This window comes from Larsenimonas suaedae, from assembly GCF_023712105.1.
Classification (GTDB): Bacteria; Pseudomonadota; Gammaproteobacteria; order Pseudomonadales; family Halomonadaceae; genus Larsenimonas; species Larsenimonas suaedae.
Window position 1 is genome coordinate 1 of sequence record NZ_JAMLJI010000003.1, and the last position, 57,671, is coordinate 57,671.

Below are 57,671 nucleotides of genomic sequence, written 5' to 3' on the forward strand. Positions count from 1 at the left end.
TCTGGCTCGAGTTACAAACTTCTCTGACGAGTCGCTTGTCTCGATATTTGGTGATGCGATCATCACCCCGAGCCAAGCGCCCACACAAATTACCTGATCGACTTGTTAAAGAGCGTCTCGCTGCGGGCTGTGCCCTGTAGCGAGTGGATGAGCATTCTACTCATCCGAGCCGGACTGTCAAGCTTCAATTTTGAGCGACCGATCAGAAAACCAAATTCCGACCTGAAGAGCAAGAAAACCGCTCTTCAATCACTCGAAGCTGCGTCCGATGAAGTGCGGCGCATTCTACCGAACCGGGCTGAAATGTCAACGTCCGATTTTTTAAAAAAGCCTAGAAAAACCAAACCAAATCAGCGCCTTGCGCACTTCATACTGCCTGGCCGTTTGCGACGTCCCCGACAGCGGATGCGTACTTTACCCACGCACTGACCCGAGCGCAACCCCTTTGTCGAAAAAAGATGACATCCGGATGACACCAATACAGAAGCGCCCCGCTGGCCGGGGCCTGCAGGGCGCTCATAATGCGGCTTATGGGTTGATACGCCGTCTCGAGATCGGCTCTTCCTTTTGATCAGAATGCTCGAGCGTCATGGCATAGCGTTCGGTCACCAGCTGCCGTGACGCCGTAATGTGGCGTCGCATCAGCGTTTCGGCGAGCTCCTCATCACCAGAGGCAATGGCGTCGACGATTCTGTGATGTTCGACAAATGCACGCTGGGGCCGCGTTCCGGTAGCACTGTACTGCGTTCGATAGAGCCGAACCAGATAGTAGAGGTCATCACAGAGCGTGGTCATCAACATGCGGTTGTGACTGCCTCTAACAATATGGAAGTGAAAGTCCAGATCCCCCTCTCGACGGTGATACGCCTCGCCGGGCGGCAGATCGTGCTGCTCTTCATGCGCATCAAGCACGCCTCGAAGTGCCGCGAGCTCGTCCTGGGTCATATGCCGTGCGGCCAGACGCGCGGCCATGCTCTCCAGGGCCTCACGCATATCAAACAGCTCCAGCAGTTCTCGCATGGATAGCTTTACTACCCTGGCGCCCACGTGCGGTACGCGCTCGATCAAACGGTGCGTTTCAAGTCGACGCATGGCCTCACGCAGTGGCCCACGCGACACCCCATAACTTTTCGCAAGCCCTGGCTCGGTAATCTTGCTTCCCGCAGGAAGGTGGCCACGCACGATGTCGTCCTGGAGCTTGTGAAAGACACGCTCGGCGATCGTCCGGACTTCGGTTGACTCACTCGTCATGGAGAGACCTGAATGTACGTTAATAAAACAAAAGACTCAGGGAAGCTGCCATGCCTTCCCGCGCATAACAAGCCCGACTCACATTATCGGCGCTCGATCAGTTCCACCAGCTGCCTTGGCTTTTGAAATGGCAAGGAGTGATCGGTCTCACTCAACTCAACGTAGCGCCACGCTGGATAGGCTTCCCCGAGATAGTGATGATACTCCCGCATCGCATGCGGGCTTCGCCCACCCACGACGCTCAAGACACGGCCCTGCCTGGCAAGCAGCGCCTCGCGATCGGTGTGCTTGATCGCCTGTGTCACGCAATCAAGTGCGTGAGCAAAGCCTTCATGGCGTCGACCGAGGCGCTTGATGGCCACCGACTCGACGCGCGGGTCACGGGAGCGCTTCGGCGCGATCAGGTCCAGAAACTGCGTGATGCCCTCTTCAGCGGTTCTTCCTTCTCTAATGGCGCTGGCCGCACACGTATAATGCTCGCGGATACGAACGGATGCTTCGCGGTCCATCCGTTCCAGTAACGCAGGCTCCAACAAGGTCAGGCGGTTGATGCGATCGCCCAGTCGCGCCTTTAAGAGCATTGCGGCCAGGCCTCCGAAGGAATACCCCGCCACATCGAACCGCTCGATGCCCTGCTCGCGCATCAGCGCCTCAAGATCATCGAGCACCTCGTCCATGGTGAACGCCCGCTCATCCCCGCTGGGGAAATGGGTCTTACCTGCCCCTCGAAGATCCGGAATCACGATATCCGTATAGTGCGTAAAATGCGGTAAAAACCCACCCCAGGTCACAGCACCCGACACGCCCGCCCCATGGAGCAATATCAGTGGCAATGGCGCGCCTTCGGAACCTAACTGTTCAACGTCGGCCGTTTTCTTCAATCGCGCCCAGTGGACCGACTGATCCCTCAACTGCAATGTGCCATGTTGTTGCTGCCAGCCAGCCGCCATACGCCTACCCTATTCATCCCGATCAAAAGCCTGACATGATAGCATTCCCCTATTCCATCGGGCTTGCCCGTTCACTTGTCTCGCACTCGGTCGCCTTTCATGACGCACCTGACCTTGACGTCGCTTCCCTATGAGCCGTCGCCACTTGGCTATTTTTCAAAACTCAAAGACGAACCCGGTGCGGTCTTGCTCGATTCCGGCAAGCCGCATTCCGCTACGGGGCGCTTCGACATTCTTTCGAGCCAACCGTTGTGCACGCTTAAGGTTCAACCGAACGGGCTTGAGTGGAGCGCGGATGCCCCAGCGCATCTGACTCATGTTCAGGACATCCATACCGCTCAGAAGGCCCTTTTGGCACTGGTCGAACACAGCGTGCCCGACGATATGGAGGACCTGCCCTTTTCCGGTGGAATTATCGGTTACTGGAGCTATGAGTTCGCTCGGACGCTTCAAGCCTTGCCTTTAAAAGAGGACCCTTCGGTGACCTGGCCCTGGGCCATGCTGGGTGCCTACGATTGGGCCCTGGTGCTCGATCATCATGAAAAGTGCGCAACGCTCATCGCGCCCGAGACCAAACGCCATGAGCGTCATCAGATGCTTTCGCGTCCAGCGCACACACGACAACGTCCTTCGTTTCACTGCACGACCCCGTTTGCACCGGAATGGACACGCGCTGATTACGGTGTGGCGTTTCAGCAGGTACAGGCGTACTTGAGTGCCGGTGACTGCTATCAGATCAATCTGACTCAACGGTTCAGCGCACATACCGAAGGTGATGGCTTCGAGGCCTATCAACGCCTGAGAGCGGCAACGCCAACGCCGTTTTCCGGTTATCTGGACTGGGGCGACGGCGCGCTAATGTCACTGTCGCCAGAGCGTTTTATCCGCTGCAGCGAACGCACACTGATGGCGCAGCCGATAAAGGGCACACGCCCCCGGGGCGCAACGCCTGAAGAGGACCGGCAGCTGGCGCTGGAGCTTGAAGCAAGTCTCAAGGACAAGGCCGAAAACGTGATGATCGTGGATCTTCTTCGAAACGATTTAGGCCGGGTGAGTGCGCCAGGCACCGTCACCGTTCCCAAACTGATGGCGCTTGAGTCCTATGCCAATGTGCATCATCTGGTCAGCACCATCACAGGCCAGCTCGACTCAAGCAAGGACGCGCTCGATGCATTGATGGCGGCCTTTCCAGGCGGGTCAATCACGGGCGCTCCAAAGCATCGCGCCATAGAGATCATTGATGAACTGGAGCCTGTCTTTCGAGCGCCCTACTGCGGCTCGCTTGGCTACATCGACACGCGCGGCAACATGGATACGTCCATCATGATTCGCACCGCACTGATGCAGAAGGGCCGTGTCCACCTCTGGGGCGGCGGCGGCATCGTGGCCGACTCGGTCGAAGAAGAAGAATACGCCGAATCGATCGCCAAGATTCGCCATTTGATGAACGCGCTGGAGTCCGAGACATGAACGCCTGGCGCTCTAAGCTTCTAAGCGAACGATATTAGCCGGCCTCAACGCGGCTCTGGTAGGCTTGACCGCATTACTCATCACGTACGTACGGAGAGAACACGCATGACTATTGATGACGTCAATCAGCAGTTCGGCAACGATGCAGAAAAACTGGTCGAATGGGCGCTGGAACAAGGGGGTCTTCCGATCGTGACCACCAACTTCCGCCCGTTCGAGGCGGTCATTCTCCACATGGTAGCAACACTCAAGCCTGACGTTCCGGTTGTCTGGATGGATTCCGGCTACAACACGCCCGCCACCTATCAGTTTGCTGATGAAGTGACCCAGAAGCTTGGCCTTAATCGCTTCATCTTTGTGCCCAAGCGTACTCGTGCGCATCGCGAAGCGGTCGAAGGCGACGTACCTGGCCTTGATGACCCGCGTCATGACGCGTTCACCGCCGAGGTCAAGCTCGAGCCGTTCGAGCGCGCCATTCGCGAAATGGCACCGACCGTCTGGTTTACAGCGCTCCGCGCCTCCGATACGCAGCATCGCGCCCAGATGCAGCCTGTAAGCGTCAATAGCGACGGTTTGATCAAGGTCGCGCCGCTTCTGCACTGGAGCTCCAAGGATCTGTACGAGTATCTGGTCAAGCATGACCTGCCGAACAACTTCGACTACTTCGACCCAACCAAGGGTGAAGAGACGCGCGAATGCGGCCTGCACCTGGCGCACTGACAAAATGTTCTGACGTACCAAGTGCTTTCTTCCATAAAAAAAGCGCAGCCTCGGGGCTGCGCTTTTTCGTTTAAGTGCTCTAGCGTGTCGACCCTCTAGCGGACCGGCAAGACCACATCCTCGAATAGGCTCGCTTCGTTTCGTGGTCCGGCTTCCAGTGCCGCATCCACCCGGTCGCGGTCAAGGTGGCCTGCAAAGCGGTGCAGAAAGTCATACATATACCCGCGCATGAACGTTCCACGCCGAATGCCAATCCGAGTGATCGAGCTTTCGAACAGATGGCTTGCATCGATTGCCACCAGGTCATGATCAGCGACAGGATCGACTGCCATGTGCGCGACAATGCCAACCCCCATACCAAGACGCACATAGGTCTTGATGACATCGGCATCGGCAGCGGTCAACACCACATTGGGGGCAAGGCCGTTGCGTCGGAAGGCGTCATCAAGCTGAGAGCGGCCCGTGAATCCGAAGGTGTATGTGACCACCGGGTGAGCAGCAAGCGCTTCAAGAGTCAGCGGCGATTGCGCCAGTGGATGCCCCTTGGGCACCAGCACGCAGCGGTTCCAGCGATAGCACGGCAACAGGATCAAATCCGTGAAGTGTTCAAGCGCCTCGGTGCAGATGGCGAAGTCCGCCTGGCCTTCAGAGACCATCTGCGCGATTTGCTTGGGCGTACCCTGCTGCATGTGCAGGGCTACATCCGGGAACTTCGCCCGAAATTCCTGAATGATCGGAGGCAGTGCGTAGCGCGCCTGGGTGTGGGTGGTGCCGAGCGACAGGCTGCCACGCTGCTCATCGCTGTGCTCCTGAGCCACCTGCTTGATGTTTCCGACCGTACACAGCACCTGGCCGGCCAGATCGATGATCGCGCGCCCAGCCGGGGTGACCCGGGTCAAATGTTTGCCGCTTCGCGCAAAAATCTCGACGCCAAGCTCATCCTCGAGCAATCGAATCTGCTTCGAGATGCCCGGCTGCGACGTATATAAGCTTTGCGCCGTGGCCGATACGTTCAAGTTGTGACGGGAAACTTCCCAGATATAGCGCAATTGTTGAAGCTTCACGGCAACCCCCACCCAGCAATAATGATCTTTTTAATGCTATCAAGGCATAAAATAATGAACAATCATTCCTTTCGGGCATAAAGAGGACACCTTAAGATACCCGCCGTTATTATCACTCTTTCGCGATGGGCCGCTGACCATGGAATTGACCGACCTCCTTTTATACATTCTTGCTGGCGCAGGCGTCGGATTTGCCGTCGGCCTCTCCGGTATCGGCGGCGGCTCGCTGATGACTCCGCTGCTGCTGCTGTTCGGCTTTCCGCCAAGCGTGGCCGTTGGTACCGACCTGCTTTACGCCGCCTTGACCAAATTCAGCGGCGCCTTCAGCCACCACAAGCAGCAGCACATCGATTGGCGTGTCGTCAAACTCCTTGCCGCCACCAGTATCCCGGCCGCGCTCGTGACGGTGTGGGTGCTTGATCAATTCTTTGATGGCAGCCACGCCTACGGTGACCTGATCACGGGCATGCTCGGTGTCATGCTGATCATGACCGCCGTCATTCTGATTTTCAAAGGCCCCCTACAGCGGTTCGCAGCCAAGAAAGATGGCTGGATTCAACGCTACACTCCTCAGCTTACGCTGTTCTCGGGCTTGGTTCTCGGAGTGTGTGTCACACTCTCCTCCGTGGGCGCTGGCGTTTTCGGAACCGCCATCCTGATGGTGCTCTACCCAAGCTTCCGTGCTGGCAAGATCGTCGGGACCGACATTGCCCACGCCGTCCCTTTGACGCTGGTTGCAGGTACCGGGCACTTGTTCCTGGGTAACGTGGACTTCATGCTGCTCGGGGCGCTGCTGATCGGCTCACTGCCGGCCATTCATCTGGGTGCCCGCATGACGCGTTACCTGCCGGATGCGCTGCTGCGCACACTCTTGACCGGATTATTGTTGGTACTCGGTGTTCGCTACGCCTTTTTTTAACCCATGGGTGTCCCCATATAACGTGGCACGCCACACGCAATCGCCCCGTTTAAAGGATGTTATTTGCCTCTGTATCAGGCAACCGCTACCATCCTTGCCATGAACTTGCGACGCAGTTGAGAGAACTGGAGAACCTTATGAGTAACAACATTGATGTCACCGCAGCCAACTTCGAACAAGAAGTGCTGAAATCCGATAAGCCCGTGATGCTGAAATTCTGGGCACCGTGGTGCGGCCCCTGCAAGATGATGGCGCCGGTCGTCGACGAAGTGGCTGAAGAAAAGGCCGACACACTGAAAGTGGTCAGCATCAATGTCGATGACGCCGCCGACATCGCCGCAGAACAGGGCGTACGTGGCGTGCCCACGGTCGTGATGTTCAAGGAAGGCAACAAGGTTGCGTCACTGGTCGGCGCGCAGTCCAAGCCGCAGCTTGTGCAGTTTATCGAGCAGAACGCGTAAGCGGACTGACTCGACCAGAAAAAACCCACCTCTCGAGGTGGGTTTTTTTATGCATCAGGATCCGCTGCGACTTTTCTTCTCTCGCAATTTCTCCCGCCGACGCTGCGTCGGCCCCAGCATGATCGACAGCCACCGCGTATCCGGGTGACTATCGAGCGCGATCTTGAGCGACATGGTCAACGGCACCGAGAGAAACATTCCCACCGGCCCAAGAATCCATCCCCAGACGACCAGCGACAAGAACGCCACCAGCGTCGACATGCCAAGGGTTTGACCCATGATGCGCGGCTCAACGAAGTTGCCAAGAATGAAGTTGATGCCGGTATAACAGCCGCCCAACATCGCTGCCTTGATGAAGCCGCCTTCAGGCATGACCAGCGTCAACAGTACCGCCGGTACGGCCGCGATGATCGAGCCAAGATTGGGAATATAGTTCAAAAGAAATGCCAGAACGCCCCACAGCAGCGCGAACTGAACGTTCAGCAGAACGCACGACAGTGACACAAGGCCACCCGTGATCACACTGATTCCGGTCTTGACCACCAGATAGCGCTGAAGCGTCAGTGAAAACTGGGTGAAGCGGCGCATGCTCGCTTCCGGCTGCTCCAGCGCCAGCTTGATTTTTTTCGGGAAATCGAGCGTTTCGTACAGCACAAAAATCATCAACAGGAAAATGATCAGAATCTGTGACAGCGCACTGCCGATCCCTCCGAGCAGCATCGGCATCAGCCGCGTGGCCTTGTCCGGATCGAAGAATCGCTCGGCCGAGGAAAGCTCCGCCGGCACACCGTTCGCGTTCATCCAGTCAATGATGACCTTGTAGTATTCCTGCAGCTTGGCTTCCATATCCGGCAGCTGCTCCACGAACGCATTCAAATGCGCCGCAATCAACGTGCCGAACGCCCCCAACAAAAGCGCAAGCCCTGCAAGCACCAAACAGATCGAAGGCGTAATGCCAAAACCTTTCTGATGCAACCAGCTGACCGGACGCGCGCACAATACGGCCACGAAAGTCGCCAGTAGAATCGGAATGATGATGTCGGCCCCAAGCTTCAGGCCGGTCACAATGATGACCAGCGCCGCCAGCGTCACGACAAGATGATAGGGGTAATGGCGCTCTGAATTTTCTCTGTCTTCCATGACATACCTCGCGCATGAATCTCCTGTCTCCATGTGTCCTACAGGAGCCGGAACAGCTCATGCCATGAGCGTGAAAGGGCCTGAATCAAACGTGGGGCTAATACCCGGATCAGGATGGTGGGTCGGCGTCGAAACGCTGAAGTTCCAGAAGATCGACCAGCGGCTGAAATTCACTCTTGTTACGCTCATTGAGTGTCATCAACGTTCGATGGGCATCGAGAATGCGCTCGCGAAGGCCTGCCTCATCAGTATCCACGACCGGCAGGTCATGAAACTCCTGCTGCTCGGGCGGCACCTCGCTCAACGACACATAATGACGGAACCCCATGACATCGAACATCCGTAATACATCAGGATGGCTTGCGATCACGACGGGTTGGCGGTCGATGCGCGCCTTGACCGCCAGGGCGATCTTGGCCAGAAAGCCAAGCGAGGTGGAGTCCAGATTCACCACCTCGCGAAGGTCAATGATCACATCCTTGAGATCGCGCAGTTCGGAAAGCGCCCGAGCCTGCTGATCGAGCGTGGCACACAGGGTCAGTCGTACATCGCCTGTGAGCTTTAAAATGAATACATGATCCACATACGCCGCTTGAATGCGTGCCTCAGTCATCGTGAAACCCACTCAGCATCATGATGGTAAGATCATCGGGAAGCGCATCACCCAGGGTCAACGACCCTTTCAGATCCGCAATGGATGCAGACTCTGCCACTCTCAAACGCAGCATTTCAATTTTCTCATCCAATGTATCGGCCTGAAGGCAATCAAATACACCATCGGAACATAACCACAGAGAAAATCCGGCATCGAGCACCCGCTCGAACACCGGAAAACGAACGCCCGGAAAAAGCCCGATCGGCGGGCCGTCTCCGCTGAGCACATCAACGTCATTGCCCTCCTTGATGAATGGCATCGGCATTTGAGCGCCCAGTGAGTAAAAAAGCGTTTGGCTGCGCCGGTCGATCATGCCCAGAAACAAAGCGGCGTGTTTGCCCACGCCGGTTTCCATCAGGTTTTCATTGAGACTGGTCAGCATCGCCGGCAGGAGCTCTTCCGGGTGCTGGCCGTCCCACTGCGCTAGGACACGCTGAATCAGCGACTTGATCAACACCGTCACGAACGCCGACGACGCGCCATGGCCTGAGACATCGATGAAGGTAAAGAGGCTGTAATGCGCCCCGAGCGCCCGATAGTCCAGAAAGTCACCGGACAGGTACAGAGAAGGGGCAAGCCAAAACGACGCTTCGAGCCCATTGAGACGCTGGGGTGAGACCGGCAGCAGCTTGCGCTGAATCTGTCCACCTGCATACAGATCTTCACGCAAGAGCGTCAGGTGTGTCTGCAGCTGCTCGTTGAGTGCCTCGAGCCGGTCCCGGTCGCGAACGGCGGCCTGGCGACGTTCACTGTCTTCCAGCGCGCGTTCGATCAGCCGCTTGAACAGCGACGTGTTAATCACCGGGTCGATGAGGTAATCCTCAACGCCTGCATCGATGGCCGAGATGATGTCCACGTGATCGTACGTGCGGTCGCTGACGGCAAGCGTCGGATAACGCCGCGCCAAATCGTCCCACTGCCGCCCTTCAAGTGCCGTGATATGAACGACCACCAGTGAGACACGCCGGGTCAGTGCGTCCAGCCCATCCATGGCAACCGCCTTGTAGCCAAAGCGTTCGAGCAGCCCGGCCAGCCGGTCACGAAACGCACCTGGCCGGTCGATTAGGCCGATGACCGGTTGAGCGCTTAGCATGAACGCGGTCGCAGACAGACGTTATTGAGCAAAGTCGTCATCATTGAAGTCCACGTCACCCGAGGCGAACGGGTCTTTGGTGGCCTTGCCGTCATTGATCAGGAACTGACGGTGCTGAAGATAGGCATCTCGTACGAAGCTGTAACGATCGCCCTGCATCAGGCTCTCCTGATCAAGAAGGCCCGCCCGCGTATCGACGATATCGAGTGCGCGGAACGACCAGCGCGTTGTGTCGTCGTCAATGTAGGTAACCGGGTCGGTGTACCAGTTGACCGGAAAGCCCGCGCTGTCACGCACCGTGCTCGGCCCAAGAAACGGCCAGACCAGATACGGCCCCTGCCCTACGCCCCACGTGGCAAGCGTTTGACCGAAATCCTCGGGCTGACGCTCAAGCCCCATGCGACCGGCTGGGTCAAGTAGACCGCCAAGCCCAAGAGTGGTGTTGATCAGAAACCGGGAGCCTGCAACGCCTGCCGCACTCAGCTTCCACTGCATGAGGCTATTGAGGAAGTTGCCGACTTCGCCGAGGTTATTGAAGAAGTTGCCGACGCCATCCTGAACCGGCTCGGGGGTGACATAGTCATACCCTTCGGCCACGGGCTTCAATGCATAACGGTCAAGCGTGTCATTGAATGAAAAGACGGCCCGGTTATAGCCCTCCCACGGATCCTGCGGGTTGGACTGCTGCCCATTGGTACTGGCGCAGCCGGTGGTGACGAGGCCGGCCAATGCCAGGGCGGTAACGGTTGCTTTAGAACCCATAACTGTTCCTTCGAGACCCGTTTTACGGGCGTTGTGTTCTCAAGGGGGTCTACCTTACACCCCTCGCCTTTCAAACGCAGCCACGCGCTGTGCCTTTACGATCAAACCGCGCGGCGACTAAACGATGCCCTGCTCCTTGAGCGTTTTCCAGCGACGCTCCAGACGCTTTTCCGACACAGGCTCGAGCGTACCAAGCTGCTGGGCAAACAGGGACACGCGAAGCTCTTCGATCCACCAGCCAAACTCAAAAAGGGCCGGGTCCACCACGCCTTGATGCCGCGCCTTGTCGAGCTGCGCGGATAGACGCTGTTCGAAGGCCTGCACGTCATCCATGGCCAACTGATCCTTGCGCACCTCTCGTGGCGCCTTCTCGAGTCGGATCGATGCCGCCTCCATATACCGAGGATAGTGGCTTAACCACGTGCCCGCCTCTCGAATGAAGCCACGGTGTACCAAACGCGCCATTTGTGACTTGAGGTCTGAATAGGTGCGCGCCAGCTGAAGATTGACACTGCCCTTGAGCTTTTTGGCGACCGCCAGATGCCCCTTGAGCGCCGCCCTGGCCTCACCCATGATCAGCTCCGCGGTCGGCACCAGTTCAGCGCGTTCAGCCTCGATACGGGCAGCGAGCGCCGCTTCATCACGCGGAAGCGGGTCGTGGGCGAAGGTGCGTAAAAATGCCGCTTCGACGAAATCATCGATGAAATCACGCCGTGAGCCCACATTGGCAAACAACAGCACGCACTCCTCGAGACCGTCGATGGCGCGCGATAGATAGCGCACCTGGTCCGGCAATGCCATCATCGCCGCACGCTTGACGCCTTCCCGGTGCTGCGTCAGCGCCTTGTCCGGATGATCGAAGAGTTTCACGCCAAGCGCATTCCCTTCATCCACCACTGCCGGATACGCCTCGACCCGGATGCCCGCCTGCTCCTGAACGTGAGATTCAGGCAGCGCCTCGCGAGGCCAGGCCGTGAGCGCACTCTGCTGGAGCGCGTCGTTTGCAAGCGCCTGAGTACTGGCTTTCGCCGCCTCGCTGAAGCGCTGCTCGAGCGCGTTCACGTCGCGCCCCTGCCCCAGGTAGCTGCCATCGTGCGCCACCACCTTGATGTTCATGATCAAATGCGGCGGAAGCTGATCGCTCTGCCAGGCCGATTCCGGCAGACGAAGCCCGGTTTTCTGGCGCATGAATTCGGCAAGCGCCGCACTCAGGGCCACATCATCGGGCGACAGGGCTTCAAGAGCGGCATCGACCCAGTCGGGAATCGGGACCACCTGACGCCGATACTGCTTGGGCAGCGATTTCATCAAGGCAATCGCCTTGTCGCGCAAGAGCCCCGGCACCAGCCACTCAAGCCGCGCTCTAGGCAGCTGGGAAAGCATGCTGGCCGGCACGGTCATGCTGACCCCATCGTCCTCGGCGCCTGGGGAAAAGTGATACGACAGCGGATAGCACACGCCGTTGAGCGTCAGCTGGTCAGGGTAGCGTTGCTCGGTGACTTCGACGGCGTCGCGCGCGAGCAGATCGCTCTTGTCGAGTCGAAGCACATCGGGGTCCGTCTGCTCGGCGTGACGCCGCCATTTCTCGAAGCTCTTGCCATCGACCACGTCACTTGGCAGACGCTGGTCGTAGAACGCCGCCAGTGTCTCTTCATCGATTAGAATATCCCGGCGTCGAGCACGGTCCTCGAGATCACCAACCTCATCGATCAGCGCGCGATTATGATCGAAAAAGGCGCCCTGGGTTCGGTACTCGCCCTCCACCAGCGCGTGCTGGATGAAAATCTGGCGCGCCTCTTCCGGGGCGATGGGGGCGTAATTGATCTTGCGCCGGCTAACGATCGGCAGCCCGAACAGCGTGACCTGCTCAAACGCCACGACCTGAGCTCGCTTCATTTCCCAGTGCGGATCGCTGTAGCTTCGCTTGACCAGATGCTCGGCCAGAGGCTCGATCCATTCCGGCTTGAGGCCGGCCACCTCGCGCGCGAACAGCTGAGACGTCTCCATCAGCTCTCCAGCCATCACCCATTTGGGGGCGCGCTTGGAAAGGCCTGATGCGGGATGAATCAGGAATTTTCGATTGCGTGTACCCAGATACTCGCGCTGCTCCTGCTTGAGGCCGATGTTCGATAAAAGCCCCGCCAGCAGCGCCCGATGCACCAGCGATTCATCCGCGGGAGTGTCCGCATCGCTGAGCGTCAACCCAAGTGACTGTGCCAGCTTTCGAAGCTGACGGAAGGTATCGTGCCATTCACGAAGGCGCAGGTAATTCAGATAATTTTCGCGACACCAGCGTCGCAGGCCACTGCTCGAGTAAAGCCCCCGGGCCTCATCGAAGCCGTGCCAGAGGCTCAGCCACGACATGAAGTCCGAATCCGGCGACTGCCACTGCCGGTGTTTTTGATCGGCGGCCTCGCGCTTCTCGGCCGGGCGTTCGCGCGGGTCCTGAATGCTCAGGGCACTGACAATGATCAAGGTCTCCCGCACGCTGCCAAGCGGGCCGGCGGCAAGAATCATCGCCGCAAGGCGCGGGTCGATCGGGAGCTTGGCAAGCTGGCGCCCTTTCTGGGTCAGATGCTGGGCATGATCGACCGCCCCCAGCTCGAACAGCAACCGAAAGCCGTCACTGATGAACCGCGACCCGGGCGGGTCAACGAACGGAAACTTGTCGATGTCACCAAGCTTCAGCGACAGCATCGAGAGAATCACCGAGGCCAGGTTGGTGCGCTGAATCTCGGGCTCGGTAAATTCCGGGCGCGCCAGGAAGTCGTCTTCACTGTAGAGGCGAATGCACACCCCTTCCGCGATTCGCCCGCAGCGGCCCTTGCGCTGGTTCGCACTCGCCTGACTGACGGCCTCGATCGGAAGACGCTGCACCTTGGCGCGGTAACTGTAGCGGCTGATGCGGGCAAGCCCCGGGTCGATCACGTAGCGAATGCCAGGTACTGTCAGCGAGGTTTCGGCCACGTTGGTCGACAGCACAATCCGCCGGCCGCTGTGGGGCGAGAACACCCGGTTCTGCTCGCTGTTGGAAAGCCGAGCGTACAGCGGCAGCACCTCGGTATCTTTCAAGCGCGCCTTTCTGAGCGTGTCGGCGGTTTCACGGATTTCCCGCTCGCCCGGCAAGAAGATCAGGATGTCGCGCGGGCCGAAGTGCCAGCCGCGCTCGCGCTCGATCCGATCGATGTCCTCGACCGCCGAGGAGATGCCTTCCTGAAGCGTTTGATCTTCCTCCTCGTCGGTCTCCCTCACCAGCGGCCGGTAGAGCGTTTCGACCGGATAGGTTCGACCGGAGACTTCGACAATCGGCGCACCACCGAAATGCTCGGAAAACCGCTGAACGTCGATAGTCGCCGAAGTAATGATGATCTTGAGATCGGGGCGCTTGTCGGTCAGACGCTTCAAGTATCCGAGCAGAAAATCGATATTGAGGCTGCGCTCGTGCGCCTCATCGATGATGATCGCTTCATAGCGCGACAGCCACGGATCATGCTGAGTCTCGTTGAGCAGGATGCCGTCCGTCATCAGCTTGACCAGCGTCGACTCCGAGGTCGTGTCGGTGAAACGCACCTGATACCCCACGGTGTCCCCGAGGCCAACCTCAAGCTCTTCGGCAAGCCGGGTTGCCACCGAGCGCGCCGCCAGCCTGCGAGGCTGGGTATGGCCGATCAACCCCCGGCGGCCAAGCCCCATCTCAAGGCACAGCTTGGGCAACTGAGTTGTCTTTCCCGACCCGGTTTCACCGGCGACCACCACCACCTGGCTTTTCTCGAGCGCGGCCAGAATATCGGCGCGCTTTTCCACCACCGGCAGTTGCTCGGGGTAATTGAGCTTAATCTGCGTGCTCGAGCGCGCCTCGAATCGCGCCCTGGAACGTGCGATGTCACGCTCGATCTCACCAAGGGCCCGGTCGGAGGGCTTGCCCTCCTTGATTCGGCGACGCACCTTGCCAAGACGCCTGTCCAGCGCCACGGCGTCCTGGCGCATGCATTGTTCGAGTTGATCACGCAAGTTCTGCCACTGCGACAGAACCTCAGCTGCTGAAGTCGTCAAGAGAGTCAAACCACATGTTGGAGAAAACGCACGGGCACACGGCCGAAGGGGCAGCCAGGGGTCGGGTCGGCTGCAAGTGTCATTGTAACGCCTGAGGCGGTGGCGTCCACCTCAGGCGCCTGTCTCACGCGGCCTCGTCGCGAAGCTCCCGACGAAGCACCTTGCCGACGTTGCTCTTGGGCAATTCGGTTCGAAACTCGATCTGGCGAGGCACCTTGTAGCTGGTCAGGTGCTCCTTGCACCACGCTCGAAGCGTATCCTGGTCAAGCGATTGATCGCTTGCCACCACGAACGCCTTCAAGAGCTCGCCGCTTTCCTCATGTGGCACCCCCACCACTGCAGCCTCGGAAACACTCGGGTGCGTCATCAGTACTTCCTCGACCTCGGTCGGGTACACGTTGAAGCCGGAGACGATCACCATGTCCTTCTTGCGATCAACAATGCGCACGGTGCCGTTTTCATTGAGTTCCGCCATATCGCCGGTGCGTACCCACGAGCCGTCCAGAAAGGCCTTTTCGCTGGCTGCGTCGTTATGCCAGTACCCCCGCATGACCTGAGGCCCCTTGACGCAGAGCTCCCCGGGCGCACCAAGCGGCTGGGCGACGTCATGCTCATCGACTACCTGAAGCGAGGTGCCGGCCACCGGCACGCCGATCGTGCCGAGCTGGACATTGTCGGGCGGATTGACGCACACCACCGGCGACGTCTCGGTCATGCCATACCCTTCCAGCACATCACAGCCGGTCAGCCCCTTCCAGCGCTTGGCGGTCTCTTTCGAGAGCGCCATGCCGCCGGAAATCGTCAGCTTCAGGTGCGAGAAATCGAGCGCTTGAAACCCGGACTGTTTGAGCAGCCCCGCGAAGAGCGTATTGAGCCCGATGAATATGGTGAAGTCGGTCTTTTTAAGCGTCTTGATGAAGCCGTCCATGTCCCGCGGGTTGGGGATCAATACGCTGTGATTGCCCGTCCAGCAGCAGAACATGCAGTTCACCGTAAAGGTGTAGATGTGATAGACCGGCAGCGGCGCGATCACGACCTCCTGACCGCGCTGAATCGCGCTTTTGAGGATCTGGCCGGTCTGGAGCATGTTGGCGATCAGGTTGGCGTGGGTCAGCATCGCGCCCTTGGGCTGACCGGTGGTGCCGCCGGTGTATTGAAGCACCGCCATATCGTCCTTGGCCGGCGCGTGACGCGTCGCCCGACCGTTAAAGGCCATGACCGTTCGAAAGCGCACGGCGTTAGGCAGGTGATAACGTGGCACCAGCTTCTTCAAGTGGCGCGCACCCAGATTCAATACCCAGCGTTTGGGCGCGTCGTGAAGATCCGCCACGTCTGTTGTCATGACGCAGGTGACGTCGGTCTTGGGCAGCGCCTTTTCGAGCCGGTCAGCCATGTGCGAAAACACCAGCACACCCTTGGCGCCTGAATCCTTCAGCTGATGCGCCATCTCTTCCGGCGTATAAAGCGGGTTGGTGTTGACCACGACAAGCCCCGCGCGAAGCGCCCCGAACACCGCCACCGGGTACTGCAGTAGATTGGGCAAAATGATCGCAAATCGGTCCCCCGGCACCAGTCCACTCTTTTGGGTCAGCCAGGCCGCAAAGCGGTCGGCCCGCTCATCCAGCTCATGAAAGCGCATCGTCTGATCCATGCAGGAAAAGGCGACGCGATCACGATAGGTGGTACAGGCTTCATCGATTACATCCAGCACGGAGTCATACCGCTCGAAGTGTTCCAGAGGTTCGCCCTGCAACACGGTGGTCTGTTGGGTCATGGCGAGAATCCTTGTGCTGAAATGGTTGAATCGGGCTGTCCTTGACGCGGGAGACGTCATACATCAAAACACCTTCAATGCTAGCACTATCGGCCAAGAAACAACGAGCTACGGTAGGCTCGGGTACGACCTTTGTCGAGATGCTCACACTCAACGCTCTTCTTGAGCCATGCACGCACACGCCATGGCAATCGACACGCGCCGGCATTAGGCTTGCGTGTGCGATTCATTCATCAGGAGAACGTCATGAGTGCCGTCTTTGAAGACAATGCCCAGACCATCGGACAGACCCCGCTGGTCAAGATCAACCGCTTGACCTCTCACCCGCGCCTTTACGCCAAGATCGAGGCGCGAAACCCGGCCATGTCGGTCAAATGCCGCATCGGGGCCAACATGATCTGGGACGCCGAAGCCTCTGGCGCGCTCAAGCCCGGCATGGAAATCATCGAGCCGACGTCAGGCAACACCGGCATTGCGCTTGCGTTCGTGGGGGCGGCCAAGGGCTACCCGGTCACGCTGACCATGCCGGCATCCATGAGCCTCGAGCGTCGCAAGGTTCTGAAGGCGCTGGGCGCCACCCTTGTGCTGACCGAGCCGCCGAAAGGCATGCAGGGCGCGGTCGACAAGGCGCAGGAACTAAGAGACGGCGACCCCGAGCGCTACTACATGCCGCAGCAGTTCAATAACCCGGCCAACCCGGCCATTCACGTCAAGACCACGGGGCCGGAGCTGTTTGATGCGCTCGACGGCAAGCTCGACGTACTGGTGGCCGGCGTTGGTACCGGCGGCACCCTGACCGGCATTTCGCTCTATTTCGAACGTGAGCGAGGCCAGGCGCTGCACAGCGTGGCAGTCGAGCCGTCGGAATCACCGATCATCACCCAACACATGAACGAACAGCCGATTACCCCAGCCTCACACAAGATTCAGGGCATCGGAGCCAACTTCATTCCCCAGAATCTGGATGTGTCGTTGGTCGATCAGGTCGAGACGGTGGAAAGCGAAGAAGCGATGGCCATGGCGCGGCGCATCATGCAAGAGGAAGGGATTCTTTGCGGCGTCTCCTGCGGCGCGGCCATGGTGGCCGCGCTGAGGCTTGCAGAAGATCCGGCCTACAAGGACAAGACCATCGCGGTCATCCTGCCGGACAGCGGTGAGCGCTACCTGTCCGGACCGATGTTCGACGGCATGTTCGATGACGACGCCTCATAGGCGCGGGTCATTGTCATCCTCGCCCAGGTGAGGTTCACGGCGGCGCGGCTCGGGCCTGCGCCGCCCACCGAGCACAAGCAAAAGTACCACCAGCACACCAACGCCAAGGGCGGCCCACCGGGCCCACTCGGGCTGACGTTCGGCCCACGCAACCACCTCGGGCCATGCGGCCTGCGCCTTGCTCCAGAGATTCTCGAGCGCGGACGGCGCTTCGGCGTCCTGCTCCGACGCTTGCGCGTCCTCCATGGACTGCCCCTTGAGTGCTGCGCGCTCACCGGCCCCAGAAAGTGCGACGCGGGCCTGCTCGTTCAGGGTCACCGAGGGCAGATCGATGGTGCGCGAAAGCATCGGCAGATCAATCGTTGCCTTGAGCTCGACCGGCACCGATTGGCTCGGCAGCTCATCGGGCAGGCGCACTTGCCAGGTCCGTGCGGCAGCGGTCGTGACGTCAAGGGATTGCCCCAAAAGCGTTGCCGAAATGCGGGTATTGTCGTGATTGAGCTTTGGCGCACGGGCCTCGACCGTGATCACCCCGCGCGAAGCGTCAAGGGACGGCTCCAGCGGCGGCGCCACGTTAACCTGAGCCACACGCAGCCGCGTCATGCCCTCACCTTGCGCCTGCACTCGAAGTTGCGCATTGCCAAGCGTTTCAGCGCTCAGCCGCCCTGAGTAGACCGCACCGTCATCAGAGGGCGTCAGCGGCGTATCACTCAACGTACGCCCGTCAGAGCCAACAAGCGTTGCGCGCATCGACAGCGGCGTCACACCAAGCGATTCCGGCGTGGCCGGCGCATCGTTGTCGGTCAGGCGCGCCGTAATGTCACGCGGAAAGAACTGATAAAGCGTGGGCTCACCGCTTTCAAGCGCCAGCTTGACCGGCGAGTCGATCAAAATGCGACTGCCCGGCCCGACGGAGCCGTCGAGTCGCCACTCCCCAGGCGTTGGCCGGTCGAGCGTGATCAGATCGAAACGCGCCTCATGACGCCAGTCGCTGCGACCGGGCGCGCGCGCTGTCATGCGTTGCCCATCCGGGCCGATCAACGACAGCGGCGACGATGTGGAATCGTCACGAAACACCAGCGCAGTCATGCCGTTGACCTGATCATCGAGGAAAAAGCGTTGGTCGCTGCCAAGCGGCACGCGCTGAAACGGCGTGACCTGCGTCATTGCATCCAGAAACGAGCGCATGAGCGTGGCCGGGGTTTCCGCCACCGAAGAAAGACCGCCGGTCTGGCGCGACAGCGTCGACAGGAGCTCGGTATCGGCCCCGCCGGACAGCGCGATGGTGTCGATTGCCACGCCCCGTTGCCGGTAATCCTCGATGACGTTTTCAAGCAGACGCGAACGTGACTCGGCGTCTTTCCGGGTCTTGGCCTGGCCGCTGGCACCAGGCAGGTCGACCATGCCATCGGTCAGCAGGATGACGTGCGCGGGTTCATCGGTGTCGGGCACTGCGGCCAGGGCCTTCGTAAGCGCCGACTCGATGTCGGTGAACTGCTGATAGGCGCTCAACCGAGGAAGCGCGGCCTCAACCGATTGCCGCCAGGCGCCATCGACCTTGTCCAGCGGCACCGGGTTATCGACCTGGCTTCCAAAGGTCCAGAGTCCAGCCTGCGTGTCCTTGGGCAGAAGCGTCCCCCAGAGCCCGATGCCGGTGGCACGCAGGTTGGCCGGGTCATTGCTTTTCATGCTGCCGGACACGTCAGCTATCAGCTGAACGGTCGGTGCGGCGCTTGCGGCCGCACACCAGAGCCAGACGACCGCACAGGCCACCGCCCTACCGATCACTCGAGCGCGCATAGTCGATCTCCTTGATGAATCCAGGCCGATGTCGTTCAGCGGCCGCACTAGCGAAGCGTGGGTTCTTCGCGCTCGGTCGCACGCTTTTTGGCGGGCCGAGCAGCGCGGTCATCGTCGTGGTCGTCGTCCTCACGGCGACACCGGGCCGCCAAGAGCCAGGCCAGCACCACACCGATCACCATGCCAATGATCAGCATCATGGCGCTGCCGGCCACATCGCCGCCATCGCCCTGCAGGACACCCACCGCAAACACCACCAGGGCTGGCGCCCAACCGGAATAGCCGAGCTTGTCTTCAGGCCCCGGTACGGAAAACGTCATCGGCATCAGTAAGACACCGGCCACCAGGCCGACCGTGACCCATCGCGGCAGACGCGGCAGGAACCCGATCGCGAAATAGCCCGTCACGAGAATGACAAGAGAGAGACCGACGTACGTCAGCCACAACAGGGGAAGAGAGTCTGAAATGAGCACAACCAACCTCGATGCAAACGAAAAACGCGTTGAGCGCCAAATTCTGGCACTCGCGTATGAGCAGTGTGACGCGCAAGGCCCGACAACTCTGTGCTATGGTCGCCTTAATTGCCCTACACGATGCATGTTACACGACCTTTTATGAAAGCACAGTCCGCGACTCGTTCCGACCTTACGCACTTTTTTCGCGCCGATGATCCCAGCTGGCACTGGCTGGAAGATCGCGACGACGCGCAGGTACGCGCCTTTCTCGATGGCGCCAATCAGCGCACCGACGCCTGGTTCACCCCGCTCGAGCACACCGTGGAGCGTCTGTATCAGGGTCACCTTGCACGCCGAGAGCTCGCGGTAAGCGGCATCCCCTCACCGCTTGATCACCATGTGTACTGGAGTGAGACCGCGGCCGACGCCGACTACCCGACCTGGTGGCGCCACCCCATCGGCGACGCCAACGCCAAGACCTGTCTGCTCGACCTACCAGCAATGGCACGGGACAACCCGTTCATTGAACTGGGTGATCTTGCCGTATCACCGTCCGAGCGCTTTCTGGCCTGGACGCTGGATACCCAGGGCAACGAATTCTACGACCTCCATGTGCGGGATACGCAAAGCGGCCAGGAGCGGGTGCTCGCGACCGACATCGGGCCGGATGTGATGTGGGCCGAAGACGATCGCACGCTTTTTTACAGCACGTTCGATGACACTCAGCGCCCGGCCGTCGTTCACGCCATCGACCGCGACACCGGTGAGACCGTGCAGGTGTTCGAGGAAGTTGATCCCGAGTTCTGGGTCGGCTTCGGCAAGACGCGCTCAAAAGCCTGGCTTGTGATCGAAACCGCGTCGAAAAGCACCTCGGAATGCCACGTGATCCCCGCACACGCGCCACACACTGCGCCTCGCTGCGTCATGGCGCGCCGCGATGGCATCGAGTACGGCATCGACCATCGCCCGGGTCAGTTCTACATTCTAACCAACGAAGACGGCCCGCACTTTCAATTAAAGCGCGCGCCGGAGCACACACCCGATCACTGGTCGCCCTGGATCGATCACCGCCTGGAAGTCACCCTCGAGGGCGTGGATTGCTTCGAGTGGGGCATGGTGCTGACCGAGCGTGATCACGACGAAGCCTTGCAGCGACTTCGCGTACTCGAACTTGCAGACGACCACACCCCGACCCGCGATACACTGCTGGCCGCGCCCGAGCCGCTCTGTCATCAAAGCCTTGGCGACGCGCCTCATTTCGACACGCGCACCCTAAGGCTTCGCGAGGAGTCGTTCGTCATTCCGCCGCGCTGGGTGTCGCTCGAGCTCGACAGCAACGCCCGGACACTGCTCAAGCAGCAGCGCATTCACGGCTCGCTCACCAGCGACGACCTGCACTGCGAGCGCATCTGGGCCAATGGCCATGACGGCGAACGCATTCCGGTATCCGTTGTAATGTGTAAATCCCAGCGCGGCCAGGCGCCGATGCCGACCCTGCTCTACGGCTACGGCGCCTATGGCGAAGTGCTCGACCCCTGGTTTTCGGTCGCCCGGCTCGAACTGCTCGAGCGTGGCGTCGTCTTTGCAGTCGCGCACGTGCGCGGGGGCGGTGATCGCGGTGAGCCGTGGTATCTGGCCGGCAAGCTCGAGCACAAGCAAAACAGCTTCCACGATTTTCTGGCCGCGCGACACGCGCTGGTCGAGCACGGCATCAGCGACCCAGCCCGCATCGCCGCCTATGGCGCCAGCGCCGGAGGGCTATTGGTCGGTGCAAGCCTCAATCTCGAGCCGGACGCCTTTTGCGCCGCCGTGCTGGATGTGCCCTTCGTCGATGTTCTTCGAACGATGGAAAATCCCGCGCTCCCGCTAACCACCGCTGAATACACCGAATGGGGCAACCCGGAAGAGCCCGGCGTTCGCGAGCGCATCGAGGCGTACTCGCCGCTGGATAACCTGTCGGACCTTCCCTACCCGCCGGTTTTCCTGCAGGGCAGCTGGTTCGATGCCCGCGTGCCCTATTGGGAGCCGGCCAAGCTTTACGCCCGGCTCGATGCGATGGAAAACCGACGTGGCCCGGTACTTCTGAAAACCGACATGAGCGCCGGTCATGGCGGCGCATCGGGACGCTTCAGCGCCTGGAGAGATGGAGCACAGCAGGATGCGTTTCTGCTTTGGGCCATGGGCCTGACTGCCCGCCACGGCGAGACAGAGGCATCGGCCGGCTAAGCGGTTAAAGGCTGGCTGGCGTCTTGGGCAGGATTTCGATGATGTGCTCTTCGTAGTCCTGCTCGTTGACCGCCGTCTCCGACACCACACGGCCGCGAACGCTGATGCCCTTTTTATGCATGCGCTCGCGGTTGCCGCTGATCAACGGATGCCAGCCAGCCAATCGACGCCCTTCAGAGAGCCGCCGATAGGCGCAGCTTTTCGGCAACCACTTGAACTGCTCGATGCGATCGCGCGTCAGCTGCGTGCAGCCCGGCACTCGCTCGAACCGATTCGAATAGTCGCTGCACTGGCAGGTCGCATCATCAAGCAGGTGGCAGGCCACATCGAGCACGGCCACGTCCTCGTCGTCCTCGAGCTTGAGCAGGCAGCACTGGCCACACCCGTCACACAAGGCTTCCCACTCCTCATCGGAGAGTTCCTCGAGCGCAAAACGCTCCCAGAAACGCGGCCTCATTCTCAGTAGCGCCCTTCGGTCGGTGTCCGGTACAGATCAAGCATCCCGGGCTCCTTGGCCGGCGGCATCTGAAGATAAAACCCCTGACTCATGATCGCGTCGAGTACCTTGGCGCCTGTGGTGCGCGCAAGCGTCTTGGTCCGCGTCATCAGAAGCGGCATCACGAACACCGGCGTCCCGAAATGCTCGGCCAGCGCCTCGGGAAGCTCCTTTAGATCATCGCCTCTGCGAACGTAGAGATACATCTCATCCCGGCGGGGGCTTTTATACACATCACACAAGAAAGGCTCGTTCATGAGGTGCTCCGTTCAAACGCGGCGGCAATATCGAGAATGGAGGTTGCCAGAAGCGCCCGGCGCCATTCAGTCGCGAACATGATCGGCGCACCCGACATGACCGCCGCAGTCCAGGTCTCCAGATCGCGTCGGTTGGCAACAAGCTCCGAAGGCAGGCCATGAGCCTCGGCCTTCTGATTCACGAGCTGCTTGAGCGACTTGAACACCTGCTTGAATTCGGCGCCAAGCGGGGATGGCGGCGGTGTTGGCAGCTCAGACTCGCTCAAGGCGGCTACGTCCTTGAGCGTTGCAAGCAGCGCGTCGCCCTCCTTCTTGACCACCGGCGGATGCATGCCCTCGATGGCGGCCAGTTCAAAGCGGTTTTTCGGCAAGTGCGTTGCCAGCTCAAACAACAGCGCATCCGTGGCCAGACGCTTTCTTGGCACGTCCCGGGCGCGAACCTCGGCTTCACGCCACTGACACAGCAGGCGGTACGCCTCGAACTGCCGCGGGTTCAGCCGCCAGATCTGACGATGACGCAGATGACGATCTTCATCGCCCTCCTCCCGCGTGGCCTTATCGATCTGGCGCTGGCACTCCTGCTCGAACCACTCGAGCAAACCGCGGTCGTCGAGCGCCTTGCGCTGCACCATCCAGATCGGCGACAGATAGGCCACATCGGCGCTTGCATAGGCGCACTGCACCTCAGACAACGGCCGCAGCGTCCAGTCAGACCGGGTGGCCTCCTTTGGCACATGGATATCCAGGTACCGCTCGACCAGTCGCTGATAGCTCAGCGCCGGCTCACCGGCGACAAACGCCTCGGCAAGCTGAGTGTCCGCGATCGGCTGCGGCACCGAGCCCAGCCAGTTGCGCAGCACCTCCAGATCTTCTGCGCAGGCGTGCAGGAGCTTGAGGGGGCCGGTCGGGCCTAGCAATTCCTTCAGGGCCTCGGTCGGTGTATCCAGTGCGATCATGTCGATCAGATACACTTGGGAGGCATTACCCAGCTGCAGGAGCGCAGGCTTTGGGTGAAACGTGGTTTCACGCAGAAATTCGGTATCGAGCGCCAGTACGTCCAGATCGCTCAGGACACGACAGGCCTCATCGAGCGCCTCGGGCGCATCGATCCAGATGCCGTTCGGTACGGCGGGGAGGTTATTACTCATTGAAAGGCTGTCGTCCCATGAATGCGCGGCTCAAGGTGCCACCGTCGACGTATTCGAGTTCACCGCCCATCGGTACGCCATAGGCAAGCCGAGACAGACGAATGCCACGCGGCTTGAGCTGCTGCGCCAGATAGTGGGCCGTGGCCTCACCCTCGACGGTCGGGTTGGTGGCAAGAATCACTTCATCGATGGCAGCGTCCTTGATCAAGGTGTCGAGATCATCAAGACCCAGATCATCAGGACCGATACCATCGAGTGGGGAAAGATGGCCATGGAGCACGAAATAACGGCCCCGGTATCCACCCGCCTCTTCGATCGCCAGCATATCGGCGGGCGATTCGACGATGCACAGAAGCTGATCGTCTCGGCGGGGGCTTTCACACAGCTCGCAAAACGTCTGCTCGGTCAGTGTGCGACAACGTGCGCAGTAACCGACTTCCTCGACGGCGCGCGCAAGGATGCGGGCAAGCTGAGCACCGCCTTCCCGGTCACGCTCGAGCACCTGCATCGCCATGCGCTGTGCGGTCTTCGGCCCGACGCCTGGCAGAACGCGCAGCGCGTCGAGCAGTTGATCGACAAGGGGCGAGAACGCCATTAGAACGGCATCTTGAAGCCGGGGGGAAGGTTCATGCCCTCGGTCACTTCGGACATGCGCTCCTTGGAGGTCGCCTCGACCTTGCGAACCGCGTCGTTGACGGCGGCGGCCAGCAGGTCTTCGAGAAACTCCTTCTCTTCGCTCATGACGGAGGGATCGAGATCGATCTTGGTCACGTCGTGACGCCCGTTCATGGTGACCTTGACCATGCCGGCACCGGATTCGCCATGCACTTCAAGCTTGGCCACTTCTTCCTGGGCCTGCTGCATTTTTTCCTGCATTTCCTGGGCCTGCTTCATCAGACCGCCCATGCCGTTCTTAAACATGTCTCTATCCTCGTCACTTGTGAGCACGCGCGTGCTCAAACATCGGGTTCGAACGAAACCACACTGGTCTCGATCAGATGGGCATCGAATGCCTGCGTCAATGATTGAATATGGGGATCATGCGTCAACGCATCAACTGCACGAGCCTGACGTTCTGCCATCAATCGGTCACGCTGACGCTTGGGGGTCTCGATGTGCTCCGGCACCGACTCAACCTCGAACTGCGTCTGCCGCGGCCAACCGATGGCCTCGAGCGCCTGTTCGAGCCGGCCCTGATGAACGTCTGAAAGCATCGCGCTTTGCGACGGCTCGAGCGCCAGTACCAGTCGCGTACCGTCATCGCGCTTGAGCGCGCAGTGCGCCATCAGGCTCGCCGTAAGGCCTCGAAGCTCGAGCCGGGGGAACAGCGCCAGCCACTGCGCGTGGGTCATGGCCCCGCAGGCGACCTCGGCGCCATCAGGCGTTGGGCGACTCCCATCGCAAGCCATCGAGGCGTCGTCTGATGTGGGCGCGAGGGGCGTCGCCGCATCAGGCGCCTCTGCCGTGTGTTCGTGTCCTGGCACGCTCTGACGTTCGGGCTCGGCCGGAGGAGGCGCGTCTGGATGCTCGCGGCGAGGCGTTTCCTGCGCCTGCGTCGAGGCCGGCGCCTCAAAATCTGCGTAGGCCGCCAGCGCCTCGTCACTCCAGGGCGGCGGTGCGTCCTGCGCGGGAGAGGCCTGCTCATTCGAGAACGCCTCTGGCGGCGCTGGCGTCGTCTCCGTAGCCATTGGCCGCTCGGGGTAAGGCTCGCTCGATTGCCGGGCTGGCGGCTCGGGCTCGGCTGGCGGCGCCGGCTGGGGTGAGGCGACGTCATCGGCGGATTCATTGGCCGCCGGGGCAGGCTCGAGAGTCGCCGGCCCCGCCTGAGGCGCATCGACCTCCGGGGCCGACGATGGCGTGATCGGCAGCGGCGTTTCCGGCGGCTTCGGCACGCCCTGCGGACGAAATGCCAGCATGCGCAAGAGCGTCATCTCAAGCGCGGCGCGCGGGTCCGGCGCCTGGGCCATGTCGGCGCGCCCTTGAAGGGCCATTTGATAATAGAGCTGTACGTCTTCGGCGGTGAAACGGCGAGCAAGCGCCTTGACGGCGTCTCGGTCACCGTGCGCGTTATCGAGCGCGTCCGGCACCATCTGAGCGATGGCCAACCGGTGAAACAGGCCCACCAGCTCATCGAGCACGCCGCTGAAATCCGGGCCCTGTTCGGCAAGCTCGGCAACCGTTGCCAGAAGCGCGCGGGCGTCCATCGATGCAAGCGATTCAGACAGCGCCATGACGTGATGATGATCAAGTGTTCCGAGCATGGACGCCACATCATCGCCGCGCACGGCGCCCTGACCGAACGCCACGGCCTGGTCGGTCAGCGACAGCGCGTCGCGCATCGAGCCATTGGCCGCCCGCCCCAGAAGCCACAGCGCACGCTCATCGAAGTCGACCTCTTCCCGGGTCAGAACGTGGGTCAGGTGCGAGACGACCTTCTCGGGCGGCATGTGCTTGAGCGCGAATTGCAGGCAGCGCGACAGCACCGTAACCGGCAGTTTCTGCGGGTCGGTAGTGGCCAGCAGAAACTTGACGTGGGGCGGCGGCTCCTCGAGCGTCTTGAGCAGGGCATTGAAACTGTGGGTGGAGAGCATGTGCACCTCATCCACCAGGTACACCTTGTAACGCCCTTGCGTCGGCGCGTACTGAACGTTGTCCAGGAGCTCGCGAGTGTCTTCGACCTTGGTGCGCGAGGCCGCATCGACCTCGATCAAATCGACGAAACGGCCCTCGTCGATGTCACGGCAGGTCGGGCACTGGCCGCACGGTGAGGAGGACACGCCCTGCTCGCAGTTGAGGCATTTGGCGAGGATTCTGGCAAGCGTGGTCTTGCCGACACCGCGGGTGCCGGTGAACAGATACGCGTGATGAAGTCGCCCCTGATCAAGCGCATTGATCAGCGCGCGCGAGACGTGGTCCTGACCGACCAGTTCATGAAAGGTGCGCGGCCGCCACTTGCGGGCCAGTACCTGATAGCTCATGTCACACTCGTTGTAGTCGCGAAACGCCAGTCAAGGACGCATGGAAATAAGACGCCGGTTCAGCGCCGTCGATGACGACGTATTCTATCGGGTGAGACCCCGAGAACAAAGCGGGATCGGCCAATACGGCAAAAGGCAGGGGCAGAAATGGAGGCGGCCCCGATCAGCCACATCCCGGCACACGACTCCATCGCTACCGTTGCTCCCTTCCGGGCCTGGCGGGGTTCGCGATTTCACGTTGCGGGAGGACCAAAAGGGGCCACCATAATTCGACGCGTGTGTTCCTGCGTCGACTGCGGGCGGCACTATATCAGCGCACGACCCCGAGCTCAAGTACAAACCAAGGTGGGATGCAGTCGAGGACAGGATGCGCCATCATAACGGCCTTCACGCCGGGCACGAGCAGGTGAATGGTTCAGACAAGCGATAAAGGATGACCCCATGGCTTTGCTGTTGATCGAAGACGATGCGCTGCTTGCACAGACGCTCACCACGCTTCTGACCGGTGAAGGCCGTGAGGTCGACCATCTCGCCGATGGCAACGCCGCTCTGGCGTGTATCGAAGACGCGGCCGCTGCCCGGTGGGAATTGCTCGTGCTCGACCTCAACCTGCCTGGCGCCAGCGGTCTCGAGATTCTCGAACGGTTCAGAGCGCTGGACGCCCACACGCCCGTGCTGATCCTGACCGCTCGCGCCGAAGTCACCGACCGAGTGCGCGGGCTCGATCTCGGCGCCGACGACTACATGACCAAGCCGTTCGCCATCGATGAGTTCGACGCACGGGTACGGGCGCTGCTGCGTCGTCGAGGCACTCTTGCCCCACATATCACGCTTGGCCCGCTTCGACTCGACACCGCCAGCCATACCTTCACCCTCGATGAGGCGCCGCTGAATCTTCCCCCACGCGAACAGCGGCTTCTTGCCTGCCTGATGCGTCACCATGGCAGCGTCATCGACCGGGCCACGCTTATACGCGAGGCCTTTGGCGACGACGAAACGCTCAAGGACGGCGCCCTCGATGTGTACCTGCACAGGCTTCGAAAGCGCCTGCCCGGTGATGCGCTTCTTTTGAAGACCGTACGCGGGTTCGGCTATTTGCTGGATACGCCATGATCCCTGCGCCAAGTCTGTTTCAGCGCGTCACGCTTGGGCTGCTGATTCCCTTGTTGATCGGGGGCATTGCCCTACTGGCCACGGCCTATGAAAGCGCCGAGCGCACCGCCAATGAAAACCTCGATCGCCTGCTCGATGCCGCCACCCGCGCCATGGCCGAACAGCTTCGCTGGCAAACGGACCGACTCTGGTTTGATGTGCCGGCGTCCGCACTCGATACCCTGGCACCAAGCGGTGACGAGCGTGTGTTCTATTCGTTGATCGGCCCGGACGGCACCCTCGTCAGCGGCAACGCCCACCTGCCTGCCCCGCCAAATCACTCGGATGACGCCTTCAAGGCCGACACGATCGCCTGGAATGGCATGACCATTCGGCTCGGCCAGCGCACCGTCATTCCCAGTGGCTGGACCACCCCACCGCGGTTCGATCTGCGGGTTGCACACACTCTGGAGGCGAGGCGCGCCTTGACCCAGGAACTTTTTCAGGGCTCGGCCCTTCGTATTTTGGGCCTTTTGGTTCTGGCATCGGTCTCCATCGTGGTCATCGTTCGGCGTGCCCTTCACCCGCTCAGACAACTCCGCTACGCACTCAGGCGCCGGTCGAGCGAGGATCTGGCGCCATTGACGCCGCCGCCGACGCGAGAGCTCAAGGAGCTGACCGGCGCCCTCAATGAGCTGCTCGCGCGCCTTCGCGCGATGCACGCCGAACAACAGCGCTTCATCGGCGACGCCTCTCATCAACTGCGAACGCCACTGTCAGGGTTGAGCGCGCATGCAGAGCTTGCCCTTCGAGAAACCGATCCGGCCAAATGGCGCGAAGCGCTCGAACGCCTTCACGACAGTAGCCGCCAGGCTGCGCGGCTTGCCAGCCAGCTTCTCTCCTACACCCGACTCAACCATCCCGACGCCCTTGAGGATGCGACCACGCTCGCACTGAATGCCTGCGCCCAGACCGCGGTCTCGGGCGCGTTCGCACGCCCCGAAGTTCGGCGCATCGACCTTGGACTCGCCCTGTGCTCACCGTCACCGCAGATTGTCGGCAGCGAGTGGGCTCTGGCTGAAGCCCTGGCCAACCTGCTCGATAACGCCCTTCACGTAGGCGCCACCCACATTACCGTCGGCACGCTCGATGCGCCGCCAAGGCTTTGGGTCGAGGATAACGGCCCAGGCATCGACCACAGCCTGAGCGATGACCTCACGCGACCCTTTCAGCGCGGCACCAGCGCCTATCCGGGAAGCGGCCTGGGGCTTGCGATCGTCAGCGGCATCGCACGCGCGCACAAGGCCACCCTCGACTTCGACCGCCCCGAACAGCACCAGGGCCTTCGCATCACGCTCACGTTCGCGTTCAATGAGGTCGCTCATGAGACTGACTAGCCGTTTTTGGCGCGCCGGCGCACTGTTTCTACTGGCGTGCAGCTTGATCGGCCCGCGCGCCTACGCCGCGGACATCGTGCTTAACGCGCCGAGCACGCCGCAGCAGCGGCTCGTGATCGATGGCGCCATCGATCCAAGGCTCATCGAGCCGGTACTCAAGGCCTTTCAAAGCACACACCCCCACGTGGCGGTTCACTATCGCAACCGCACGACCGAGGCGCTGTTCACGACCTACCTGGCCGACCCTGAGCGTCAACAAAGCGCCGATCTGGTGCTTTCCTCGGCCATGGCCGCCCAATACCTGCTTGCCAACAACGGCCACGCTCAGTCACTTGGTGACGCGATCGACCCCAATTGGCCAAAGGAGGCCCGCTGGCGCAATGAACTGGTCGCACTCAGCTTCGAGCCGATCGTGATGGTCCTGCGCACCGATCTTCTTCCCAAGGGCACACCTCCGGTGAGCCATCAGAGCCTGCTCGATTACCTGAACGCACACGCCGCAACGCTTGACGGCAAGGTCGTCACCTATGGCCCGGCCATCAGCGATACCGGCTTTACCTTCGCGGTGCAGGATGCCCGCCAATCGCCGCGCTACTGGTCGCTGGTCAAGGCACTCGGCCAGGTGCATGCTCACCGCACCGCCTCGACGCAGGCCATGCTCGATGGCTTGAGCGAAGGCCGCTTCGTGCTCGGCTACAACCTGATCGGCTCCTATGCCCGTCTGGCCGCACGGCAGGACCCAAGACTTCGGGTCGTGATTCCGAGCGACTATGCTCTGGTGGTCAAGCGGCTCGCGTTCATTCCCCGTAACGCGCCGTCTCCGGACATGGCCCGGGCGTTTTTGCGCTACGTCACGTCCCGGCCGGCCCAGGCGCGCATCGCAGCCGATGGGTTGATCGGTGCTCTGCATCCCGCGCTCGATCAGGCTGGCACCGCTGAGCGGCTGCTTCGAACCCACCCACACCTTCGTCCCATCCGCCTGAGCCCGGGGCTGATGACACTGATCGACCCGATGAAACGCGACAGCGTGGTCAGCCGGTGGCGCAGCGCGTTCAATGCCGCCCCCTCGACTACCGTTGCGCCAAACGGCCCGCCCCCGCCGTGACAACGGCGCTAGAACACGGCATGCTTGGCCGTTTTTCGATCAAGGGAAATGTGTCGATGAGGGTGTATCGATGGGTCTGATTCGAGCCGATCAGTTACTGGTCGTTCAGGGGCTTGCGCGTTCACGAACCCGAGCGCAGCGCCTGATTCGCAATCACCGGGTGTTCATCGAGCACCAGGGCGCCTGGGTAGCCGTGACCAAGGTCAGCGAAAAGCTGGCAGACACCACTGTCTTTTACATCGAGACAGACCCGGAGGAGCGTTTCGTCTCACGCGCCGGGCTGAAGCTCGACGCATTGCTGGCGCAAAGTGGCGTTTCACTCAAGGGGTTGGTGGTGCTCGACGTGGGACAGTCGACCGGTGGTTTTACCGACTGCGCCCTGAATCATGGCGCCGCCAGCGTCATTGGCGTCGAGGTCGGCCACGATCAACTGGTCGAGCCGCTCAAATCGGACCCGCGGGTGACCTGTCTCGAGGGCATCAATGCGCGCACGCTGACTCAGGCGACGCTGTCAGCGTACACGCCGAACGGGCCTGACGCGGTGGTGATGGACGTCTCCTTTATCTCCCAGACGCTGATCCTGCCGGCCCTCGCGGCGCTGATGCGTCCGGGCACGCCGCTGCTGTCGCTGGTCAAACCCCAGTTCGAGCTCTCCCCCGAGGCCATCAATACCAAGGGACTGGTCCGATCACTCGATGCCTACGACGACGTACGCGCCCGCGTTCTAACGTGCTGTCAGACCCACGGCCTTTCACCTGAGCTCTGGATCGACAGCCCGATCACCGGCGGCGACGGCAATCGGGAATTTCTGCTGTACGCTCGACGCCTCTGAGCGCATCGAGCGCTTTGCAGACCTCCATCACGTTGATGCCGGCGCGCCGTCGTCGGCGCCTTTTGAATCGACGCAGCGTGCCTGACCATCCCGACTATGAAGCCAGACATCCATCTGCTGAAATGCGATCCGAATGCCGGCCTCGCGGAAGGTGCGGTCCACGGTGCGGTTGAGTTCGTCGGTCACCGGCAGCCGATCGCCCAGGTCACTCACGTGTACGCGCACCTCGAAATCGAAGGCGTTGACACCGTAGGCCATGCAGAACACCAGCGGCTCCGGGTCTTTCAGTACACGCGGGTTGTCGGTACAGGCCGTCATCAATAGCCGATGCACCTGATCGAGATCAGCCCCGTGCGACACACCGAACTTCAGCACCACCCGGGTGATGTTGTCCGACAGCGACCAGTTGATCAGCCGGTCAGTGACGAACGTCTTGTTCGGGATGATGATTTCCTTGCGGTCGAAATCCGTGACCGTAGTCGCGCGGATGCGAATCCGGCTGACCACGCCATGAAGCTCACCAAGTGTAATGGTGTCACCGATGCGGATCGGGCGTTCGAACAGAATGATCAACCCCGAAATGAAGTTGGCAAAGATCTCCTGTAGCCCGAAGCCGAGCCCGACCCCGAGCGCGGCTACCAGCCACTGGAGCTTGCTCCAGGAGACTCCGAGCGAGCCGAGAGCGTACACAAAGCCACCCGCCACGATGACATACGATAACAGCGAGGTCGCCGCGTATGCGGTACCGGGCTTCAGCGACAGCCGTGACAGCACCATGACTTCCAAAAGCCCTGGGAGGTTACGCGCCATGACCGACGTCAGCCCGACCGTCGCCAACGCGATCAGAACATCCGCGACCGAAATATCGGTAGGTGTGCCGGTGGCGGCATCGGTTGGGTGAATCGTCCAGACCGTAACCGTATTCAGATACGACAGCACCGTCAGCAGATCAGCCCAGATGGCGTAAAGAATGGCGCTGAACGACAGCACCAGAATCAGCTTAGAAAGTCTCAGTGACTGCTGGTTGACCTGCTCCATATCAAGCGGCGGCTCCTCGATCATCTCGAGCCCGCCACCCTCGGCACCTTCCTGCACCTGTGCCCGTCGGCGAGCGACCGCCCGGCGGTAGGCAAGCCGCCGGGCCGCGACGGCAAGCCCGCGCACCACGCTTGCCTCCACCACGATCCACAGCGCAAAGATATAGAGCGTATTGATAAAGCGTCCGCAGAGTCTCAGGGCAGTGTATTCATAGCCAAGACACACCAGCACCGTCAGCGCCAGCGGCACGCAGGCAAGCGAGAGCCCCAAAAGCAATCGAAAGAGCCGCACCCCCATGTAGGGCGTATGCGCCAGCACCACTCGGGCCATGTACACACTCATGCCGATAAACCCGCCAATCAGCACGATGAGCGCCAGCGGGTGCTCGGCAAGCAGGCTCTCGGCCCGCTCGGCAAGCGTTGTGATCAAAATCACCGGCACCAGTGCGATACCAAGCCACAAAAGATAGCGACGAAGCAGCGCCACATACCCGGGCGCCCAGTGAAAGTGACGCTCGGCGACGCCATCGCGAACCAGGAGCCGTCGCATCAGCCCGAACACGCCCCAGGCAAGCGCCAGACGCAGAAACGCCTCGCCGAGCGACTGGGCAAGCCCTTGCCCGCCATAGAAAAGCCCGCCGCCGAGCGAGCCCATAAGCAGCGGCCCGGTCGAGGACAGCACCCAGTTCATCGAGATGGCTTTTGGAGTGTGGAGCTGACTGTCGCGCTTGAGGCGGCCGACCTCATTGTGAAGCACAAGAAGCCGCGCCTTGATCCGACGCCTGAAGAACGCAAGGGTCAGTGCAAGCCCGAGCGGCAAAACCATGAACCAGGCGTTGGCCGAGGGGCGCTGCCAAAGGCTTTTCATGGCGTCCATCCACTCCGGGTCGACAGCGTCCTGCCACACGGCACTTGGAAGCCCTGCCAGCCAGTTAAGCCCCAAGGGCTGGCCATTAGCCGCCCAGAACAGTTGCTCCTGAATGGTCTGGCGAACCGATTTTGAAATCGCGATCAGCTGCTGCTGACTGAGCTGCAGGTCGATCGCACGCCCCAGAAGGTTGCCATATTCCCGGTCGAGCTGGTCGACCACATCCCGGCGTGCCTGATAGAGCTCTCGAAGGCTTTGCTTGAGTTCGGCAGGCGTATTGGTGGCGTCGGCTTTTTTAAGCTGTTCTGCCAGATAGGTGTCGAGATTCGAGAGTTGATCGCGCGTCTGCGCCAGATCGAACTGCTTCAAACGAACCTGCCCGATTTCCTCATTGAGACCGCGCTCGATATCGACATCATCGAGCGTATTGCGCTGCTGGCGCAGCAGTTTCGACAGAAGCAAACTGCCGCGCACGGCTTCGATCTGTTCGTTGAGCGTGCGTTGCACCTGTCGCACCCGATCAAGCTCGGTGCTGGCCTCGATGCTTTCACGTATCAGGGTGTTGACCCGGTCCGTGGTGGTCAGAAGCTGCTGGCTGAGTTCACGGTTGCGGGCGCGGGCGGCGTCGATAATCGGCGAATCCATTCGGGCATCGCCCTCGGTGCGAGTGGCATCGACGATGGCCTGCTCGGACTGGTCGCGCCGCTTCTGATTGATCAGGGACTGCAACACCAGAAGTCGGTTGTTGAGCTGCTCGATCTGCCGGGCAAGCAACTCGCGCTGGGCCTGAGCCGTGTCTCGAAGCTGGGTGTTGTGTTCGAGCTGATACCGCTTGTAGCGAATTCGGGTCTCAAGCAGCACCTGACGGACCTGCTGCGCCTGACGCTTGAGGTCATCAGCGCCTTGTTCGCCGTCACGCGAGCGGCCCTGCCGCGAGGTCTCGATCGATTGAAGCTCGGCCTGCGCCTGACTGATGGTCGACTGCGCCCGTTCCGGCAGTGTCTGGGCATTGATGAGCGCGCGATTGATATCGGCAAGCGTGCTCTGATGCGACTTGAGTTCATCGACGGCCTTTTCGGCGCGCTGCGCCAACTCATCAAGCGACCTGCTGGCGAGTCCGTCGCGATCAACATCGTTCGCTCCCAGACTATCGAGCGCTCGTCGGTAGCGCTGTTCACGTTCGGCCGCGGTCGTGACACGCCGTTCGATCTGGTTGAACTGGTCCTTAATATCGGACAAGGCAAGCAGGTCATCCCGCGTGGCCTGAAGCTGCTCGATGCGCTCACGTTCGTCGGCCGTGGGTGAGGCCTTGTCGGTGAGCTTTTCAAGCTGTTGTTCGACGGTTGAGCGCTCGGGCAACGCCTGCGCCGCCTCGGCAAGCGATGCACGCGTACCGCTTAAAACCAGCACCACAATGGCGGTCATCATCATGATCGCACGACACAAGGACATAGCACCCTACTCACCTGAAAAGACAGGCCGTTATAGTACTGGCCGCCGAGACTCCATAAAAGTGGTGTCCCGATGCACGTCACACACTGCTCACGGCTTGAGCGCAACGTCAAGCGCCGGCTTAACAGCTAGGGTGAAGTCTTGGAAGGACATAGAGCTTGAACACGCGACTGGATATACTGCGCGCGTTCATATCATTTAAGGGGCGCAGGGCCCCTGCTTGTTATTCAGGGTAGGTGTCATGGCCTCTTATATTCGATCCGCCGCTGTTTCGTCGCTGGGGCTTCTTGCAGCCTCGGGCGCCACATGGGCCCAGCCGGCAGCCGACACGCCGGAAGGCCAGGTCAAGCAAGAAGTCGAGGTTCGTCGGGCGCTTGAAAGCGACGCGGAAAAAAACCCGCTGGCCATCATGGTTCATCGTCGCAACTATTTATTGCCGTGGACCTACAACACCCACCCCAATGCCGACAGCTTCCGCAACATCAATAGCGATGCCGGCATCGACCGAAACGAGGTCGAGTTTCAGCTCAGCTTCAAGATCAAGCTGCTGGATAACATGCTCTACCATAACGGCGATCTTTATTTCGGTTATACCCAGCGCTCGTGGTGGCAGGCCTACAACAATGACGCCTCTTCCCCCTTTCGCGAAACCAATTACGAGCCGGAAATCTTTGCCAACTTCGAAAACAGTCTGACCCTGTTTGGCTGGACCAACACCCTGAACCGTGTGGGCGCAGTGCACCAATCCAACGGCCGCAGCGACCCCCTGTCCAGAAGCTGGAACCGACTGTACGCTGAAAGCATTTTCCAGCGTGGCAGCTGGTGGTTCAGCGTCAAACCGTTCTGGCGCGTGCCTGAAAGCGCCGATGAAGACGATAACCCCGATATCGAGAATTACGTCGGTTACGCCGACGTCATGCTTGGCTATGCAAAAAATGGCCAGGAAGTGACCTGGTCGCTCAAGGGCAATCCGTCCAAGGGCCATTACGGCAACCAGATCGACTACTCATTTCCGCTTTATGACAAGCTCAGGGGCTTTCTAACCTATTACAACGGCTACGGCGAGAGCCTGATCGACTACGATCACTACACTCGCCGAGTCGGCCTTGGTGTCAGCTTCAACGCCTTTTCAGCCGGTCTGCCCCAGGCAACCGACCATGCTCCGCTGCCGATTCACGCCTCATCGCCTGCGACACCAAACGAGACGACCCGTCTTCGCAGTGAATTTCAGCGAAGCGCCAATGACAACCCGCTGGCAATCTCGGTCTACAAGCGCAACTACCTGCTGCCACTGACCTACAATTTCCGACCCAATCAGAAGTATTTCCGCAACATCGGCGATGGTGAAGAGGTTGACAACACCGAAGCGAAGTTCCAGTTGAGCTTCAAGGTCAAGGTGCTCGATAACATCTTCGAGGACAATGGTGATCTCTATTTCGGCTACACCCAACAGTCCTGGTGGCAGGCCTACAACGACGATGCCTCATCGCCGTTTCGAGAGACCAATTATGAACCCGAGGTCTTTGCAAGTTTCGACAACAACTGGACGCTATTTGGCTGGACCAACACGCTGAACCGCGTGGGTTTTGCCCATCAGTCCAACGGCCGCAGCGCCCCGCTTTCAAGAAGCTGGAATCGGGTTTATTTCTCCACCACGCTCCAACGCGGCAACTGGTGGGTGAGCGTCGAACCACACTGGCGTATTCCCGAAGATGACGGGCACGACGACAACCCGGATCTGGAACACTATATCGGTCACGCGGAAACCATGATCGGCTACACCAACAGTGGCTACGAAGTCACATGGACTGCCAAGGGCAACCCCAACACGGGCAAGTACGGCAACCAGGTCGACTATTCCTTTCCGCTTTATGGGAAGCTTCGTGGGTTCGTACAAGCCTATGAAGGCTATGGTGAAAGTCTGATCGACTACGATCATTACAGCCGGCGCATCGGCTTGGGCGTCAGTTTCAACGCATATCAGGCCGGGATGCCTGGATACATTGAACACTGAGAAGTCGGTGCTATGCTTGGTGAGCAACCTTACGTCAACGGAGGACATTACATGGCCATGCAACCGATCGATCCAAACGATCCGAAATCCAACGAAGTCAGCAAGGAACAGCTTTATGACGATCTGCGTCAGCTGTCACAGACCGTCGAAGAGCTGATGCAGGCCACAGCGGACGATTCCCGCGAAAATGTCTCCAAACTGCGTGAACGCGCCGAGCTTCGTTTGAACGAAGCCCGCGAGCGACTGAGCCAGAAAGGTGAAGTGGTACGCGAGCAGGCGATGGAAAAATTCGACTGCGCCGATCATTACGTTCACGAAAACCCCTGGTCCAGCGTCGGTATCGCCGCGGGTGTAGGTGTTGTCGTCGGTCTGTTGCTCGGGCGGCGCTGATGGCAGAACAAAACGGTCCCCTGGAACGTTTGTACGGCTCGGCGCGCAATGCGCTGAGCTCCCTCATCGGGGCAGGCGAAACTCGCCTGCGTCTTCTAGTGATCGAACTCGAGGAAGAGCGCGCTCGTTTAGTCGTCATGCTGCTGCTTTCCGGAATCGCGATGCTTTTGATCGCTTTCGGTATCGGCATGTTGATGCTGTTGATCATCGTGGCCTTCTGGGAAAGTCATCGACTCATGGCCATCGGCGTTTCATCGGGGGTCTTGATCGTACTTGGGCTTTTGTTTGCCTGGCGCGTCAAAGCCATCGCCAAACGACCGAGCTTTCTGAAATCGACGCTGCAGAACTTGGGTGAAGATCGCTATCACCTGGAGCAACGCCGTGAAACTTCTTGAACTCGAACGCCAACGCGAAGCCCTCCAGCATCAGATCATGCAGGACAGGCTGGATATCGTTCACGCAAGCCAGCAGTGGCGTGAAGCGAGCCAGCCCCTTGATCGAGCCTGGCTCAAGGTCGCCCGCTACAAAGGCGTTGCGTTGACGATGATCAGCTTGGGCACGGCATGGAAAGCACGCCGTAATCGCAAGCAAAGCCCGAAAAACAAGAAAGGGCTTGCAGGCGTCATGCGAAAAGTCATGCTCGGCTACACCCTTTACAATCGCGGCAAGGGGCTGATCAAGCGTTGAAACATCATTTTTTCAATGCATTACCGCATGCGACACCAGACGCCCAGGCCCATTGAAAGTTGTGGCCGCCCAGTTGGCCGGTCACATCAAGCACCTCGCCGATAAAATAGAGACCAGGCTGCAGCTTGGCTTCAAGGGTTTTTGACGAAACCTCATGCGTATTCACCCCGCCCAGAGTGACCTCAGCCGTTCGCCACCCTTCCGTACCTGATGGCGTAAGACGCATTGCATTGAGTAACGCACCGATCCGCTCACAGTGCGCATTGGAAAGCTCTGCAAAGGTGCATTCCAATTCGAACCACTCAGCCAATGCCCCAGCCAACCGCTGAGAAAGCTTCTCTTTAAGCCATGTCGACACCCGCCGCCTGGGCATACTCATGCGACGCTCCTTCAGGGTTTCAGAAGCATCGGTATCCGGCAGCCAGTTGATCGTAATCGGCGTACCGGCCTGCCAATGGGTCGATGCTTTCAATATCACCGGGCCGGATAAGCCGCGATGAGTCATCAGTAGCGGTTCACGATAATGAACACCCCCACATTCCACATCGACATCTGCCGTAATGCCGGCAAGCTCCGAAAATCGATCTTTCCAGAGGTCGCTGAAAGTAAACGGTACCAGTGCTGCAGTCGTTGGCAACACCTCGAGCCCGAACTGACGAGCAAGCTCATAGCCGAACCCACTTGCCCCCATCGACGGAATCGAAAGCCCTCCTGTTGCGACGACCAAAGAGCGTGCCACGACGCGCTCTTTCGGCGTCGCAAGGGTGTAGCATGCGTTTTCATCACACCAGTCGACACTCTCGATCGACGTCTTGAGCCGAAGCTCGACACCAGCCCAATCGCACTCTGTTAAAAGTACATCGAGAATGGCCTTGCTGGACGTGGCGCTAAACAGCTGACCTGCCGCCTTTTCGACGTACTCGACGCCATGACGCTCGATCAACTCGACAAAGTGCGCGGGCGTATAGCGCTTAAGCGCTGAAATGCAAAAATGGGGGTTTTGCGAGAAGAAATCAGTCGGCGCTGAATTGAGGTTCGTGAAGTTGCAGCGCCCCCCTCCGGACATAAGAATTTTTTTGCCGGGCTTGTTGGCATGGTCAAGCACCAGCACCGAACACCCCCGATAGCCCGCCGTCAAAGCGCACATCAGCCCGGCCGCGCCGGCACCGATAATAACGACGTCCCACGTCGAGTCATTCATATCGTGTCGTTGATCCATAAACTAAAAAAACGACGCTGCACTGGGCAGCGTCGTTTGTCATCAAATCCTACCGTGGTATTACTTGGAGGACGCGTCGGGCGGTGTTTCCACGTGGCCGCCAAACTGCTTGCGCATTGCTGACAGCAGTTTTTCGCCATAGGTATTGTCCGAGCGAGAGCGGAAGCGCGTGAACAGCGCCGCCGAAAGCACGTTGGCCGGCACCGCTTCCTCGATGGCCGCCTCAATGGTCCACCGGCCTTCGCCAGAATCGTTGACCTTACCGGTATATTGCTCAAGGTCGTTGTCTTCGGCCAGCGCGATCGACGTAAGATCCAAAAGCCATGAAGAGATGACGCTGCCGCGACGCCAAAGCTCGGCGATGTCGGCAAGCTCGAGGTCATAGCGCATGTTGTCGGGCAATTCTTCCTTGCCGCGGCTTTTCAGAATATCAAAACCTTCGGCAAACGCCTGCATCATGCCGTATTCAATGCCGTTATGGACCATCTTCACGAAGTGGCCCGAGCCGTTGGGTCCACAATACATGTACCCCTGCTCGACACGGGGGTCGCGAGTTTCGCGACGCGGGGTCTTGTCGATGTCACCCACACCCGGCGCCAGCGTTTCGAAAATCGGGTCAAGACGGTCGACGACGTTCTGCTCGCCTCCGATCATGAGGCAATAGCCACGCTCACGACCCCAGACACCGCCGGATACGCCAACGTCGATATAATGGATACCCGCTTCCTGGAGCGACTCCGCACGACGTACGTCATCCTTGAAATTGGCATTGCCGCCATCGATCAGAACGTCATCGCTTGAAAGCTTACCCTTCAGGGTTTCAACCGTCTGCTCGGTCACGTCACCGGCCGGCAGCATCAACCAGATGGCCCGGGGGGCCGGCAGTGCCTCGACCAGCTCGTCGAGCGAGGCTGCTGTCTGTGCGCCGTCATCACCAAGCGTTGCAACGGTGTCGGCATTGGCATCGAACACCACACATTCGTGTCCAGCATCCATTAAGCGCCGTGCGATGTTGGCCCCCATGCGGCCAAGCCCAATAATCCCTAATTTCACGAATACGCTCCTTGATTGCGCTCAGTAATAGGTCATCTGTCGGAGTCGACTCCGCGATGGCTTCATACTAGCAAAAAGTGCTTTTTTACGGCTATGCCCTTTCACCATTACAGCAGAAACCCTGAAAGGACACGCCTTTAATGTAACTTAACGCACATATAAGTAACTCTAGGAAACCGAACCTGCACAGCAGCCAACTCTAATTCGGGAGGATGATATGTGAAATATTTCCCGGGATGGATCCTATGGCTGCACCAAAAGAAAACCTTGTTGCCCTGGATGGCTTGCGCTTCGGCCTCGCCATCTATCTGGTTCTTTTTCACACCTTCAAGAACTATCCTGAAATCGAATCGATTCCCTGGCTTCACAGCCTGTTGAGTCTGGGCTTTTTCTCGACCAGTGCCTTTTTCGTACTGTCGGGCTTTTTGCTGACCCACGTCTACCTCGGACGCAAGCAACAGGCCATTGCCAAGCGCGATTTTTTCATAAAGCGCCTCACCTCGCTTTACCCGATCCATATCTTTGCACTGGTGCTTGCCATCCCGCTGGCAATGACAGCCTCCGGTAACCTTGGAAGCGTCATGGTCGACCATAACGTCAACGGATGGTCGAGCATCGCGCCGGATACAACCGCCTATGCACTGAGCTTCCAGGGCCTTTTGGCCAATATCGGGCTGAACCTGACGCTGCTGCAGGCGTGGAACCCATGCTACACGCTCTTCAACCAACCGGCATGGTCACTGTCAGCACTGCTGTTTTTCTACATCTGCTTCCCATATATGGCCCCCCGACTCAACGCGACGCGTCGGCCGACACTTTTGCTGGTTGCCGTTTGCACTCTCTACGCTCTGCCGGCGTTCTACATGTTTTTCAGCAACACGGTCACACCCATGGCCCACGGCTTGATGCACCGCAACCCGATTATTCGTCTGCCCGAGTTCCTCTCCGGTATTCTGCTCTACACCCTTTACCGCGCACGGCCGGCCTGGCTCTCGACCCTTTTAAGCCCGAATGGCAAGCGCGCGACCACCGTCTTCATCGTGGCCTGCTTCGTGGCAACCGCCCTGCTGTACCGTTTTGTCGGCGGTCAGTGGTACTACCTCGCTCATAATGGCCTGTTGCTGCCATCTCAGCTGGCGCTGGTCCTTCTCTGCGCCGACGCCAACTGGCAGCTCGGTACCACCGCACGTCAATGGCTGTCGCGTCTGGGCGTGGCGTCGCTTTCAATCTTTGCGCTGCATATTCCGCTTCAAATGGTCGCGTCCAAGGCTGAAAAGGTGTTGTACGCTGGCTGGGAGGTCATGACCACGTCCGCGCCGATTTCTGAACTTGCCCAAATTGCCATGAGCGCTGACCGTTCGATCTGGATGTACCCCATGTATATGGGCGTCTTGCTGATTAGCTGCATCCTGTTTCAGGAAAAGGTGGTCACCCGTACCCGCGATATGCTGAGAGCGCGCCTGCTCCCGCGCAAGCAGCGAAAAAGCGCCTACCCACACCATGCTGATTACAAATAAATAGATTGGATCCCGTTTCGCTTGGCGAAATGGGCATTCTTAAAAGAAAAAGCCAGGCTTAGCCTGGCTTTTTTGATTCCATCTTCTTTGATTACGATGTCAAAAACGTCTGCATCTGTTCACGCTGGACCTTTCTGGCAAACAGGTACGTTCGCGATTTGGCGGCTTCGGAAATCTGTCGATCATTTAAGTACTCGGGGCTGGCCTTGCCGCTTTCCCATTGAATATAGCGCCGGTCGTCGTTATCGAAATCAAGCCCAAGTTCGGCAAAAAGAATCTGCATGAAATGCTCATCCGAGCACCGCGTATGCTTGAGCCGTTTCATAAAGGCGTCATCGCACGCCGCATCAACAGCCTTCATGTCCGAGCATGTCATCGAAAACCACTGACTGCCCTTGAGCTCAGCCTCGGCGCCAAAATTGGAGCGCTTGGGTAGCAGCATAAGCTGAAGCTTTCGAAGCGCAAGAGACGTCAACCGATAGGCAAAGGTTCGGTTTTTCGGCGATTCACCAAAGGGCATATAACAGCGCATGCGCCACTCAAACTCGGGAAGCCGACGGGACTCAAGACTGGTTCGTCCCTGAAGGATTGACGCCCACTGGGCAGGCGGCAGGACCGGGAGGCAATCACCGCTCACCAAATGGAAGTACTCTGCCTCGGGAAAACACGTTAATGCAGAACGCATGAGGCGGCGCTCCGCTTCCACCAGCGATACGCCCGACCAGTTGACGCGTACCGGACGCTCAAGCACGACGACACGCTCGTTGCCGGCATAATGCTGACTCAGCGCCTGGTGCAACTGTTCCTGCTTGGCATCGATATGTACCACCACGCCGACCTCATGCTGACAGTAGTAATCAATCAAAAGCGCGAGCTGCTCTTTATCCTTGTGAGCCAGCATCATGACGACGTGCATCCAGTTCTCCTTGGGCAATTTCTGAGCGTCCGAGCAACACCGCGAGACTAAATCTCGGGGCATAGCCGACGAAAGACTAACGATAGGCGATGATTGTAAACAAACTCGGGCCAGCACAATATGCGCGATGAACCTTGCCGGCCGACACTCATGCCATGCTTATTCCCTTTCTTCGCTATGAACGCCCGATAGATCAAGCGTTTGGCGCACAAACGCCTGCACATCCCGTATCAGAATACGCCCACGCGGGCCGCTTGCGTGAACGCGCGCCAGAGGCACACCAAGCTCGCGGGCGTAGCGCCTCACCTTTGGCGCGGCGTGCGCTACTGGCGTGAACGTATCGACATCATCTGTCAGCATTATTTCGACCCTCAGCAGCAAAGCGGGGATGGCTTGTCGGCAACCATCGCAAAAGCCGTGCGCGCGTGCTCTAAAAGCTCGCTCGAAATGTCGCCGCGTCGATAAAGGGCATCCACGGCGGTGAAGGCGACGTGAAAGCGGTCCACTTCGAAAAACTGCCTGAGCTTTTCTCGAGTATCCGAGCGCCCGAACCCATCGGTGCCCAGCACGTAATACTCACCGGGCACCCACGCTCGAATCTGGTCGGCGTAAAGCTTCAAATAATCGGTCACGGCGATCACCGGACCCTCGTGCACTTCAAGCTGCTGCGTTACCCAGGGCGCCTCGAGCGAGGCATCAAATGTCCGCAATCGGCGCCGGTCGTACGCCAATCCCTCACGGCGAAGTTCGTTAAAGCTGGTCACACTCCAGACATTGGCCAAAATACCCAGCTCGGCCAGCAACTCGGCCGCCGCCTCGGCCTCGCGCAACAAGGTGCCTGAGCCCATCAGCTGAACAATTGGGGTATCTGTCGGGGCGCACGCCTTCAACAGATACATGCCTCGAATAATGCCCTCCTCGCAGCCTTCCGGCATCGGGGGATGAACGTAGGTTTCGTTCATCACGGTCAGGTAATAAAACCGCTCATTACCGTGTTCGAACATGTCCTTGAGACCGTGCTGAACGATGACCGCGATTTCATGGGCGTATGTTGGGTCGTAGCTGCGGCAGTTGGGAATGGCCGCGGCACTTAGATGACTGTGCCCGTCCTGATGCTGCAACCCTTCGCCATTGATGGTGGTACGCCCGGCCGTCCCGCCGACCAGAAATCCCCGGGCCAGCATATCGCCGGCGGCCCAGGCGAGATCGCCCACCCGCTGGAACCCGAACATGGCGTAGAAAATGTAAAACGGAATCAAAGTGGCGTCGTGATTGGCCCCGGCCGTGGCGGCAGCGATCCAGGAGGCCATCGCGCCCGCCTCGGTAATGCCCTCTTCCAGAATCTGGCCGCGCTGATCCTCACGGTAAGACATGAGCTGCCCGGCGTCGGCCGGCCGGTATTTCTGACCTTCGGACGCATAGATGCCAACCTGTCGAAAGAGCCCTTCCATGCCGAAGGTGCGCGCCTCGTCAGGCACGATCGGAACAAGGCTCGGCCCCAGCGCCTTGTGTTTGATCAACCCACTCAATACGCGCACGAACGCCATTGTGGTCGAGACCGCGCGCTCATTGGAGCCCTTCAACTGGCTGGCAAAGGCCTTGTCGGTCAACGGCGGAATTTCGAGCCTGCGACGGGCGGCGCGCCGGGTCGGCAGCGTCCCACCCAGCAGGGTTCTTCGCGCCATGAGGTAGTGGCGCTCCGGGGCATCCTCAGCCGGCCGGTAATACGGCATCCCCTGCTCGAGCTCAACATCCTCGATTGGAAGGGCCAGTCGATCACGAAGTGCCCGGCGCCCATCGACTGAGAGCGTCTTGATGTTATGCGCCTCCATGTCGGCCTCGCCGTTTTCAGGGCCCATGCCGTAGCCCTTGACGGTGTGGGCCAGAATGACGGTGGGTCGGCCATTATCGCCCTCGGTCGCACGCTTATAGGCGGCATGAATTTTTTTCGGATCATGCCCCCCTCGCTTGAGTTGCGCGATGGCCTCGTCAGAAAGCGCCGCCGTTCGCTCACTGAGCGTCGGCGATTTTCCGAAAAAATGCGTGCGCGTATAGACCGCACCCTGGGCCTTGAAGCTTTGATATTCGCCATCGACGGTGGTATCGAGGCAGTGCTGCAGGGCCCCGTCGTGATCGGCGGCGAACAGCGGGTCCCACTCGCTGCCCCACACGACCTTGATAACGTTCCAGCCGCTGCCCCGAAAGGTGCGCTCCAGTTCATCCATCACCCGATCGTTGCCACGCACAGGCCCGTCGAGGCGCTGAAGGTTGCAGTTGACCACGAAAATCAGATGCCCCAGCCGCTCTCGGCTGGCAAGCGGGAGCGCACCCAATGTTTCCACCTCATCGCATTCGCCATCGCCCAGAAATGCCCAGACCTTGCGGTCCTCGAGTGGCGTTATGCCGCGATGATCCAGATAGCGCATCAACCGTGCCTGATAGATGGCCTGTATCGGCCCGAGCCCCATGGAGACAGTCGAGAACTGCCAGTATTCCGGCATCAGATACGGATGCGGGTAGGACGACAGCCCACCGCCGCCCACCTCCTGGCGGAAGCGATCAAGCGTGGACTCATCGAGGCGGCCTTCCAGAAAGGAACGACTGTAGATGCCGGGGGCGATGTGGCCCTGAAAATACACCAGATCACCGCCATGACCAGGGCCTGGCGCACGAAAGAAGTGATTGAACCCCACCTCGTACAGCGTGCAGCTCGACATGAAACTCGCCAGGTGCCCACCCAGGCTTTTATCGTACTGATTGGCTCGCACCACCATGGCGATACTGTTCCAGCGAATTGCCGCACGCAGCCTGGATTCAAGCGCTAGATCGCCCGGGTAGGCCGGCTCCTGCGCCACCGGAATCGAATTGCGGTGCGGCGAATGCAGCTCGGTTGGCTCACCCCCCTGACGCATCGATTCCTCCGAGAGCATCTTGAGCACACTACGCGCTTCATCGTGGCCCTCGAAATGAATCAAGGAGCGCAACGCCTCCTGCCATTCCTGGTGCCCACTTTCTACGTACCGCTCAGCCATCTCTTGTTCTCCTGGTCCGTTCCAACGTCCCAAGACGCTAAGGTTGACCGGCCACGCCGACAATCCTAGTTTTTAAGAAACACCTTCCCTAAAACGAGAAAAACTTGAACCTCAATCACTTGAAACTCTTTCTGGCGGTGGCCGAGCAGGAATCGATTCTGGCCGCCTCCAGAGTACTGGGCATCCCCAACTCCACCCTTGCCCGCCAACTGAAAGCGTTCGAACGCCAGCTCGGTCAGCAACTGATTCTTCGAAGCACACGGCACTTGAGGCTGACGGCAGAAGGCCGAGCGCTGGCCGAACGCGCGCGCCCATTGATCGAGGAACTTGAAGACCTCGGCGACGACGTCAAGAGTCATCAGGGCACGCTCAGCGGCACCCTGACGGTCGCCATTCCCTCGGAATTCGGTGTGACATGGCTCAATGGCTGCATTGCGCAGTTCACCAAGGCGCATCCGAGCCTTGAGCTTGAATGCATTACCAGCATGGCGCCGCTGGACCCGGTTCGGCGTGACGTCCATGTGTCGATCGCCTACCACCGGGGCGACAAGGCCGACAGTACTCAAGTGATTCGACCGCTTCTGACCATGAAAAGCTCGGTGGTGATCGCGCCGTCCCTTCTGGGCGATCGCTCACCACCAGCCACGATCAAGGCCCTGGCTGGAGAGCCCTGCATTTCGACGTTGACCGCGCTCAAGGCCAATCCCTGGGTGTTTCTCGATGACAGGGGGCAGGCCGTAACGCTTCGAACGACCAGCCGCTACCGGGTCGACAGCAGCCAGATGCTGATCTCGGGTGCCCTGGCCGGCATCGGTTACGCCATCATTCCCACCGCGTTTTGCGAGCCGTATCTGGCCACGGGAGAACTGATCGAGCTGACGCTTGATCACACCCCGGCCCCGCTTGAAATCGTTGCGATCTACCCCGATCGCAACGGCATCTCGACGCGTACCCGCGCCTTTGTCGATCTGATCGAGGCCGAACTCAAACGAAGCGTCGGTGCCCTAGAGGTGCCGAGCTGAGCCGCGACCTCGCCCCCGCATCAAGTCAACCGCCGCCCATCAGACCACCGGCGTGCTCGGAACGAGGTCCAGCGTCGGGGCTCCCAAGCATGGGCGGCGCCTCATTGGAGGCGCTCTGCCACTTGGCATGCGTCAACGAAAGCCCAAGCGCCAGAATCAGTGCGCCGCCCGCCAGACTGATCCAGGCCGCCCAAGGCCTGCGATGCCTGGTTGGCCGCATGTGACGAGAGACCCAGTCGCGGGCAACCACGCTCAATAGCGCAAGGGCTGTTACGGTCAGCGCGGTTCCAAGCGACATCGCAAATACCGCAATCACGCCCCTCCCGAACTGATCGAGCAGCGCCGCTGCGCCCAAAAGCAACACGGCGCCACTGCAGGGTCGAACCCCGATCGACAGCACGGTCAGTAGCGCTACGCGCCAGTCACGGGCGGTATCCGGGCCAATGTGGTGCTCGTGGCCGCAGCCGCACTGAGGGCTGTGACGGTGGGCAGGCGTCGAAGGCGCAAATACCATCGAACCGAACGCCGGCGGAGAAAAACTCGAAGGCGCAGACATACTCGAAATGGACCGATCACGTTCGGTAATGGCCGTATCCGAGCCCGCCAGGGCGCGTCGCAGGCGAATCACCGAACGCCAGCACAGCCACACGCCAACCAGCGTCACCATCAGAAAGCTTGCAAGCTCCGCGTGCTCGACACTGCCCATTGCCTCTCTCGTCAACCACCCGAGCCCGAACACCAGTACGGCAATCAAGAGCACCGCCGTAAGCCCCTGAAGCAGGGAGGCCATGGCCGAAAGCCCGAGCGCTCGCCGCCACGCCCCACCCTGGGAGGCCAGATACGTGCTCAGAACGATCTTGCCATGCCCTGGCCCCGCTGCATGAAACACCCCGTACCCGAAACTGACGCCCAAGAGCGCACTCCATGCAGTCACATCCGGGGCGCGCTCGAGCGCCGAGATCGCATCGACCAGCGCGTGATAAAGCCGGCCCTGCCACACGACGATGCGCACCATCACCTGGTGGTGCCAGCCCGAGACGTAGCCAACGGCGCCAAGTGCGATCAACACGAAAAGCGGCCCCCAAAACGCAGTCTTCACGCTCACCCGGGGCATGAAATTTCCCCGGTCTCTGTAAAAAAGCGCCCTAGATCCGGCTCGCCCTGCTGCGTTCGATCAAGCATCGCGGCCTCCGCTACTTTTTTCGGATCAGGCGACGCCTCAATGATGGTCGTCGTGCAGCCCTTCGGCGCACCCCGAAGCTGCAGGGCAGAAGGCAGGGGCTCAGTGCCCTGCTCGTTGGCCTCGTGCAGCATCTCGATGTAATAGGTCGGGTCGAACACCTGATAGCGGAAGGTGCGGCCCGCCAGGCTGAGCGGCGCGGCAAGCGGAAGCGTGAACCTGAACACCAGACGCCGATCGCGGTAGCGGGTCGTCATCTCGGTCACCGGGGCCTGCGCGACGTCGCGCCCCTCCAGGCGCATCTGGGTGAGGTTGTGCTGTCGCGCGAGGTTATCGCGTATCTCGACCCCGAGCGCGTCAAGACGCGCCTCCAGAGACGCCGCCCCTGCCTCGCGCTGGATATCCTCCATCAGCACCTGACTGTAGAGCGGGTCCATTCGCCAGTGTTGATTCAGCGCCGTAAGCCGGCCCTGAGCGTCAAAGACGCCCTCGACGCTGATATCGACCCAGCCATGGGGGTGGGCCGCAGCAGCAAGCGGAAAGGCACCCCACACGCATGCGGCAAGTGCTGCGCGCCAACACGCGCGCTTGAGGCTAGAAACACGTTTCAAGGCATCCCCTCGATGATGTTCGGACGTGGTCAATAACGGCGAAGGCTCTGCGCACAATCTGATTCGATTGATAAAACACACGTCTGTTGTTGCACGCACGTTAGAACGACATTGCAATACTTAAAAGCAATACACGATTGCAAGACGTGTCCGCAGCGCCACGAGGAAGGTTATATCAAAACGCAAAAGCCTGAGCATCGGCTGTTCCAGCCCGCTTCAAAATGCCATGAACCACAAAGACACGCGACCTTTCGCGGCGCGCGAGCATATTGAACGTCCCAATAAAATTGCCCATTTTTCAGGCATAAAAAAAGCCAGCTCAAATGAGCTGGCTTTTTAAATTCTGTGGCGGAGGGGGAGGGATTCGAACCCTCGAAGCCTTTCGACTTACACACTTTCCAGGCGTGCTCCTTCGACCACTCGGACACCCCTCCGCATTTTTTTTGCCCTGAACGGTTACCCCTTCAGAACGGCGCACACTCTATCGCGTTCGACGCGCAATTGCAAGGCGCGTCATGCACTTGGCCACGACTCAACGAAGTCCTCGAGCGGACGCGGGGTCAGATCCCGCGTTCGGCCAGCCGGTTGCCCCACATACACAAACCCAACCAGCACGTCGTGTTCGCCAAGGCCAAGACCCTTGTGAACGACCGAATGGTAGGCGTAGGGGCCCGTCCGCCACATCGCCCCAAGGTGTTGGGCGTGCGCGGCCAAGAGTATGGCGTGGGCCGCGCAGCCGGCGGAGAGCAGCTGTTCGGAATTGGGGATCTTTGGCTGACCGGGCTTGATGGCAGCGACCACCGCGATCACCAGCGGCGCCCTGAGCGCCTTGGCGCGGGTGGCCTCGGAGCGTCGAGCATCGACGTCCGGGGTGTCGGCCCGCTCGGCCTCGGCCAAAAGATCGCCAAGCTGGCCGAGCGCGTTTTCACCGCGAATCTCGATCAGGCGCCAGGGAGTCAGCGCGCCATGATCCGGCGCCCGAAGGGCCGCGCGGTAGAGCGTCTCAATCTGCGCCGCCGTCGGCTCGGGCCAGGCAAGCTTACCCATGGACTGGCGCTCAAAAAGGAGTGTCAGTGCGTTCATGTCATCGGTTTCGGTCATTGTCTTCCCTACCCTGTCACTGGCGTACGAGCCGGATAAGCTCCGGCGCCGGGTGGCCCTGCGTCGCCCGCCAGGGGCTGATGTCGAGCCCGCCGCGGCGCACGTAGCGCGCCATGACCAGAAGCGATTCAGGAGCGGCGTGCGTCATCAGGTCCATGAAAATACTTTCGACGCAGTGCTCATGAAATTCCTGCTTGCTGCGGTAGGAAATCAGATAGGCAAGAAGCGCCTCATGATCGAGCGCCGGCCCGCGGTATTGAATCAAGACGCTGCCCCAATCGGGCTGACCGGTCACGGGGCAGTTCGATTTCAACAGATGCGAGTAAAGCGTCTCTTCGGCGTAGTCGGGGACAGTGCGAATCAGGCCGGCGTCGGGTTCATAGTTCGCGACCTCGATGTCGAGCTCATCCAGACACACTCCCGGAAGCGCACCGGGGGCCATCAGGGCGTCATCGACACCGAACAGGGCCACGCCGACCTCTTCACTGGCGGCGTGGCTTAAATCGCGCTCCAGGCACTCCCGCACCTCGACCGTGCTGCCAAAGCGGGTCTGGTTGAAGCTATTGAGATAGAGCTTCCAGGATTTGGACTCGATCAGACGCGGCGAATGCGCCGGCACGCTGAATCGTGCGATGGCAACCACCGGTTTGCCGCGGGCATTGAGCCAGGAAAGCTCGAAGGCCTGCCATTCATCGGCGCCGATGAACGGCAGCGCGCTGTCTTCGATGCCGAGCGGGCCGCGGTTGCCGGCGCGCTCGATCGGAAAGAGCAGCGTCGGGTCGTAGCGATCCGGATACTCGGAGACCTTGCCAAGCGGTGACGTCACCGGCTCACTTGAACTGAATACACTCACGAGAACGTTCCTTGCGTTAACTCAGCTTCGAATGCCCTGGCCACGCTTCAGAAGCCACAGCGCCAAGATGTAAAAAACAACGATGAACATGGAAATCGCGGCGATCGCGCCACCGGCGTTGATGTCGGACACGCCCAGAATGCCGTAACGGAACGTGTTCACCATGTAGAGGATCGGATTGATCATCGAGATGTTCTGCCAGATCTCGGGCAATGTGTGGATCGAATAGAACACGCCCCCCAGATAGGTCAGCGGGGTCAAAACGAAGATCGGCACGATCGAGATGTCATCGAATTTCTTCGCAAGCAGCGAGTTGATGAACCCACCGATCGAGAACAGCACCGCCGTCATCAGAACCACCAGCATGGTCAGAAACGGGTGATGCACCTGAACGTCGGTGAAAAAGAGCGACACGCCGGTGACAATCGCACCGACCGCCAGCCCGCGCGCCACACCACCGACGATAAAGCCCAGCAGGATCACCCAGTCCGGCATCGGCGACACCACCATTTCCTCGACGCTTCGCTGGAACTTGTTCGAGAAAAACGAGGACGCGACGTTCGAGTAGCTGTTGGTAATGACCGACATCATGATCAGCCCCGGCACGATGTAATCGATGTAGGGCACGCCGTCCATTTCGCCAACGCGGGCACCGATCAGGTTGCCGAAGATAATGAAGTACATTGTCATGGTAATCGACGGCGGCAGAAGCGTCTGTGGCCAGATCCGCATGAATCGGCGGATTTCCTTGGTCACGATGGTAAAGAACGCGACCCAGATCTGTCGCATGCTCATGAGCGAATCTCCCCTGCCTGATTCTGTTCGGCGACCAGATTGACGAATAATTCCTCGAGCCGGTTGGCTCGGTTGCGCATCGACACAACGTCAACGTGTGCGTCGTTGAGCGCCTTGAACACGTCGTTCAAACGCTGACCTTTCTTGACCGAGAGCTGCAGCTGGCTGTCGTCGTGAGCCACCCGCTCGAGACCTTCTATATCCGGCAGCGCCTCGACCGGCCCGGATACATCGAGAATGAAGGTTTCGGTGTCGAGTTCGGCCAGAAGCTCGCGCATGGTGGTGTTCTTGACGATTTCACCGTGATTGATGATCGCGATGTTGCGACACAGGTTCTCGGCTTCTTCCAGATAATGCGTGGTCAGGATGATGGTGGTGCCCTCTTCCCGATTGATCCGACGCATGTACTCCCACATGCTTCGTCGAAGCTCGATGTCGACCCCGGCGGTGGGCTCATCGAGAATCAGGAGCTTGGGGCGATGAATCAGCGCGCGCGCAATCATCAGGCGCCGTTTCATCCCACCGGAGAGCATCCGGGCGACGTTGTCGCGCTTGTCCCAGAGCCCCAGGTCTTCAAGAAGCTGACGCGCCCGCGGGCGCGCTTCGCGCATCGGCATGCCGTAGTAGCCGGCCTGAGTCAGCACGATGTCATAGACCTTCTCGAACTGATTGAAGTTGAACTCCTGAGGCACGACGCCCAGGTGGTATTTGGCCAGCGAAAAGTTGGTGTCGATGTCGACCCCGAACACCTTGACCTGCCCTGCGGTCTTGTTGACCAGCGAGCAGACGATGCCAAGCGTCGTGGACTTTCCGGCGCCGTTGGGGCCGAGCAAGGCGAAAAAATCGCCCTGGGGAACGTTTAAATCGATGCCTTTCAGCGCATGAAAGTCATTTCCGTAGACCTTGGTCAGTCCACGGATGGAAAGTGCCGGTTCGGCCATGAAAACATCCTATTGTTCAGTCGAGCGCACATCACACGCCGGGGAGGATAAGGTGGGCAGCCTACGCTGAAACGTTCTCCCTTGATTGACTGCGCGTGACGGATAGCCTATCGAAATACGATGGGTCCAAAGGATAGCACGCAAACCATGCTTTAAAAGGCGCGGTCTCGGCATCTGCCAATGAGATCAAAACTATGGGGTCAAATAGTTCCCGGCTTGAGGGCGGGTGCCTTTCTTACGCATGCTTTCGCACAGTACAAGAGGAGTGACCGGCTGGAGCGGGAAAGGAGATTCGAACTCCCGACCCTCGCCTTGGCAAGGCGATGCTCTACCACTGAGCTATTCCCGCATGCTTAAGCTGGTCGAACTGGCGCTGGTCAAGATGGCGTCCCATAGGGGGTTCGAACCCCTGTTACCGCCGTGAAAGGGCGGTGTCCTAGACCACTAGACGAATGGGACGCATTGGAGCGGGAAAGGAGATTCGAACTCCCGACCCTCGCCTTGGCAAGGCGATGCTCTACCACTGAGCTATTCCCGCTTGTTTTGACCTGGATCTGGATGGCGTCCCATAGGGGGTTCGAACCCCTGTTACCGCCGTGAAAGGGCGGTGTCCTAGACCACTAGACGAATGGGACACATTGGAGCGGGAAAGGAGATTCGAACTCCCGACCCTCGCCTTGGCAAGGCGATGCTCTACCACTGAGCTATTCCCGCAGATCCAAACTCTCAAGCTTCAAGTTGGCGTCCCATAGGGGGTTCGAACCCCTGTTACCGCCGTGAAAGGGCGGTGTCCTAGACCACTAGACGAATGGGACGTGGCTCTCGGCTCATCGAGTGGCGCGCATATTACCCACGGGCCACTCTGGTGTCAACACTTTCATCACTTTAAGTCTTTCAAATCAGTGACCATACTCTTCTTACACCAAGAGCCAGGAACGCGCCTGACGTTAGCACCAGGCCGCACCGCCCGGTACCTACGTCCTTTTCGTCACGGCTCGACCATCATCTCCGACGCACTACACGAGGTCTTTTGCATGGACAAGGTCAAAAAAACCGAACAACAGTGGCGTGAGCAGTTGAACGACGCCCAGTACCACGTCACCCGCGAAGCCGGCACCGAGCGCCCCTACACCGGCGACTATCAAGTCACGCCGGGCCACGGTATCTATCACTGCATCTGCTGCGACGCCCCGCTTTTTGAAAACGAGCACAAGTTCGAATCGCACTGCGGCTGGCCGAGCTTCGACCGGCCACTGGCCGATGCCGCCGTCGAGGAACACCACGACACCTCTCACGGCATGCGCCGTATCGAGGTGACCTGTCGGCGCTGTGACGCGCATCTGGGGCACGTATTTCCGGATGGGCCGCACGACACCACCGGCCTTCGCTACTGCATCAATTCGGTCGCACTCGACTATCATCCGGCGGAATGAGGCCACCCGGCAGAATAGGGATCGGCCGCTGGAATAATCCGGCGGCTCGTGAAACTCTGGTACCATGCCCGGCATCGATCTGCCCTTTTCAATGAGCAATTCAAAGGACACGTTATGCTGGGCTGGTTCCCCGGACACATGAACAAAGCGCGCCGCCAGATCAAGGAGGCGCTGCCTGAAATCGACGTTGTCATCGAAGTCCTCGATGCGCGCCTGCCCTACTCCAGCGCCAACCCGATGCTTGCCGAACTGACGGTGCACAAGCCGGTACTCAAGATCCTTTCCCGCGCCGATCTCGCCGACCCTGTGCGCACCCGCGAGTGGACCGATCATTTCGATGCCCAGCCGGACACCCGGGCGCTGGCCATCACCACCACCCAAACCCGCGAGCTGAAGCCAATTGCCAAGCTTTGCACCGAACTTGCCGGCCACATTCGCGAAGACCGCGATGTGCGCGTGATGGTGATGGGCATTCCAAACGTTGGTAAGTCGACTCTGATCAACGGCCTCGCCGGCCGCAAGATCGCCAAGGTCGGCAATGAGCCTGCCGTCACCAAGCGCCAGCAGAAGATTCGCATCGGCAATCGCATCGCGCTTACCGATACACCGGGGGTGCTGTGGCCCAAGATCGAGGATCAGGACAGCGCCTTTCGCCTTGCCGCCAGCGGCGCCATTCGAGACACCGCACTTGATTACGTCGAAGTCGGCACGGTAACGGCCGGCGAGCTCTTGAAGCGTTACCCCGAGGCCCTCAAGGCCCGCTACAAGCTCAAGGACGCAGAGCTTGAAAGTGGCGATGCGGTGGTGGCCGCCATCGCGCGAAGGCGCGGTGGGCTCAAGGGCGGCGGTGAACTCGATCTGCACCGCGGCGCCGAGGTACTCCTGCACGAGCTTCGCCATGGCACGCTCGGGCGCTTGACGCTTGAGGGTCCGGAAGACATTCGATCGCTCGAGGAGCTTCGAGCCGAGCGGGAAGCCGCCAAGGCCGCCGAACAGGGCGACGCGGCACAGAAGCGCGACTGACTCTTTTTTTGGCGCAAATGATCGCGGTATGCTGACTTAACGCGTACCGCGCGTTCGATTCCAGCCATCAACTTGTGAACGACATTCCATGCCAACCCCGATCCGCAAGTCCCATAAGCTCGACAACGTCTGCTACGACATTCGGGGGCCCGTCCTTGAGCACGCCAAACGGCTCGAAGATGAGGGCCATCGAATCCTCAAGCTCAATATCGGCAACCCGGCACCGTTCGGTTTCGAAGCGCCCGAGGAAATCCTTCAGGACGTGATGCGAAACCTGCCGACGGCGCAGGGCTACAGCGACTCAAAAGGGCTTTATTCGGCGCGCAAGGCGGTCATGCAGGAATGTCAGCGCAAGAACATTAAAGGCGTCGGGGTCGAGGACATCTTCATCGGCAACGGCGTCTCGGAGCTGATCACGATCTCGCTGCAGGCGCTTCTGGATGACGGCGATGAAGTGCTGGTGCCGATGCCGGATTACCCGCTCTGGACCGCCGCCACCAATATGGCCAGCGGCCACGCCGTGCACTACGCCTGCCGGGAAGAAAACGACTGGGAGCCGGACGTCGAGGACATTCGCGCCAAGATCACCTCGCGCACCAAGGCGCTTGTGGTGATCAACCCCAATAACCCGACCGGCGCGGTCTACAGCGACCACGTACTTAAAAACATTCTGGCCGTTGCCCGTGAGTTCGGTCTGATCGTGTTCTCCGATGAAATCTACGACAAGATTCTCTACGACGGCACCGAACACACCTCGACGGCGTCTCTGGCCAACGATGTGTTCGTGATCACCATGAATGGGCTCTCGAAGAGCTATCGCTGCGCCGGGTTTCGCTCCGGCTGGATGATCCTTTCCGGCGAGCGCCGCCACGCCCAGGATTTCATCGAAGGCCTCAACATGCTGGCCTCGATGCGCCTGTGCGCCAATGTGCCGGCACAAAACGCGATCCAGACCGCACTTGGCGGCTATCAGTCGATCAATGACCTGATACTGCCCGGCGGGCGGCTGCTTGCGCAGCGTGACATGGCGTGGGAAAAACTGACCGCCATTCCAGGCGTCACCTGCGTCAAGCCCAAGGGCGCGCTCTACATGTTCCCACGGCTTGACCCCGAGGTTTACGCCATCGAAGACGATCAGAAACTGGTGCTCGACCTGCTGCTTGAAGAGAAGATGCTGCTGGTTCAGGGCACCGCATTCAACTGGCCCTCACCGGATCACCTTCGGATCGTGACCCTGCCCTGGGTGGATCAGCTCGAGGAAGCCATCGACCGCCTCGGACGCTTTCTTGCCCGGCGTCGCTGACGCCTAAAGCGGTGCTTAATGACCGCTTGAAACCTTTTGTGACGCGCCTTATCTAAACAGATAGTCTTACTAAATGGATAGTCTGCTACAAGGCGCGCACACGCCTTCGTCCTTGACCGTGATCGAAAGGAGCTCCTCGCCATGATGAGGATTGTACTGTTTCTGGCCACCAACCTGGCTGTCGTGCTGGTTGCCAGCGTGACACTCCAGTTATTGGGTGTTCAAAGCTATCTGCAGGGCTCGGGCATCAACCTGACAAGCCTGCTTATCTTCTGTTTTGTCTTCGGCATGGCCGGCTCGCTGATTTCACTTCTGATGTCAAAGTGGATGGCCAAGCGCAGCACCGGCGCCCACATCATCACCCAGCCGCAAAACGCCACCGAACAGTGGCTGGTCGATACCGTAGCCGAGCTTTCCCAGGGCGCAGGCATCAAACCGCCCGAGGTCGGCATTTTCCCGGCGCAGCAGTCCAACGCCTTCGCCACCGGCTGGAACAAGAACGACGCGCTGGTGTGCGTTTCTGCAGGCCTTCTCAATAACATGCGACAGGAAGAAGTGCGCGCGGTTATCGGCCATGAAATCGGCCACGTCGCCAACGGCGACATGGTGACTCTCTCGCTGATTCAGGGCGTCTTGAACACCTTCGTGATGTTCTTCGCGCGCATTGCCGCCCACCTGATCGACAGCTTCCTGCGTCGTGACGACGAAGGCGGTGGTCTGGGCTTTTTCGGCTATATGGCAGTGGTGTTTGTGCTCGAGATCGTGTTCGGCATCGCCGCCTCGATCATCGTTGCCTGGTTCTCGCGCTGGCGTGAATACCGGGCCGATGCCGCCGGTGCCCGTCTGGCCGGCTCCGGTGCAATGATCAACGCCCTTTCGCGCCTGAAGCGTGAACACGAGCTGCCCGACCAGATGCCGGAAAGTCTGACCGCGTTTGCCATTACCACCGGCCAGACCCGCAAACTGATGGAGCAGCTTTTTGCCAGCCACCCGCCGCTGGATCAGCGCATCAATGCGCTGAAAGAGTCCGCATACCGTCAGTAATCCGGCAACACGCCTCGTGAAAAAGCGCCCTTCGGGGCGCTTTTTTAATGGGTCGTTTTTATAAGCTGTCGTCCACCCATTGAAACCCGAGCGCACGAATCGAGTCCGCCTGCTCACGCGACCCATAGGCAACGGTAGACCCGAACTCCCGGCGCTCTGGATACTCCTTGCGGTAGCGATCAAAGCCTGTAGCCACACCAAGGCGTCGGCAGTAGCGGTCAAAAAGATCCGCATCCCGGCGCACATCAAAGATGGCGTGTGAAAGCGCCTGCCATAGCCTCTGGGGCGACGCCTCAGCCTGCCCGACACCCAGAGTGGCCACCACGGGGGGCGCCAGTACATCGGCAAGCTCGACCTCGGCCGTGACACCCGCCCACTCCGTAAACGCTTCATACAGCATCATCGTGCCACGAAGACGGCCTTCGAGGCTGTAGCCCGCGATGTGCGGCGTGGCCAGATCGACCCGTTGACGCAGGGCGTCATCGATATCTGGCTCGTTTTCCCACACATCCAGCATGACCGTTAGATCTCCCGCGCGCTCAAGACGCGCACCAAGCGCGGCCGTATCGATGCAACTGCCCCGCCCTGCGTTCAAAAGCCAGGTTCCAGGCGAAAGTGCCTCGATGCGCGCCGCGCCCAGCAGATGATGGGTCGGATGGGCACCGTCACGAACGAGTGGCATATGACAGCAAATCACCGAGCAGCGCGCCAAAAGCTCATCAAGCGTCACAAAGTGTTCCGTATCGCCTTCCCGCTCGGCCCTGGGCGGGTCGCAAGCCAATACGGAAAGCCCAAGCGCTTCAAGGCGCGCCACCAGCCGCCCACCAACCTGCCCGGCGCCGACCACCCCGATGGTCTTATCGCTGATCT

General features: G+C 60.0%; 50 protein-coding genes, 7 tRNA genes and 1 other RNA gene (1 of these 58 running past the window's edge). 20 read left to right on the forward strand and 38 right to left on the reverse strand.

The annotated features are described in order from the left end of the window. Positions 1 to 528: 528 nt before the first annotated feature. A complete protein-coding gene (locus NAT49_RS09550; protein WP_251593584.1) occupies positions 529 to 1,251 on the reverse strand; it encodes a GntR family transcriptional regulator in 723 nt (240 codons plus the stop codon). A gap of 83 nt (positions 1,252 to 1,334) precedes the next feature. After that, on the reverse strand, positions 1,335 to 2,201 hold the full coding sequence (locus tag NAT49_RS09555) for an alpha/beta fold hydrolase (RefSeq protein WP_285836103.1): 867 nt from the start codon (positions 2,199 to 2,201) through the stop codon (positions 1,335 to 1,337). Between the two features lie 99 nt (positions 2,202 to 2,300). On the opposite strand from NAT49_RS09555, the gene pabB reads away from it, so the two are divergent. Continuing rightward, positions 2,301 to 3,671 (forward strand): aminodeoxychorismate synthase component I, encoded by a 1,371-nt coding sequence (gene pabB, locus NAT49_RS09560; protein ID WP_251593586.1) that lies wholly within the window; start codon positions 2,301 to 2,303, stop codon positions 3,669 to 3,671. Positions 3,672 to 3,776: 105 nt separating this feature from the next. After that, positions 3,777 to 4,391, forward strand: a complete 615-nt coding sequence (locus NAT49_RS09565) for a phosphoadenosine phosphosulfate reductase domain-containing protein (RefSeq protein WP_251593587.1) — start codon at positions 3,777 to 3,779, stop codon at positions 4,389 to 4,391. A gap of 95 nt (positions 4,392 to 4,486) precedes the next feature. On the opposite strand, the gene cysB is transcribed toward NAT49_RS09565, so the two are convergent. Then, positions 4,487 to 5,455, reverse strand: coding sequence for an HTH-type transcriptional regulator CysB (gene cysB / locus NAT49_RS09570; RefSeq protein ID WP_251593589.1), 969 nt, complete (start codon positions 5,453 to 5,455; stop codon positions 4,487 to 4,489). A gap of 139 nt (positions 5,456 to 5,594) precedes the next feature. Here cysB and NAT49_RS09575 point away from each other — a divergent pair, with 139 nt between their 5' ends. Together NAT49_RS09575 and trxA are read left to right on the forward strand one after the other, a co-directional pair. After that, entirely contained in the window at positions 5,595 to 6,374 is a 780-nt protein-coding gene (locus tag NAT49_RS09575; protein ID WP_251593591.1) for a sulfite exporter TauE/SafE family protein, read from the forward strand. A gap of 137 nt (positions 6,375 to 6,511) precedes the next feature. Continuing rightward, the gene (gene trxA, locus NAT49_RS09580; RefSeq protein WP_251593595.1) at positions 6,512 to 6,835 is read left to right on the forward strand and encodes a thioredoxin; all 324 of its coding nucleotides are present in this window, start codon (positions 6,512 to 6,514) and stop codon (positions 6,833 to 6,835) included. 54 nt (positions 6,836 to 6,889) lie between these two features. Here the strand turns inward: trxA and NAT49_RS09585 are convergent, their stop codons facing one another. The 6 genes from NAT49_RS09585 to NAT49_RS09610 form a co-directional block, all read right to left on the reverse strand. After that, complete coding sequence (locus NAT49_RS09585) at positions 6,890 to 7,975, reverse strand: AI-2E family transporter (protein WP_251593601.1); 1,086 nt, start codon at positions 7,973 to 7,975, stop codon at positions 6,890 to 6,892. A 109-nt stretch (positions 7,976 to 8,084) separates the two neighbouring features. Next, entirely contained in the window at positions 8,085 to 8,588 is a 504-nt protein-coding gene (locus NAT49_RS09590; protein WP_251593602.1) for an STAS domain-containing protein, read from the reverse strand. Then, entirely contained in the window at positions 8,581 to 9,723 is a 1,143-nt protein-coding gene (locus NAT49_RS09595) for a PP2C family protein-serine/threonine phosphatase (protein WP_251593603.1), read from the reverse strand. Before NAT49_RS09595 ends, NAT49_RS09590 begins: the two co-directional genes overlap by 8 nt. 21 nt (positions 9,724 to 9,744) lie before the next feature. Next, positions 9,745 to 10,485 (reverse strand): MlaA family lipoprotein, encoded by a 741-nt coding sequence (locus NAT49_RS09600; RefSeq protein ID WP_251593604.1) that lies wholly within the window; start codon positions 10,483 to 10,485, stop codon positions 9,745 to 9,747. 117 nt (positions 10,486 to 10,602) lie between these two features. Beyond that, on the reverse strand, positions 10,603 to 14,514 hold the full coding sequence (gene hrpA / locus NAT49_RS09605) for an ATP-dependent RNA helicase HrpA (protein ID WP_374708813.1): 3,912 nt from the start codon (positions 14,512 to 14,514) through the stop codon (positions 10,603 to 10,605). 148 nt (positions 14,515 to 14,662) lie between these two features. Next, positions 14,663 to 16,312, reverse strand: coding sequence for an AMP-binding protein (locus NAT49_RS09610; protein WP_251593612.1), 1,650 nt, complete (start codon positions 16,310 to 16,312; stop codon positions 14,663 to 14,665). A 246-nt stretch (positions 16,313 to 16,558) separates the two neighbouring features. Here NAT49_RS09610 and cysK point away from each other — a divergent pair, with 246 nt between their 5' ends. Continuing rightward, positions 16,559 to 17,524 carry a cysteine synthase A gene (gene cysK, locus NAT49_RS09615; protein ID WP_251593614.1) on the forward strand — a complete coding sequence of 322 codons (966 nt, stop codon included), beginning with the start codon at positions 16,559 to 16,561 and terminating at the stop codon, positions 17,522 to 17,524. On the opposite strand, the gene NAT49_RS09620 is transcribed toward cysK, so the two are convergent. Together NAT49_RS09620 and NAT49_RS09625 are read right to left on the reverse strand one after the other, a co-directional pair. After that, positions 17,519 to 19,324 (reverse strand): VWA domain-containing protein, encoded by a 1,806-nt coding sequence (locus NAT49_RS09620; RefSeq protein ID WP_251593616.1) that lies wholly within the window; start codon positions 19,322 to 19,324, stop codon positions 17,519 to 17,521. The genes cysK and NAT49_RS09620 overlap by 6 nt on opposite strands. Before the next feature lie 47 nt (positions 19,325 to 19,371). Further along, positions 19,372 to 19,797 (reverse strand): hypothetical protein, encoded by a 426-nt coding sequence (locus NAT49_RS09625; protein WP_251593618.1) that lies wholly within the window; start codon positions 19,795 to 19,797, stop codon positions 19,372 to 19,374. 141 nt (positions 19,798 to 19,938) lie between these two features. Here NAT49_RS09625 and NAT49_RS09630 point away from each other — a divergent pair, with 141 nt between their 5' ends. Continuing rightward, the gene (locus NAT49_RS09630; protein WP_251593620.1) at positions 19,939 to 22,005 is read left to right on the forward strand and encodes a S9 family peptidase; all 2,067 of its coding nucleotides are present in this window, start codon (positions 19,939 to 19,941) and stop codon (positions 22,003 to 22,005) included. A gap of 4 nt (positions 22,006 to 22,009) precedes the next feature. Here NAT49_RS09630 and NAT49_RS09635 read toward each other — a convergent pair whose 3' ends face one another. The 7 genes from NAT49_RS09635 to ffs form a co-directional block, all read right to left on the reverse strand. Then, complete coding sequence (locus NAT49_RS09635) at positions 22,010 to 22,462, reverse strand: YcgN family cysteine cluster protein (protein ID WP_251593621.1); 453 nt, start codon at positions 22,460 to 22,462, stop codon at positions 22,010 to 22,012. 2 nt (positions 22,463 to 22,464) lie between these two features. Beyond that, entirely contained in the window at positions 22,465 to 22,758 is a 294-nt protein-coding gene (locus NAT49_RS09640; RefSeq protein WP_251593623.1) for a YcgL domain-containing protein, read from the reverse strand. After that, positions 22,755 to 23,906: a ribonuclease D gene (rnd, locus tag NAT49_RS09645; protein ID WP_251593625.1), complete on the reverse strand. Its 1,152-nt coding sequence runs from the start codon at positions 23,904 to 23,906 to the stop codon at positions 22,755 to 22,757. Before rnd ends, NAT49_RS09640 begins: the two co-directional genes overlap by 4 nt. Next, positions 23,899 to 24,501, reverse strand: coding sequence for a recombination mediator RecR (gene recR / locus NAT49_RS09650; protein WP_251593633.1), 603 nt, complete (start codon positions 24,499 to 24,501; stop codon positions 23,899 to 23,901). Before recR ends, rnd begins: the two co-directional genes overlap by 8 nt. Beyond that, the gene (locus NAT49_RS09655; protein ID WP_251593636.1) at positions 24,501 to 24,827 is read right to left on the reverse strand and encodes a YbaB/EbfC family nucleoid-associated protein; all 327 of its coding nucleotides are present in this window, start codon (positions 24,825 to 24,827) and stop codon (positions 24,501 to 24,503) included. Before NAT49_RS09655 ends, recR begins: the two co-directional genes overlap by 1 nt. Before the next feature lie 35 nt (positions 24,828 to 24,862). Beyond that, entirely contained in the window at positions 24,863 to 26,884 is a 2,022-nt protein-coding gene (gene dnaX / locus NAT49_RS09660) for a DNA polymerase III subunit gamma/tau (RefSeq protein WP_251593637.1), read from the reverse strand. Positions 26,885 to 27,042: 158 nt separating this feature from the next. Beyond that, positions 27,043 to 27,139, reverse strand: an RNA gene (ffs, locus tag NAT49_RS09665) — signal recognition particle sRNA small type. 186 nt (positions 27,140 to 27,325) lie between these two features. Between ffs and NAT49_RS09670 the strand changes: the two genes are divergently transcribed. The 4 genes from NAT49_RS09670 to NAT49_RS09685 all read left to right on the forward strand — a co-directional run bounded on the left by NAT49_RS09670 (position 27,326) and on the right by NAT49_RS09685 (position 31,310). Then, positions 27,326 to 27,997, forward strand: coding sequence for a response regulator transcription factor (locus NAT49_RS09670; protein ID WP_251593638.1), 672 nt, complete (start codon positions 27,326 to 27,328; stop codon positions 27,995 to 27,997). Then, complete coding sequence (locus NAT49_RS09675) at positions 27,994 to 29,373, forward strand: sensor histidine kinase (RefSeq protein WP_251593639.1); 1,380 nt, start codon at positions 27,994 to 27,996, stop codon at positions 29,371 to 29,373. Before NAT49_RS09670 ends, NAT49_RS09675 begins: the two co-directional genes overlap by 4 nt. Further along, on the forward strand, positions 29,360 to 30,478 hold the full coding sequence (locus NAT49_RS09680) for an ABC transporter substrate-binding protein (RefSeq protein WP_251593640.1): 1,119 nt from the start codon (positions 29,360 to 29,362) through the stop codon (positions 30,476 to 30,478). Before NAT49_RS09675 ends, NAT49_RS09680 begins: the two co-directional genes overlap by 14 nt. A 70-nt stretch (positions 30,479 to 30,548) precedes the next feature. After that, positions 30,549 to 31,310 carry a TlyA family RNA methyltransferase gene (locus tag NAT49_RS09685; RefSeq protein ID WP_309619158.1) on the forward strand — a complete coding sequence of 254 codons (762 nt, stop codon included), beginning with the start codon at positions 30,549 to 30,551 and terminating at the stop codon, positions 31,308 to 31,310. 27 nt (positions 31,311 to 31,337) lie between these two features. Here the strand turns inward: NAT49_RS09685 and mscK are convergent, their stop codons facing one another. Continuing rightward, positions 31,338 to 34,667, reverse strand: a complete 3,330-nt coding sequence (mscK, locus tag NAT49_RS09690; RefSeq protein ID WP_251593641.1) for a mechanosensitive channel MscK — start codon at positions 34,665 to 34,667, stop codon at positions 31,338 to 31,340. A gap of 241 nt (positions 34,668 to 34,908) precedes the next feature. Between mscK and NAT49_RS09695 the strand changes: the two genes are divergently transcribed. From NAT49_RS09695 to NAT49_RS09710, 4 genes are read left to right on the forward strand one after another with little or no spacing between them, the layout of a single operon-like run. Then, positions 34,909 to 36,681: a phospholipase A gene (locus NAT49_RS09695; RefSeq protein WP_251593643.1), complete on the forward strand. Its 1,773-nt coding sequence runs from the start codon at positions 34,909 to 34,911 to the stop codon at positions 36,679 to 36,681. 51 nt (positions 36,682 to 36,732) lie between these two features. Beyond that, positions 36,733 to 37,071: an ElaB/YgaM/YqjD family protein gene (locus NAT49_RS09700; protein ID WP_251593645.1), complete on the forward strand. Its 339-nt coding sequence runs from the start codon at positions 36,733 to 36,735 to the stop codon at positions 37,069 to 37,071. Beyond that, positions 37,071 to 37,466, forward strand: coding sequence for a phage holin family protein (locus NAT49_RS09705; RefSeq protein WP_251593647.1), 396 nt, complete (start codon positions 37,071 to 37,073; stop codon positions 37,464 to 37,466). Before NAT49_RS09700 ends, NAT49_RS09705 begins: the two co-directional genes overlap by 1 nt. Continuing rightward, positions 37,453 to 37,758 carry a YqjK family protein gene (locus NAT49_RS09710; protein ID WP_251593649.1) on the forward strand — a complete coding sequence of 102 codons (306 nt, stop codon included), beginning with the start codon at positions 37,453 to 37,455 and terminating at the stop codon, positions 37,756 to 37,758. Before NAT49_RS09705 ends, NAT49_RS09710 begins: the two co-directional genes overlap by 14 nt. Positions 37,759 to 37,762: 4 nt before the next feature. Here NAT49_RS09710 and NAT49_RS09715 read toward each other — a convergent pair whose 3' ends face one another. Both NAT49_RS09715 and gnd read right to left on the reverse strand, forming a co-directional pair. After that, the gene (locus tag NAT49_RS09715) at positions 37,763 to 38,959 is read right to left on the reverse strand and encodes a BaiN/RdsA family NAD(P)/FAD-dependent oxidoreductase (protein WP_251593651.1); all 1,197 of its coding nucleotides are present in this window, start codon (positions 38,957 to 38,959) and stop codon (positions 37,763 to 37,765) included. Positions 38,960 to 39,037: 78 nt separating this feature from the next. Beyond that, complete coding sequence (gene gnd, locus NAT49_RS09720; protein ID WP_251593653.1) at positions 39,038 to 40,030, reverse strand: phosphogluconate dehydrogenase (NAD(+)-dependent, decarboxylating); 993 nt, start codon at positions 40,028 to 40,030, stop codon at positions 39,038 to 39,040. A 245-nt stretch (positions 40,031 to 40,275) separates the two neighbouring features. Between gnd and NAT49_RS09725 the strand changes: the two genes are divergently transcribed. Then, the gene (locus tag NAT49_RS09725; protein ID WP_251593655.1) at positions 40,276 to 41,547 is read left to right on the forward strand and encodes an acyltransferase family protein; all 1,272 of its coding nucleotides are present in this window, start codon (positions 40,276 to 40,278) and stop codon (positions 41,545 to 41,547) included. 91 nt (positions 41,548 to 41,638) lie between these two features. Here NAT49_RS09725 and NAT49_RS09730 read toward each other — a convergent pair whose 3' ends face one another. The 3 genes from NAT49_RS09730 to aceE all read right to left on the reverse strand — a co-directional run bounded on the left by NAT49_RS09730 (position 41,639) and on the right by aceE (position 45,495). Next, positions 41,639 to 42,463 carry a beta-1,6-N-acetylglucosaminyltransferase gene (locus NAT49_RS09730; RefSeq protein ID WP_251593657.1) on the reverse strand — a complete coding sequence of 275 codons (825 nt, stop codon included), beginning with the start codon at positions 42,461 to 42,463 and terminating at the stop codon, positions 41,639 to 41,641. 159 nt (positions 42,464 to 42,622) lie between these two features. Beyond that, the gene (locus NAT49_RS09735; RefSeq protein ID WP_251593659.1) at positions 42,623 to 42,823 is read right to left on the reverse strand and encodes an E3 binding domain-containing protein; all 201 of its coding nucleotides are present in this window, start codon (positions 42,821 to 42,823) and stop codon (positions 42,623 to 42,625) included. Between the two features lie 11 nt (positions 42,824 to 42,834). Then, complete coding sequence (gene aceE, locus NAT49_RS09740; protein WP_251593660.1) at positions 42,835 to 45,495, reverse strand: pyruvate dehydrogenase (acetyl-transferring), homodimeric type; 2,661 nt, start codon at positions 45,493 to 45,495, stop codon at positions 42,835 to 42,837. Between the two features lie 104 nt (positions 45,496 to 45,599). On the opposite strand from aceE, the gene NAT49_RS09745 reads away from it, so the two are divergent. After that, a complete protein-coding gene (locus NAT49_RS09745) occupies positions 45,600 to 46,517 on the forward strand; it encodes a LysR family transcriptional regulator (RefSeq protein ID WP_251593661.1) in 918 nt (305 codons plus the stop codon). A 25-nt stretch (positions 46,518 to 46,542) separates the two neighbouring features. Here NAT49_RS09745 and NAT49_RS09750 read toward each other — a convergent pair whose 3' ends face one another. From NAT49_RS09750 to NAT49_RS09810, 13 genes are all read right to left on the reverse strand, one after another. Continuing rightward, the gene (locus tag NAT49_RS09750; protein ID WP_251593662.1) at positions 46,543 to 47,631 is read right to left on the reverse strand and encodes a nickel/cobalt transporter; all 1,089 of its coding nucleotides are present in this window, start codon (positions 47,629 to 47,631) and stop codon (positions 46,543 to 46,545) included. Then, on the reverse strand, positions 47,619 to 48,308 hold the full coding sequence (locus NAT49_RS09755; RefSeq protein ID WP_251593663.1) for a DUF1007 family protein: 690 nt from the start codon (positions 48,306 to 48,308) through the stop codon (positions 47,619 to 47,621). The genes NAT49_RS09750 and NAT49_RS09755 overlap by 13 nt, the downstream gene beginning before the upstream one ends. Before the next feature lie 346 nt (positions 48,309 to 48,654). After that, positions 48,655 to 48,742: transfer RNA gene (locus NAT49_RS09760), tRNA-Ser, on the reverse strand. Positions 48,743 to 48,821: 79 nt separating this feature from the next. Beyond that, complete coding sequence (locus NAT49_RS09765; RefSeq protein WP_309619159.1) at positions 48,822 to 49,409, reverse strand: nitroreductase family protein; 588 nt, start codon at positions 49,407 to 49,409, stop codon at positions 48,822 to 48,824. Positions 49,410 to 49,425: 16 nt separating this feature from the next. After that, complete coding sequence (gene queF / locus NAT49_RS09770; protein ID WP_251593668.1) at positions 49,426 to 50,262, reverse strand: NADPH-dependent 7-cyano-7-deazaguanine reductase QueF; 837 nt, start codon at positions 50,260 to 50,262, stop codon at positions 49,426 to 49,428. A 21-nt stretch (positions 50,263 to 50,283) separates the two neighbouring features. Further along, entirely contained in the window at positions 50,284 to 51,057 is a 774-nt protein-coding gene (locus tag NAT49_RS09775) for an ABC transporter permease (RefSeq protein ID WP_251593670.1), read from the reverse strand. Further along, on the reverse strand, positions 51,054 to 51,998 hold the full coding sequence (locus NAT49_RS09780) for an ABC transporter ATP-binding protein (RefSeq protein WP_251593673.1): 945 nt from the start codon (positions 51,996 to 51,998) through the stop codon (positions 51,054 to 51,056). The genes NAT49_RS09775 and NAT49_RS09780 overlap by 4 nt, the downstream gene beginning before the upstream one ends. Positions 51,999 to 52,272: 274 nt before the next feature. After that, a tRNA-Gly gene (locus NAT49_RS09785) sits at positions 52,273 to 52,347 on the reverse strand. Positions 52,348 to 52,381: 34 nt separating this feature from the next. Then, positions 52,382 to 52,457: transfer RNA gene (locus tag NAT49_RS09790), tRNA-Glu, on the reverse strand. 4 nt (positions 52,458 to 52,461) lie between these two features. Beyond that, a tRNA-Gly gene (locus NAT49_RS09795) sits at positions 52,462 to 52,536 on the reverse strand. A gap of 21 nt (positions 52,537 to 52,557) precedes the next feature. After that, positions 52,558 to 52,633 (reverse strand) — tRNA-Glu (locus NAT49_RS09800). Between the two features lie 4 nt (positions 52,634 to 52,637). Further along, positions 52,638 to 52,712 (reverse strand) — tRNA-Gly (locus NAT49_RS09805). A gap of 25 nt (positions 52,713 to 52,737) precedes the next feature. Further along, a tRNA-Glu gene (locus tag NAT49_RS09810) sits at positions 52,738 to 52,813 on the reverse strand. Between the two features lie 219 nt (positions 52,814 to 53,032). On the opposite strand from NAT49_RS09810, the gene msrB reads away from it, so the two are divergent. The 4 genes from msrB to htpX all read left to right on the forward strand — a co-directional run bounded on the left by msrB (position 53,033) and on the right by htpX (position 56,801). Beyond that, positions 53,033 to 53,431, forward strand: coding sequence for a peptide-methionine (R)-S-oxide reductase MsrB (gene msrB, locus NAT49_RS09815; protein WP_251593674.1), 399 nt, complete (start codon positions 53,033 to 53,035; stop codon positions 53,429 to 53,431). Between the two features lie 114 nt (positions 53,432 to 53,545). Further along, positions 53,546 to 54,454 (forward strand): ribosome biogenesis GTPase YlqF, encoded by a 909-nt coding sequence (gene ylqF, locus NAT49_RS09820; RefSeq protein WP_251593677.1) that lies wholly within the window; start codon positions 53,546 to 53,548, stop codon positions 54,452 to 54,454. An 88-nt stretch (positions 54,455 to 54,542) separates the two neighbouring features. Further along, on the forward strand, positions 54,543 to 55,757 hold the full coding sequence (locus NAT49_RS09825; protein WP_251593679.1) for a pyridoxal phosphate-dependent aminotransferase: 1,215 nt from the start codon (positions 54,543 to 54,545) through the stop codon (positions 55,755 to 55,757). A 141-nt stretch (positions 55,758 to 55,898) separates the two neighbouring features. Then, a complete protein-coding gene (gene htpX / locus NAT49_RS09830; RefSeq protein WP_251593682.1) occupies positions 55,899 to 56,801 on the forward strand; it encodes a protease HtpX in 903 nt (300 codons plus the stop codon). A 58-nt stretch (positions 56,802 to 56,859) separates the two neighbouring features. Here htpX and pdxB read toward each other — a convergent pair whose 3' ends face one another. After that, positions 56,860 to 57,671: the 3' portion of a 4-phosphoerythronate dehydrogenase PdxB gene (pdxB, locus tag NAT49_RS09835; RefSeq protein ID WP_251593683.1), read on the reverse strand. The gene runs 337 nt beyond the window's last position; 812 of the gene's 1,149 nt are visible here — the last part of the coding sequence; the start codon falls outside the window, past its right edge — the gene reads right to left on this strand; its stop codon occupies positions 56,860 to 56,862.

Coding starts and splice junctions, on each gene's coding strand:
- NAT49_RS09550 (WP_251593584.1), bottom strand. CDS start 1,251: ATGACGAGTGAGTCAACCGAAGTCCGGACGATCGCCGAGCGTGTCTTT.
- NAT49_RS09555 (WP_285836103.1), bottom strand. CDS start 2,201: ATGGCGGCTGGCTGGCAGCAACAACATGGCACATTGCAGTTGAGGGAT.
- pabB (WP_251593586.1), top strand. CDS start 2,301: ATGACGCACCTGACCTTGACGTCGCTTCCCTATGAGCCGTCGCCACTT.
- NAT49_RS09565 (WP_251593587.1), top strand. CDS start 3,777: ATGACTATTGATGACGTCAATCAGCAGTTCGGCAACGATGCAGAAAAA.
- NAT49_RS09575 (WP_251593591.1), top strand. CDS start 5,595: ATGGAATTGACCGACCTCCTTTTATACATTCTTGCTGGCGCAGGCGTC.
- trxA (WP_251593595.1), top strand. CDS start 6,512: ATGAGTAACAACATTGATGTCACCGCAGCCAACTTCGAACAAGAAGTG.
- NAT49_RS09585 (WP_251593601.1), bottom strand. CDS start 7,975: ATGGAAGACAGAGAAAATTCAGAGCGCCATTACCCCTATCATCTTGTC.
- NAT49_RS09590 (WP_251593602.1), bottom strand. CDS start 8,588: ATGACTGAGGCACGCATTCAAGCGGCGTATGTGGATCATGTATTCATT.
- NAT49_RS09595 (WP_251593603.1), bottom strand. CDS start 9,723: ATGCTAAGCGCTCAACCGGTCATCGGCCTAATCGACCGGCCAGGTGCG.
- NAT49_RS09600 (WP_251593604.1), bottom strand. CDS start 10,485: ATGGGTTCTAAAGCAACCGTTACCGCCCTGGCATTGGCCGGCCTCGTC.
- NAT49_RS09610 (WP_251593612.1), bottom strand. CDS start 16,312: ATGACCCAACAGACCACCGTGTTGCAGGGCGAACCTCTGGAACACTTC.
- cysK (WP_251593614.1), top strand. CDS start 16,559: ATGAGTGCCGTCTTTGAAGACAATGCCCAGACCATCGGACAGACCCCG.
- NAT49_RS09620 (WP_251593616.1), bottom strand. CDS start 19,324: ATGCGCGCTCGAGTGATCGGTAGGGCGGTGGCCTGTGCGGTCGTCTGG.
- NAT49_RS09630 (WP_251593620.1), top strand. CDS start 19,939: ATGAAAGCACAGTCCGCGACTCGTTCCGACCTTACGCACTTTTTTCGC.
- NAT49_RS09635 (WP_251593621.1), bottom strand. CDS start 22,462: ATGAGGCCGCGTTTCTGGGAGCGTTTTGCGCTCGAGGAACTCTCCGAT.
- NAT49_RS09640 (WP_251593623.1), bottom strand. CDS start 22,758: ATGAACGAGCCTTTCTTGTGTGATGTGTATAAAAGCCCCCGCCGGGAT.
- rnd (WP_251593625.1), bottom strand. CDS start 23,906: ATGAGTAATAACCTCCCCGCCGTACCGAACGGCATCTGGATCGATGCG.
- recR (WP_251593633.1), bottom strand. CDS start 24,501: ATGGCGTTCTCGCCCCTTGTCGATCAACTGCTCGACGCGCTGCGCGTT.
- NAT49_RS09655 (WP_251593636.1), bottom strand. CDS start 24,827: ATGTTTAAGAACGGCATGGGCGGTCTGATGAAGCAGGCCCAGGAAATG.
- dnaX (WP_251593637.1), bottom strand. CDS start 26,884: ATGAGCTATCAGGTACTGGCCCGCAAGTGGCGGCCGCGCACCTTTCAT.
- NAT49_RS09670 (WP_251593638.1), top strand. CDS start 27,326: ATGGCTTTGCTGTTGATCGAAGACGATGCGCTGCTTGCACAGACGCTC.
- NAT49_RS09675 (WP_251593639.1), top strand. CDS start 27,994: ATGATCCCTGCGCCAAGTCTGTTTCAGCGCGTCACGCTTGGGCTGCTG.
- NAT49_RS09680 (WP_251593640.1), top strand. CDS start 29,360: ATGAGACTGACTAGCCGTTTTTGGCGCGCCGGCGCACTGTTTCTACTG.
- NAT49_RS09685 (WP_309619158.1), top strand. CDS start 30,549: ATGGGTCTGATTCGAGCCGATCAGTTACTGGTCGTTCAGGGGCTTGCG.
- mscK (WP_251593641.1), bottom strand. CDS start 34,667: ATGTCCTTGTGTCGTGCGATCATGATGATGACCGCCATTGTGGTGCTG.
- NAT49_RS09695 (WP_251593643.1), top strand. CDS start 34,909: ATGGCCTCTTATATTCGATCCGCCGCTGTTTCGTCGCTGGGGCTTCTT.
- NAT49_RS09700 (WP_251593645.1), top strand. CDS start 36,733: ATGGCCATGCAACCGATCGATCCAAACGATCCGAAATCCAACGAAGTC.
- NAT49_RS09705 (WP_251593647.1), top strand. CDS start 37,071: ATGGCAGAACAAAACGGTCCCCTGGAACGTTTGTACGGCTCGGCGCGC.
- NAT49_RS09715 (WP_251593651.1), bottom strand. CDS start 38,959: ATGAATGACTCGACGTGGGACGTCGTTATTATCGGTGCCGGCGCGGCC.
- NAT49_RS09725 (WP_251593655.1), top strand. CDS start 40,276: ATGGCTGCACCAAAAGAAAACCTTGTTGCCCTGGATGGCTTGCGCTTC.
- NAT49_RS09730 (WP_251593657.1), bottom strand. CDS start 42,463: ATGCACGTCGTCATGATGCTGGCTCACAAGGATAAAGAGCAGCTCGCG.
- NAT49_RS09735 (WP_251593659.1), bottom strand. CDS start 42,823: ATGCTGACAGATGATGTCGATACGTTCACGCCAGTAGCGCACGCCGCG.
- aceE (WP_251593660.1), bottom strand. CDS start 45,495: ATGGCTGAGCGGTACGTAGAAAGTGGGCACCAGGAATGGCAGGAGGCG.
- NAT49_RS09750 (WP_251593662.1), bottom strand. CDS start 47,631: ATGCCCCGGGTGAGCGTGAAGACTGCGTTTTGGGGGCCGCTTTTCGTG.
- NAT49_RS09765 (WP_309619159.1), bottom strand. CDS start 49,409: ATGACCGAAACCGATGACATGAACGCACTGACACTCCTTTTTGAGCGC.
- NAT49_RS09775 (WP_251593670.1), bottom strand. CDS start 51,057: ATGAGCATGCGACAGATCTGGGTCGCGTTCTTTACCATCGTGACCAAG.
- NAT49_RS09780 (WP_251593673.1), bottom strand. CDS start 51,998: ATGGCCGAACCGGCACTTTCCATCCGTGGACTGACCAAGGTCTACGGA.
- msrB (WP_251593674.1), top strand. CDS start 53,033: ATGGACAAGGTCAAAAAAACCGAACAACAGTGGCGTGAGCAGTTGAAC.
- ylqF (WP_251593677.1), top strand. CDS start 53,546: ATGCTGGGCTGGTTCCCCGGACACATGAACAAAGCGCGCCGCCAGATC.
- NAT49_RS09825 (WP_251593679.1), top strand. CDS start 54,543: ATGCCAACCCCGATCCGCAAGTCCCATAAGCTCGACAACGTCTGCTAC.
- htpX (WP_251593682.1), top strand. CDS start 55,899: ATGATGAGGATTGTACTGTTTCTGGCCACCAACCTGGCTGTCGTGCTG.